Source organism: Mycobacterium sp. NGS39 (assembly GCF_059812765.1).
Genome location: NZ_JCALDH010000001.1, coordinates 1 through 55,982, shown reverse-complemented (window position 1 = coordinate 55,982; position 55,982 = coordinate 1). Strand labels below are relative to the sequence as shown.

Annotated in this window: 55 protein-coding genes and 3 pseudogenes (1 of these 58 running past the window's edge); 32 read left to right on the top strand and 26 right to left on the bottom strand. The window is 66.2% G+C overall.

Translation table 11 applies throughout. The features are described 5' to 3' along the window. From AC5Y39_RS00290 to AC5Y39_RS00280, 3 genes are all read left to right on the top strand, one after another. A protein-coding gene (locus AC5Y39_RS00290) for a glucose 1-dehydrogenase (RefSeq protein WP_500015720.1) crosses the window boundary here: on the top strand, positions 1–108 show its end. Its footprint begins 951 nt before the window's first position; only the last 108 of its 1,059 coding nucleotides appear in the window; the start codon falls outside the window, past its left edge; the stop codon is at positions 106–108. Then, positions 108–1,898: a glycoside hydrolase family 15 protein gene (locus tag AC5Y39_RS00285; RefSeq protein WP_500015718.1), complete on the top strand. Its 1,791-nt coding sequence runs from the start codon at positions 108–110 to the stop codon at positions 1,896–1,898. Before AC5Y39_RS00290 ends, AC5Y39_RS00285 begins: the two co-directional genes overlap by 1 nt. Before the next feature lie 176 nt (positions 1,899–2,074). Continuing rightward, positions 2,075–2,821, top strand: a complete 747-nt coding sequence (locus AC5Y39_RS00280; protein ID WP_500015716.1) for a nitroreductase family protein — start codon at positions 2,075–2,077, stop codon at positions 2,819–2,821. Between the two features lie 5 nt (positions 2,822–2,826). On the opposite strand, the gene AC5Y39_RS00275 is transcribed toward AC5Y39_RS00280, so the two are convergent. Further along, a complete protein-coding gene (locus AC5Y39_RS00275) occupies positions 2,827–3,675 on the bottom strand; it encodes a SigB/SigF/SigG family RNA polymerase sigma factor (protein ID WP_500015714.1) in 849 nt (282 codons plus the stop codon). A gap of 91 nt (positions 3,676–3,766) precedes the next feature. On the opposite strand from AC5Y39_RS00275, the gene AC5Y39_RS00270 reads away from it, so the two are divergent. Then, complete coding sequence (locus AC5Y39_RS00270; RefSeq protein WP_500015712.1) at positions 3,767–4,342, top strand: TetR/AcrR family transcriptional regulator; 576 nt, start codon at positions 3,767–3,769, stop codon at positions 4,340–4,342. On the opposite strand, the gene AC5Y39_RS00265 is transcribed toward AC5Y39_RS00270, so the two are convergent. Further along, complete coding sequence (locus AC5Y39_RS00265; RefSeq protein ID WP_500015710.1) at positions 4,339–5,451, bottom strand: enolase C-terminal domain-like protein; 1,113 nt, start codon at positions 5,449–5,451, stop codon at positions 4,339–4,341. The genes AC5Y39_RS00270 and AC5Y39_RS00265 overlap by 4 nt on opposite strands. Beyond that, the gene (locus AC5Y39_RS00260) at positions 5,448–7,250 is read right to left on the bottom strand and encodes a thiamine pyrophosphate-requiring protein (protein ID WP_500015708.1); all 1,803 of its coding nucleotides are present in this window, start codon (positions 7,248–7,250) and stop codon (positions 5,448–5,450) included. Before AC5Y39_RS00260 ends, AC5Y39_RS00265 begins: the two co-directional genes overlap by 4 nt. A 106-nt stretch (positions 7,251–7,356) precedes the next feature. On the opposite strand from AC5Y39_RS00260, the gene AC5Y39_RS00255 reads away from it, so the two are divergent. Continuing rightward, positions 7,357–8,148, top strand: a complete 792-nt coding sequence (locus tag AC5Y39_RS00255) for a HugZ family pyridoxamine 5'-phosphate oxidase (RefSeq protein ID WP_500015706.1) — start codon at positions 7,357–7,359, stop codon at positions 8,146–8,148. 2 nt (positions 8,149–8,150) lie between these two features. Here AC5Y39_RS00255 and AC5Y39_RS00250 read toward each other — a convergent pair whose 3' ends face one another. Together AC5Y39_RS00250 and AC5Y39_RS00245 are read right to left on the bottom strand one after the other, a co-directional pair. Continuing rightward, entirely contained in the window at positions 8,151–8,477 is a 327-nt protein-coding gene (locus AC5Y39_RS00250) for a carboxymuconolactone decarboxylase family protein (protein ID WP_499904602.1), read from the bottom strand. Further along, complete coding sequence (locus AC5Y39_RS00245; protein WP_500015704.1) at positions 8,474–8,914, bottom strand: SRPBCC family protein; 441 nt, start codon at positions 8,912–8,914, stop codon at positions 8,474–8,476. Before AC5Y39_RS00245 ends, AC5Y39_RS00250 begins: the two co-directional genes overlap by 4 nt. 118 nt (positions 8,915–9,032) lie before the next feature. Between AC5Y39_RS00245 and AC5Y39_RS00240 the strand changes: the two genes are divergently transcribed. From AC5Y39_RS00240 to AC5Y39_RS00225, 4 genes are read left to right on the top strand one after another with little or no spacing between them, the layout of a single operon-like run. After that, positions 9,033–9,302: a hypothetical protein gene (locus AC5Y39_RS00240; protein ID WP_499913375.1), complete on the top strand. Its 270-nt coding sequence runs from the start codon at positions 9,033–9,035 to the stop codon at positions 9,300–9,302. Between the two features lie 57 nt (positions 9,303–9,359). Beyond that, on the top strand, positions 9,360–10,919 hold the full coding sequence (locus AC5Y39_RS00235; RefSeq protein ID WP_500015702.1) for a S53 family peptidase: 1,560 nt from the start codon (positions 9,360–9,362) through the stop codon (positions 10,917–10,919). Next, positions 10,919–12,112 carry a zinc ribbon domain-containing protein gene (locus tag AC5Y39_RS00230; protein ID WP_500015700.1) on the top strand — a complete coding sequence of 398 codons (1,194 nt, stop codon included), beginning with the start codon at positions 10,919–10,921 and terminating at the stop codon, positions 12,110–12,112. The genes AC5Y39_RS00235 and AC5Y39_RS00230 overlap by 1 nt, the downstream gene beginning before the upstream one ends. After that, positions 12,109–12,849, top strand: a complete 741-nt coding sequence (locus AC5Y39_RS00225; protein WP_500015698.1) for a hypothetical protein — start codon at positions 12,109–12,111, stop codon at positions 12,847–12,849. Before AC5Y39_RS00230 ends, AC5Y39_RS00225 begins: the two co-directional genes overlap by 4 nt. On the opposite strand, the gene AC5Y39_RS00220 is transcribed toward AC5Y39_RS00225, so the two are convergent. Further along, positions 12,821–13,318, bottom strand: coding sequence for a DUF309 domain-containing protein (locus tag AC5Y39_RS00220; RefSeq protein ID WP_500015696.1), 498 nt, complete (start codon positions 13,316–13,318; stop codon positions 12,821–12,823). The two genes, AC5Y39_RS00225 and AC5Y39_RS00220, sit on opposite strands and share 29 nt — an antisense overlap. 86 nt (positions 13,319–13,404) lie before the next feature. Between AC5Y39_RS00220 and AC5Y39_RS00215 the strand changes: the two genes are divergently transcribed. The 3 genes from AC5Y39_RS00215 to AC5Y39_RS00205 all read left to right on the top strand — a co-directional run bounded on the left by AC5Y39_RS00215 (position 13,405) and on the right by AC5Y39_RS00205 (position 18,717). Beyond that, on the top strand, positions 13,405–15,537 hold the full coding sequence (locus AC5Y39_RS00215) for an elongation factor G-like protein EF-G2 (RefSeq protein WP_500015694.1): 2,133 nt from the start codon (positions 13,405–13,407) through the stop codon (positions 15,535–15,537). 29 nt (positions 15,538–15,566) lie between these two features. After that, positions 15,567–16,673, top strand: a complete 1,107-nt coding sequence (locus AC5Y39_RS00210) for an epoxide hydrolase family protein (protein ID WP_500015692.1) — start codon at positions 15,567–15,569, stop codon at positions 16,671–16,673. Positions 16,674–16,776: 103 nt separating this feature from the next. After that, positions 16,777–18,717 (top strand): potassium transporter Kup, encoded by a 1,941-nt coding sequence (locus AC5Y39_RS00205; protein WP_500015690.1) that lies wholly within the window; start codon positions 16,777–16,779, stop codon positions 18,715–18,717. Between the two features lie 78 nt (positions 18,718–18,795). Here the strand turns inward: AC5Y39_RS00205 and AC5Y39_RS00200 are convergent, their stop codons facing one another. Continuing rightward, a complete protein-coding gene (locus AC5Y39_RS00200) occupies positions 18,796–19,506 on the bottom strand; it encodes a hypothetical protein (RefSeq protein WP_500015688.1) in 711 nt (236 codons plus the stop codon). 25 nt (positions 19,507–19,531) lie between these two features. Between AC5Y39_RS00200 and AC5Y39_RS00195 the strand changes: the two genes are divergently transcribed. The 5 genes from AC5Y39_RS00195 (at position 19,532) to AC5Y39_RS00175 (ending at position 24,492) form a co-directional block, all read left to right on the top strand. Continuing rightward, the gene (locus AC5Y39_RS00195) at positions 19,532–20,332 is read left to right on the top strand and encodes a PaaI family thioesterase (RefSeq protein WP_500015686.1); all 801 of its coding nucleotides are present in this window, start codon (positions 19,532–19,534) and stop codon (positions 20,330–20,332) included. Continuing rightward, positions 20,329–21,201 (top strand): TIGR03619 family F420-dependent LLM class oxidoreductase, encoded by an 873-nt coding sequence (locus AC5Y39_RS00190; protein ID WP_500015684.1) that lies wholly within the window; start codon positions 20,329–20,331, stop codon positions 21,199–21,201. Before AC5Y39_RS00195 ends, AC5Y39_RS00190 begins: the two co-directional genes overlap by 4 nt. Before the next feature lie 77 nt (positions 21,202–21,278). Beyond that, positions 21,279–22,055 (top strand): enoyl-CoA hydratase/isomerase family protein, encoded by a 777-nt coding sequence (locus AC5Y39_RS00185; protein WP_500015682.1) that lies wholly within the window; start codon positions 21,279–21,281, stop codon positions 22,053–22,055. Continuing rightward, the gene (locus tag AC5Y39_RS00180; RefSeq protein ID WP_500015680.1) at positions 22,052–23,197 is read left to right on the top strand and encodes a CaiB/BaiF CoA transferase family protein; all 1,146 of its coding nucleotides are present in this window, start codon (positions 22,052–22,054) and stop codon (positions 23,195–23,197) included. The genes AC5Y39_RS00185 and AC5Y39_RS00180 overlap by 4 nt, the downstream gene beginning before the upstream one ends. Beyond that, on the top strand, positions 23,197–24,492 hold the full coding sequence (locus AC5Y39_RS00175) for an acyl-CoA dehydrogenase family protein (RefSeq protein WP_500015678.1): 1,296 nt from the start codon (positions 23,197–23,199) through the stop codon (positions 24,490–24,492). The genes AC5Y39_RS00180 and AC5Y39_RS00175 overlap by 1 nt, the downstream gene beginning before the upstream one ends. 12 nt (positions 24,493–24,504) lie before the next feature. Here the strand turns inward: AC5Y39_RS00175 and AC5Y39_RS00170 are convergent, their stop codons facing one another. Continuing rightward, positions 24,505–25,293: an SDR family NAD(P)-dependent oxidoreductase gene (locus AC5Y39_RS00170; RefSeq protein ID WP_500015676.1), complete on the bottom strand. Its 789-nt coding sequence runs from the start codon at positions 25,291–25,293 to the stop codon at positions 24,505–24,507. A gap of 28 nt (positions 25,294–25,321) precedes the next feature. Here AC5Y39_RS00170 and AC5Y39_RS00165 point away from each other — a divergent pair, with 28 nt between their 5' ends. Together AC5Y39_RS00165 and AC5Y39_RS00160 are read left to right on the top strand one after the other, a co-directional pair. Next, positions 25,322–26,182 (top strand): LLM class F420-dependent oxidoreductase, encoded by an 861-nt coding sequence (locus AC5Y39_RS00165; RefSeq protein WP_500015674.1) that lies wholly within the window; start codon positions 25,322–25,324, stop codon positions 26,180–26,182. Between the two features lie 6 nt (positions 26,183–26,188). Further along, positions 26,189–27,124: an LLM class flavin-dependent oxidoreductase gene (locus AC5Y39_RS00160; protein WP_500015671.1), complete on the top strand. Its 936-nt coding sequence runs from the start codon at positions 26,189–26,191 to the stop codon at positions 27,122–27,124. Between the two features lies 1 nt (position 27,125). Here AC5Y39_RS00160 and AC5Y39_RS00155 read toward each other — a convergent pair whose 3' ends face one another. From AC5Y39_RS00155 to AC5Y39_RS00140, 4 genes and pseudogenes are all read right to left on the bottom strand, one after another. After that, entirely contained in the window at positions 27,126–28,628 is a 1,503-nt protein-coding gene (locus AC5Y39_RS00155; RefSeq protein ID WP_500015669.1) for an amino acid permease, read from the bottom strand. A gap of 12 nt (positions 28,629–28,640) precedes the next feature. Beyond that, positions 28,641–28,862, bottom strand: coding sequence for a hypothetical protein (locus AC5Y39_RS00150; RefSeq protein WP_499904548.1), 222 nt, complete (start codon positions 28,860–28,862; stop codon positions 28,641–28,643). Between the two features lie 67 nt (positions 28,863–28,929). Further along, positions 28,930–30,131: pseudogene (locus tag AC5Y39_RS00145) on the bottom strand (cytochrome P450). A 5-nt stretch (positions 30,132–30,136) separates the two neighbouring features. Continuing rightward, positions 30,137–30,973 (bottom strand): mycofactocin-coupled SDR family oxidoreductase, encoded by an 837-nt coding sequence (locus AC5Y39_RS00140; RefSeq protein WP_500015668.1) that lies wholly within the window; start codon positions 30,971–30,973, stop codon positions 30,137–30,139. Positions 30,974–31,141: 168 nt separating this feature from the next. Between AC5Y39_RS00140 and AC5Y39_RS00135 the strand changes: the two genes are divergently transcribed. Beyond that, positions 31,142–31,660 carry a TetR/AcrR family transcriptional regulator gene (locus AC5Y39_RS00135; RefSeq protein ID WP_500016101.1) on the top strand — a complete coding sequence of 173 codons (519 nt, stop codon included), beginning with the start codon at positions 31,142–31,144 and terminating at the stop codon, positions 31,658–31,660. On the opposite strand, the gene AC5Y39_RS00130 is transcribed toward AC5Y39_RS00135, so the two are convergent. The 3 genes from AC5Y39_RS00130 to acuI are packed head-to-tail and all read right to left on the bottom strand — an operon-like array spanning position 31,657 to position 35,471. Next, on the bottom strand, positions 31,657–33,309 hold the full coding sequence (locus tag AC5Y39_RS00130; RefSeq protein WP_500015667.1) for a class I adenylate-forming enzyme family protein: 1,653 nt from the start codon (positions 33,307–33,309) through the stop codon (positions 31,657–31,659). The two genes, AC5Y39_RS00135 and AC5Y39_RS00130, sit on opposite strands and share 4 nt — an antisense overlap. Continuing rightward, on the bottom strand, positions 33,309–34,478 hold the full coding sequence (locus AC5Y39_RS00125; protein WP_500015665.1) for a MaoC family dehydratase: 1,170 nt from the start codon (positions 34,476–34,478) through the stop codon (positions 33,309–33,311). Before AC5Y39_RS00125 ends, AC5Y39_RS00130 begins: the two co-directional genes overlap by 1 nt. A 9-nt stretch (positions 34,479–34,487) precedes the next feature. Continuing rightward, entirely contained in the window at positions 34,488–35,471 is a 984-nt protein-coding gene (gene acuI / locus AC5Y39_RS00120) for an acrylyl-CoA reductase (NADPH) (RefSeq protein ID WP_500015663.1), read from the bottom strand. Positions 35,472–35,567: 96 nt separating this feature from the next. Between acuI and AC5Y39_RS00115 the strand changes: the two genes are divergently transcribed. The 5 genes from AC5Y39_RS00115 (at position 35,568) to AC5Y39_RS00095 (ending at position 40,693) form a co-directional block, all read left to right on the top strand. Continuing rightward, positions 35,568–36,710, top strand: a complete 1,143-nt coding sequence (locus AC5Y39_RS00115; RefSeq protein ID WP_500015662.1) for an LLM class flavin-dependent oxidoreductase — start codon at positions 35,568–35,570, stop codon at positions 36,708–36,710. Between the two features lie 23 nt (positions 36,711–36,733). Beyond that, the gene (locus tag AC5Y39_RS00110) at positions 36,734–37,876 is read left to right on the top strand and encodes a sulfotransferase family protein (RefSeq protein ID WP_500016100.1); all 1,143 of its coding nucleotides are present in this window, start codon (positions 36,734–36,736) and stop codon (positions 37,874–37,876) included. Further along, positions 37,869–38,648, top strand: coding sequence for a sugar phosphate isomerase/epimerase family protein (locus AC5Y39_RS00105; protein WP_500015660.1), 780 nt, complete (start codon positions 37,869–37,871; stop codon positions 38,646–38,648). Before AC5Y39_RS00110 ends, AC5Y39_RS00105 begins: the two co-directional genes overlap by 8 nt. Further along, positions 38,648–39,856 (top strand): DUF1214 domain-containing protein, encoded by a 1,209-nt coding sequence (locus tag AC5Y39_RS00100; RefSeq protein WP_500016099.1) that lies wholly within the window; start codon positions 38,648–38,650, stop codon positions 39,854–39,856. The genes AC5Y39_RS00105 and AC5Y39_RS00100 overlap by 1 nt, the downstream gene beginning before the upstream one ends. A 78-nt stretch (positions 39,857–39,934) precedes the next feature. Beyond that, positions 39,935–40,693, top strand: a complete 759-nt coding sequence (locus AC5Y39_RS00095; protein ID WP_500015659.1) for an SDR family NAD(P)-dependent oxidoreductase — start codon at positions 39,935–39,937, stop codon at positions 40,691–40,693. A 3-nt stretch (positions 40,694–40,696) separates the two neighbouring features. On the opposite strand, the gene AC5Y39_RS00090 is transcribed toward AC5Y39_RS00095, so the two are convergent. The 4 genes from AC5Y39_RS00090 to AC5Y39_RS00075 form a co-directional block, all read right to left on the bottom strand. After that, positions 40,697–41,164, bottom strand: coding sequence for an SRPBCC family protein (locus AC5Y39_RS00090; protein ID WP_500015657.1), 468 nt, complete (start codon positions 41,162–41,164; stop codon positions 40,697–40,699). Positions 41,165–41,232: 68 nt separating this feature from the next. Continuing rightward, positions 41,233–42,045: an SDR family NAD(P)-dependent oxidoreductase gene (locus AC5Y39_RS00085; RefSeq protein WP_500015655.1), complete on the bottom strand. Its 813-nt coding sequence runs from the start codon at positions 42,043–42,045 to the stop codon at positions 41,233–41,235. 7 nt (positions 42,046–42,052) lie between these two features. After that, the gene (locus AC5Y39_RS00080) at positions 42,053–42,454 is read right to left on the bottom strand and encodes a nuclear transport factor 2 family protein (RefSeq protein ID WP_500015653.1); all 402 of its coding nucleotides are present in this window, start codon (positions 42,452–42,454) and stop codon (positions 42,053–42,055) included. Beyond that, positions 42,451–42,795, bottom strand: coding sequence for a hypothetical protein (locus AC5Y39_RS00075; RefSeq protein ID WP_500015651.1), 345 nt, complete (start codon positions 42,793–42,795; stop codon positions 42,451–42,453). Before AC5Y39_RS00075 ends, AC5Y39_RS00080 begins: the two co-directional genes overlap by 4 nt. A gap of 94 nt (positions 42,796–42,889) precedes the next feature. Here AC5Y39_RS00075 and AC5Y39_RS00070 point away from each other — a divergent pair, with 94 nt between their 5' ends. From AC5Y39_RS00070 to lipE, 4 genes are read left to right on the top strand one after another with little or no spacing between them, the layout of a single operon-like run. Next, on the top strand, positions 42,890–43,387 hold the full coding sequence (locus tag AC5Y39_RS00070; RefSeq protein WP_500015650.1) for a nuclear transport factor 2 family protein: 498 nt from the start codon (positions 42,890–42,892) through the stop codon (positions 43,385–43,387). Positions 43,388–43,392: 5 nt separating this feature from the next. Continuing rightward, entirely contained in the window at positions 43,393–44,496 is a 1,104-nt protein-coding gene (locus AC5Y39_RS00065; protein ID WP_500015649.1) for an NAD-dependent epimerase/dehydratase family protein, read from the top strand. Positions 44,497–44,532: 36 nt separating this feature from the next. Next, on the top strand, positions 44,533–45,024 hold the full coding sequence (locus tag AC5Y39_RS00060; protein ID WP_500015648.1) for a peroxynitrite isomerase: 492 nt from the start codon (positions 44,533–44,535) through the stop codon (positions 45,022–45,024). After that, positions 45,014–46,255, top strand: a complete 1,242-nt coding sequence (gene lipE / locus AC5Y39_RS00055; protein ID WP_500015647.1) for a lipase LipE — start codon at positions 45,014–45,016, stop codon at positions 46,253–46,255. The genes AC5Y39_RS00060 and lipE overlap by 11 nt, the downstream gene beginning before the upstream one ends. 7 nt (positions 46,256–46,262) lie before the next feature. Here the strand turns inward: lipE and AC5Y39_RS00050 are convergent, their stop codons facing one another. Next, entirely contained in the window at positions 46,263–47,285 is a 1,023-nt protein-coding gene (locus tag AC5Y39_RS00050; protein WP_500015645.1) for a zinc-dependent alcohol dehydrogenase family protein, read from the bottom strand. A gap of 150 nt (positions 47,286–47,435) precedes the next feature. On the opposite strand from AC5Y39_RS00050, the gene AC5Y39_RS00045 reads away from it, so the two are divergent. After that, positions 47,436–47,858, top strand: coding sequence for a hypothetical protein (locus tag AC5Y39_RS00045; protein ID WP_500015643.1), 423 nt, complete (start codon positions 47,436–47,438; stop codon positions 47,856–47,858). Between the two features lie 46 nt (positions 47,859–47,904). Here the strand turns inward: AC5Y39_RS00045 and AC5Y39_RS00040 are convergent, their stop codons facing one another. Further along, on the bottom strand, positions 47,905–48,108 hold the full coding sequence (locus AC5Y39_RS00040; protein WP_500016098.1) for a zinc-ribbon domain-containing protein: 204 nt from the start codon (positions 48,106–48,108) through the stop codon (positions 47,905–47,907). 127 nt (positions 48,109–48,235) lie between these two features. Here AC5Y39_RS00040 and AC5Y39_RS00035 point away from each other — a divergent pair, with 127 nt between their 5' ends. Both AC5Y39_RS00035 and AC5Y39_RS00030 read left to right on the top strand, forming a co-directional pair. After that, positions 48,236–49,267: a fused (3R)-hydroxyacyl-ACP dehydratase subunits HadA/HadB gene (locus AC5Y39_RS00035; protein WP_500015640.1), complete on the top strand. Its 1,032-nt coding sequence runs from the start codon at positions 48,236–48,238 to the stop codon at positions 49,265–49,267. A gap of 159 nt (positions 49,268–49,426) precedes the next feature. Further along, positions 49,427–49,963, top strand: a complete 537-nt coding sequence (locus tag AC5Y39_RS00030) for a hypothetical protein (protein ID WP_500015638.1) — start codon at positions 49,427–49,429, stop codon at positions 49,961–49,963. Here AC5Y39_RS00030 and AC5Y39_RS00025 read toward each other — a convergent pair. From AC5Y39_RS00025 to AC5Y39_RS00005, 5 genes and pseudogenes are all read right to left on the bottom strand, one after another. Next, on the bottom strand, positions 49,906–52,791 hold the full coding sequence (locus tag AC5Y39_RS00025; RefSeq protein ID WP_500015636.1) for an MMPL/RND family transporter: 2,886 nt from the start codon (positions 52,789–52,791) through the stop codon (positions 49,906–49,908). The genes AC5Y39_RS00030 and AC5Y39_RS00025 overlap by 58 nt on opposite strands. Beyond that, the gene (locus AC5Y39_RS00020) at positions 52,788–53,234 is read right to left on the bottom strand and encodes an MmpS family transport accessory protein (protein WP_500015634.1); all 447 of its coding nucleotides are present in this window, start codon (positions 53,232–53,234) and stop codon (positions 52,788–52,790) included. The genes AC5Y39_RS00025 and AC5Y39_RS00020 overlap by 4 nt, the downstream gene beginning before the upstream one ends. Before the next feature lie 119 nt (positions 53,235–53,353). Further along, a pseudogene (locus AC5Y39_RS00015) lies at positions 53,354–54,327 on the bottom strand (RNA polymerase sigma factor). Continuing rightward, positions 54,327–54,732, bottom strand: a pseudogene (locus AC5Y39_RS00010) (YciI family protein). The pseudogenes AC5Y39_RS00015 and AC5Y39_RS00010 overlap by 1 nt, the downstream one beginning before the upstream one ends. A 91-nt stretch (positions 54,733–54,823) precedes the next feature. Beyond that, complete coding sequence (locus AC5Y39_RS00005; RefSeq protein WP_500015632.1) at positions 54,824–55,732, bottom strand: LysR family transcriptional regulator; 909 nt, start codon at positions 55,730–55,732, stop codon at positions 54,824–54,826. Between the last annotated feature and the right edge of the window lie 250 nt (positions 55,733–55,982).

Genomic DNA, 55,982 nt, shown 5'->3' with positions numbered 1-55,982 from the left:
CTGGCGCGGCTGATCACCCGCAGGGTGCCGCTGGAGCGCGCCACCGAGGCGTTCGAGAAGCGAGACGGCGACGTCAAAGTGGTGATCGACCTCGACGGGCGTAACTGATGGCACCAAGCCGCATCGAGGACTACGCGCTGATCGGTGACCTGCACACGGCCGCGATGGTCGGCCGCGATGGCAGCATCGACTGGCTGTGTCTGCCGCGGTTCGACTCCGGGGCATGCTTCGCGGCGCTGCTGCACGACGAGTCGGCCGGACACTGGCGGCTCGCGCCGGCCGGGTGCGCAGCGGCGACCCGGCGCGGCTACCGCGACGACACGTTGATCTTGGACACCGAATGGGACACCGACAGCGGGTCGGTGCGGGTCACCGACTTCATGCCGCCGCGTGGCGACGCCCCCGACGTGGTTCGGATCGTCGAAGGGCTGACGGGCACGGTGCGCATGACCATGCGGCTGGTGATCCGCTTCGACTACGGCCACATCGTGCCGTGGGTGCGCCACGACGACGCCGGACTGACCGCCGTCGCCGGACCGGATGCGGTGTGTCTGCGCACGCCGGTGCCGGTGCACGGCCGCGACATGGCCACCGTCGCCGAGTTCGACGTGAGCGCCGGGCAGCGGATCCCGTTCGTGCTCACCTATGTGCCGTCCTACCAACCCTGGAAAGCGCGGGCCGAGGGCGAGCAGTCGCTGACCGACACCGAGGACTATTGGCACGACTGGATCAGCCACTGCACCTACCGCGGCCCGTGGGAATCGGCGGTGCGGCGCGCGCTGATCACGCTGAAGGCGCTGACCTACCATCCCACCGGCGGCATCACCGCCGCGGCCACCACGTCGCTGCCCGAAGACATTGGCGGCGTTCGCAATTGGGACTACCGATATTGCTGGTTGCGCGACGCGTCGTTCACGTTGCAGGCGCTGCTGGGCACCGGTTACGTCGACGAGGCCAAGGCCTGGCGCGACTGGCTGGTGCGAGCTGTGGCCGGCGACCCGTCCAAGCTGCAGATCATGTACGGCCTCGACGGCGCGCGCCGGCTGCCTGAGCTCACGCTCGACTGGCTGTCCGGCTACGAAGGCTCCCGGCCGGTGCGGGTGGGCAATGCCGCGGCAGCGCAGTTCCAGCTGGACGTGTGGGGTGAGGTGCTGGACGGCCTTCACTTCGCCCGCGACACTGGACTGTCGGCCGAGGAGACGGCATGGGACGTCCAATGTGCGCTTTTGGACTTCCTCGAAAGTAATTGGCAGGAGCCAGATTCCAGTCTCTGGGAGGTCCGCGGTCCGCGGCGGCATTTCGTGCACTCCAAGGTGATGGTATGGGCGGGCGTCGACCGCGCTGTGCACACCGTTGAGTGCCAGGGGCTCGACGGGCCGGTGGACAAGTGGCGCGCGCTACGCGACGAAATCCACGCGGACGTCTGCGCCAAAGGCTACGACTCCGACCGCGAGACGTTCACCCAGTTCTACGGCTCGCGCGGGCTGGATGCCGCGTTGTTGCTGCTGCCGCGCGTGGGCTTCCTGCCGTGGACCGATCCGAGAATGCTCGGCACCGTCAAGGCGGTGCAGCGCGAATTGTCCAGTGACGGCTTCCTTTTGCGCTACCGGCCCGATGCCGACGGCGGGGTCGACGGCCTACCGGGCCATGAGGGCGCGTTTCTGGCGTGCACGTTCTGGCTCGCCGACGCGCTGCACGGCATCGGCCGCCGCGACGAAGCCCATCGGTTGTTCGAGCGGCTGCTAAGACTGCGCAACGACGTCGGACTGCTCAGCGAGGAATACGACACCGGGTCGGGCCGGCAGGTCGGCAACACCCCGCAGGCCTTCTCCATGGTCGGATTGGTCAACACCGCACGCCAGCTCACCGGGACGTCGGCGGAGACCGATTCTGACTGATCCCAGCAGTCCCGGAAACGACGTCGGCGACACTGGTGATGACGAGGTGAAGCCGAACTGCGCGGGGGAGGTCGCGACGAGTGGCAGCGTTTCCCGATACAGCCACGCTCGAGAGTGCGTTGGACATGGCTGCGCGAGCGCCTTCAGTTCAGAATTCTCAGCCGTGGCATTGGCGGGTGAGCCGCGAAGGTGTGCACCTGTACGCCGACCGCAGTCGCCAACTCGGCGATGCCGACTCCGACCGGCGGGACGTCCTGCTGAGCTGCGGCGCTGTGCTGGACCACTGCGTCGTGGCGTTCGCGGCACACGGCTGGCACACCCGCCTGCGGCGCTTCCCCGACGTCTCCGACCGCGATCATCTGGCCCTCATGGAGATCATCGAGACGCCGACCCCCGAACCCACCAGGGAGTTGGCCAACGTGATCGCACGCCGCCGCGCCGACCGCCGGCGGTATGGTGCGGGCCCGCTTCCGTCCGGCACGCTGGAACTGCTCTATGTCCGAGCGGCGCGCCGCCAGGTCACGCTGGGCGTCGTCCCCCGCGTGAGATGGTTCCGCCGGGACAGCGTGGCGCTGCGATACGGCGGGACAGCCGGCAGCGTAGACCCGGCGCATGAGGACGACGGTGTGCTGCTCGTGCTTGGAACCGATGCCGACGACGATCTGGCGCGGCTGCAGGCGGGCGAGGCGCTGAGTCGGCTGCTGTTGTCCGCCACGGCATTGGGCCTTTCCAGTTGCCCGCTCACCGACCCACTCAGGCCAACCCGAGATCGTCTGGCGCTCGCGTGTGAGGTGTTCGACGGTGAGCGTTATCCGCAAGCGTTGATCCGGGTGGGTCCGGGGTTGCCCGACAGCGATCCGCTGCCGGAAATCGAGCGCCTGTCGGTCGCGGAGACGACGAGCTGGGACAGCGGCATCCGCTAGGGCAATCAGCCCACGCCCGCGGTCGCAGGCGCGGCCATCTCCGCCCACACTCTGCGGCGCAGCCGATCGAGTGTGCTTGCCAGCAGCCGCGACACGTGCACCTGTGACTTGCCCAGCCGCTGAGCAATCTGGGTCTGAGTCATGCAGTCGCAGAACCGCATTCGCAGAATCTCGCGCTCCTGCTCTGACACTTGGGTGAGCAGGCCGGCGACCGCGACGCAGTCTTCGACGATGCCGTAGTGCGGATCCTCGATACCGTGCAGCGACATCGTCGTGGCATCACCCGTGTGGCTGCCGGGCAGCGCGGCGTCCAAAGACAGCGGCCGGTACGCGTATGCAGCGTCCAGCGACTGCGACACCTCGTCGGAGTCGATGCCGAGTTCGCCGGCCAGTTCGGTGGCTGTCGGCGCGCGGCCGAGCCGCTGCGACATCGGGTCGATAGCCGCACGCACGCGCAAATGGGTGTCTTTGAGCTTGCGTGGCACCCGCATGCCCCACGTGTTGTCGCGGAAATACCTGCGGACCTCGCCGAAGATCGTCGGCACCGCGTAGGCCAGGAACCGGCCGCGGCCGGGATCGAAGCGGTCCACCGCCTTGACCAGCCCAAGCCGGGCCACCTGCAGGAGGTCGTCGCCCGGTTCGCCGCGGCCGACGAATCGGTAGGCGATGTGGTCGGCCAGCGGCAGACACGTGGTGATCACGTCGTTGCGCTGGCGTTCGAATTGGGCGCTTTCGCGGGGGATGTCGGCCAATTCCTCGAGCATCGCCTCCACGTGGGAGTAGTCCTCGTCGGTTGATTGCGGTCGCGGCGACCGTGTCGTGCGAGTGCGGTCCTGGTCGACGGAAACATCCATCGAGAAGTAGCCCCCTTCCCAGCGCTACAGACCTGTCTGTAGCGTAGACTACCCGTACCGATCCGGGACAAACCTGAGAGAGGATTCGCTGATGAGCGTCACCCAGTCAGCCGACGCGCGTGAGCGGATCATCGCGACCGCGTACGAGCTGTTCACCCGGCGCGGCATCCGCGACGTCGGAGTCGACGAAGTGGTGGAAAAGGCCAACGTCGCCAAGACCACCCTGTACCGGCATTTCCCGTCGAAGGACGAGCTGGTGCTGGCGTTCCTGAAAGAACGCGAACAGCAGTGGACAGTCGACATCGTCGACCGGCAGTCGGCGCAACGCGCCGACGATCCCGAGGGCCAACTGCTGGCGATCTTCGACGTGTTCCACGACTGGTTTCACCAGCGCACGGACTACGAGGCGTGCTCGTTCGTCAAAGTCTTGATGGAGATGGGCGCCGAGGGGCCGATCGGGCAAGCCTGCATCGCGCACCTCGACAACATCCGCATGATCGTGCGAGAGCGTGCGCAACGCGCGGGCCTGCGCGACCCCGACGAGTTCTCGTTGTCGTTCAACGTCTTGATGAAAGGCAGCATCGTCGCGGCCGCCGAAGGCGACTTGGAGGCCGCCCGGCGCGCCAGGACCATGGCGGTCTGGCTGATCGACGCCTACCGGCGCTAGGCCTGCCGGTACCGCTCTAGGTCGGCGCGGCGCACGCTGAGGCCGTGGCCGATCTCCGCCGACTTCGGCTCGACCGTTCCGCCGGTTGGATCCAGCGTCCCGTCGAACGCCAGCGACTCGATCCGCACGTGGTCGTGGAACCACTCGAGGTGACGCAGATTCGGCGTCGCAGCCGCCGCATGCACGTGCAGATGCGGCGCGCAGTGCCCGGACACCTCCAGCCCGTGCGCGGCTGCCACGGCGGCCGCACGCAGCCATTCGCTGATGCCCCCGCACCGGGACGCGTCGACTTGCAGGCAGTCGACTGCCTCGGCGGCGCACATGCGCCGGAAATACGTGAGATCGCTGCCGTATTCCCCCGCCGCGACGTCGGCGTCCACGGCGGCACGCACCGCGCGCAAGCCTGCGAGGTCGTCGGATGACACCGGCTCCTCGAACCATGTGACGCCGAGCCCGGAGGCCTCCCCCATGACGCGCACCGCCTGCTTGCCGGTGTAGCCGCCGTTGGCGTCGACGAACAGTTCAGCACCACCGATGACCCTGCGCGCCAAGGTCATTCGACGAAGATCGCGAGCCGTGTCACGACCCCACGACTCGGCGATCTTGATCTTGACGCGTGGTATCTGCCGCTGGTGCACCCAACCGCTGAGCTGCTCGGTGAGGCGGGTGTCGTCGTAGCTGGTGAAGCCGCCGCTGCCGTAGATCGCGACGTCGGCACGCACAGCGCCGAGGAGTCGGTGCAGCGGCAGGCCGAGCAGGCGGGCCTTGAGGTCCCACAGCGCAACGTCGACAGCCGAAATCGCATACCCGGCCACGCCGGGCCGGCCGGCATTGCGCACTGACTTCACCATCGCGTCGAAGGCGCCGCCGACGTCGAGCGCGTCGTGTCCGCACACAACGCCGGCGAGTTCGTCGCGCACGAAGTTGGCGCAGACCGCGGGCCCGTATGTCCATCCGACACCCACCTGGCGGGCCGCGTGGACCGTCACGAGCACCAGCGTGGTCGACGTCCACGTGAACGTGCCGTCGGCCTCGGGCGCATCCGTCGGGATCGTGTACGCCGCGGCGTCCACCGCGCGGACTGCGGTCTCGGCCGCAACCGCGCTCATTGCTTCGCGGTGTCGCGGTGGGGTAGGAACTCCTGCGCCTTGACCTTGATGCCCTCCTTGAGGATCCCGAACGCGTTCTCGTCACCCTTCAGCACAGCCGTCGCGGCGTCTTTCATCTGCTCGAAGGTCGCGTGCGGCGGCACCGGCGGGATGTCGGGATCGCAGTGCACGTCGAGCACGGTGGGCCGGTCGGCCGCCAACGCCTGGTCCCATGCCGGCGCGATCTGGTCGGGCGCGGTCACCGTCACCGATCCGAAGCCCAGGCTGGCCGCGAACGCGGCGTAATCCACGTCCGGAAGTGTCTGCGACTCAGGGAATTTCGGCGATCCACCCATTGCCCGCATCTCCCAGGTCACCTGGTTCAGGTCGTTGTTGTGCAGCACGGCGACGATGATCCGCGGGTCGGACCACTCCTTGTAGTAGTGGGCGATCGTGATGAGCTCGGCCATGCCGTTCATCTGCATCGCGCCGTCGCCCGCGAACACGATCGCCGGCCGGTCGGGGTGGGCGAACTTCGCGCCGATGCCGTACGGCACGCCGGGACCCATCGTGGCCAGCGTGCCGGACAGCGATCCGCGCACGCCGTCGCGGAACTTCAGCTGCCGGGCATACCAATTGGCCGACGACCCCGAGTCCGCGGTGACAATCGCGTTGGGCGGCAAGCGCTTCGACAGCTCCGCGAACAGCAGCATCGGGTTGATCGGGTCGGCTTTGACGCGGGCCTCCATCGCCATGGTCTCCCACCACCGGGCGACGTTGTCTTCGATCTTCTCGCGCCACGACCGGTCTTCTTTGCGCTGCAGCAGCGGCAGCAGCTGCCGCAGCGTTGCGGCGGCGTCGCCGACGAGGTTGACCTCGTTGGGGTAGCGCATCCCGATCAGCGCCGGATCGATGTCGATCTGGACGCCACGGGCCTGGTCGAAGCCGGGCAGGAACTGGGTGTAGGGGAAGCTGGACCCGACCGTCAACAGCGTGTCGCAGTCGCGCATCATTTCGTAGCTCGGCCGGGTGCCCAGCAGGCCGATCGAGCCGGTCACCCACGGCAACTCGTCGGACAGAACGTCTTTTCCGAGAAGGGCTTTCGCGACGCCGGCGCCGAGCATGTCGGCAACCTCGGTGACCTCGGCCGCGGCACCTCGCGCACCGCAGCCGATCAACATCGCCACCCGGTTGCCGGCGTTGAGCACCTCCGCGGCCCGGCGCACACCGTCGGGGTCTGGTGTGACGACCGGCCATTCGAAGCCCACGCTCGACGGCACCATCTTGAACGCGTGTGACGGCGGCGAGTAGTCGAGCTCTTGCACGTCGGCGGGGATGATGACGGCCGTCGGCGCGCGCCGGGTCAACGCGGTGCGGATCGCGCGGTCGAGCACGTTGGGCAGCTGCTCGGGCACCGTCACCGTCTGGATGTAGTCGCTGGCGACGTCTTTGAACAGGCTCATCAGGTCGACCTCTTGCTGGTATGAGCCGCCCATGGCGCTGCGGTTGGTCTGCCCGACGATCGCGAGCACCGGAACGCGGTCTAGCTTCGCGTCGTAGAGCCCGTTGAGCAGGTGGATCGCGCCCGGCCCCGACGTCGCCGCGCAGACACCGATGCGGCCGCTGAATTTCGCATAGCCCACCGCCTCGAACGCACACATCTCTTCGTGGCGAGCCTGGATGAACTTCGGGTTGTTGTCGGCGCGACCCCAGGCGCCGAGCAGGCCGTTGATGCCATCGCCCGCGTACGCGAAGACTTTCTCGACTCCCCAGTCGCGGAGTCGTTCCAGCACGAAGTCGGCCACCGTGGTCGATGACATCGGGACACCTCTTCTCGATTGACGTCAGCTCGAGGAAGGTGTTACCCGGCAGCTGCTCGGCGTAGACAGAAAGCTGAGGCCGCTGTGGCCGGGGTATCGTGCCGACGTGACGCGCGATCACGGCGATCCGGGCGACGCGCCCTCGGTGCCGCCGCCCCTGGCGCCGGTCGTCAATCCCCGCCGACCGTCGGCTGCCGAGGAAGCCCGCACCATCGCGGGGTCCACCAACACCGCCACCTTGGCCACGCTGACCACGGGCGGTGATCCGTGGGCGTCGCTGGTCACCTACGGTCTGTTGCACGGCGCGCCGGTGTTGTGCGTGTCGCGGATGGCCGAGCACGGCCGCAACCTCGACCACGATCCCCGCGCGAGCCTGTCGATCGTCGCCCCCAGCGCAGACACCGACCCACTGGCCAATGCCCGAATCACGTTGGCGGGCAGAGCTGAACGGCCGGTTGGCGACGAACTCGATGCGGCCCGCAGCGCCCATCTCGCTGCGGTGCCCGCGGCCAAGTACTACATCGACTACAGCGACTTCTCACTGTGGGTGCTGCGCGTGCAGCGGGTGCGCTGGGTGGGAGGCTACGGCCGGATGGATTCGACGACGGGTGCGGAGTACCTGGCCGCAGCGCCGGATCCGGTGAAGCCACTGGCCGCGGCGGCGATCGAACACCTCAACGCCGACCACGCCGACTCGCTGACCTCGATGGCACGGGTGCTCGGCGGATATCCCGACGCGCAGTCCGCCACCTGCACCGGCGTCGACCGCTACGGGCTCGACCTGAGAGTCACCACGCCCCGCGGAAGGGCCTATACGCGAGTCGGGTTCGCGTCAGCTATCGCTTCGGTCGAGCAATTGCGTTCGGCCACAATCGAATTGGTCCGCCGGTCGTTGTGACGTCAGCCCTCGTCGCCCAACAGGGTATCGGCGGCGATGATCGACGCCGAGATCGCGGCCGGGAAACCACCGTAGAACGCGACATGGGTGATCAGCGCTGAGATCTCGTCGTGCGTCAGACCGTTGTCGACGGCGCGGCGCAGATGCGCGGGCAGTTCGTCGGGGCGGTAGAGCGCCGTCAGCGCGGCCAGCGTCGCGATGCTGCGGTCGCGCGGGCTGAGGCGTTCGTCAGTCCAGACGTCCGAGTACAGCGGATCGTTGATCAACTCGGTGAGCTGGGGAGTGAACCGCCGCGCGGCCTCACGCGGCGACTCCGGATAGTTCGTCATCGCTGCCTTTCCAATGCCTTCGCGCACGCCGCCAGTATCGCGGCGAAGCTCGACCGCAGCAGTCGCGAGCTGACCGCCTCCATCAATTTGCCGCCGCCGTGCACCGGGTGGGTGTAGCTGCTCCTCCAGTCGACGCGTGTTCCGTCTTGCACGGGCGTCAGCGTCAGTGTTCCGCCGTCGTGGGCAATGGGCGGAAACGCACGCAGGATCAGATACGAGTAGCTGTGCGGCGGGTCGTAGCCGGTGATCCGCTCGCGAAACCACAGGCCCAGCCCAGTCACCTCGCGCAGAGCTCCTACGCCGGGCGCCGGCGAGTCGTTCGTATAGCCAGCTGTCAAAGCCAGCGGAGCGGCGGTCAGATTGGCTGGATCGGCCAGCCAGTCGAAGACCTCCTGTGGCGGCGCCGCGATCGTGCGCTGCACGTGGAGCTGGACCATGAGGAGCCTCCTCGATCTTCGGTCTGCCGCAGCGTGCGACGGTGGTCAACTGGCCGCCATGGCCGCTGATCTGCGGTAGCGTGCCAGTACAGTGCCACACCTACAGACGGGAACCGCGATGAGGTCACGTTCGGTCACGCGTTGGGCAGCCGTCGCGGGTGCCGGCGCCCTGATCGCGATGGGCGGTCTGACCGCCGGTTGCGGCGGCAAAGGTGAGGAAAAGCCCTCCACCACAACGCCTTCCACCACCACGACGACTACCACCACTACTCCGCCGCCGGTGTCGCCGACACAGCACGACATCAGCCCCAACGGACCGAACCTGTTCACGCCCACGCCGGTTCAGCCGATGCCCACCGTGTCGACGCACAAGCGCAGTCACGAGTAGGTCGTAGGAGCGGTCGCGAAGCCGGCGCAGACGTCGAGGTCCGCGTGGACCCGCTGGATGCGGGTGTTCGGGGCCGTGGTTGTGTTGCTGAGCGCCGCATCCGACCTGCGTCCGTCGTCGCCGGGTTCACGCGTGGTCGACGGCCCACTGGCATTGTTGATCAGTGCCTCAACCGATCTCGGGAACGCGACCACCGGCGAGGTGCAGATGACTGTCATGCTGCGGGATGCAAGCCGACCGCAAGCGTTGACGGCTTGGGCGCGCGACAACGCGCTGTCGGTGCGGTGGCGTCCCGGTGACACCTGGGCGATCGTCGAGGGCGCAGCTAGCGCCGTCGCCCAGACGTTCGACGTAGCGGTGCACGAGTACCGCGGGCGGCGCGGTCAGGTGTTCTACGCGTCGCCGCAGCAGCCGTCCATGCCGGCTTCGCTGGACCTCGAAGTGAGCGGCATCGGAAGGATCCTCGGCTATACACCACACCACACGGCACGCCCGCCCGTGCCGCTGACCGGTCGCCAGCCGGGCCTGACCCCAATCGAGCTGTTGACGGCTTACAACGCGAATAGCCTTGCTGCTCAAGGCTTCACCGGTAAAGGCGCCACCATCGTGTTCTTCGAATTCGACGGTTTCGACCAAGCCGACCTCGATACGTTCGCACAGCAATCAGGCCTGCCGACGTTCGCACTGGTGCTGATCGGCGGTCAACCGGGCAAGCCGACCGGCGAGACCACGATGGATCTCGAGGTCGCCCATGCGGTCGCCCCGGACGCGCAGCTGGTGGTGGTCAATGCCGTGCCGACACTTCAAGGCGACGGCAATTTCGAGAAGATTTCGGCGATGTTCGAAGACGCCGATCGACGCTTCCCGGGCGCGGTCTGGAGCCTGTCGATCGGCTGGGCGTGTGACCGGCTGTTGACTGCCGCCGATCTCGCGCCGGTCCGCGCGGCGCTCGCCAAGGCGCAGGCCCGCGGCACCACAGCATTCGCAGCCACCGGCGACAACGGCGGCCTGCAGTGCAAGGGCGGTGACGACTGGTCATCCCCACCGGGGCCGAATGATGTTGGGCTGGATGCAGTTTCGTCGTTGCCGGAGATGACCGCAGTGGGTGGCACGGCGTTGTCGCTCGACGAGAACGGGGTGTGGCTGGCCGAGCAGGCGTGGGTGAACTCGCCTCTGACAACCGGCAGCAGCGGCGGCGTGTCGGCGCTCTTCGCACGCCCCGGATGGCAACAGGGTGTCACGTCGGCGCGAGATGGCACCCACCGGCTGTCTCCCGACGTCGCCGCGGCCGCAGACCCGTTCACCGGACTGCGGATCGTGTTCGGCCAGCAGGTGCTGGTCGGCGGCGGCACCTCGCAGGCGGCACCGATCTGGGCCGGGCTCGCCGCAGTGATGAATCAGTATTTGATCGCCAACAGCGGGCATGCGTTGGGCGCGGTGAACCCGCTGCTGTACCGCGTGGCGGCCGGGGCGTCGCGCCCGGCGTTTCGCGACGTGTCGCTCGGTGCGAACGCAGTGGACGTGGCCACCCCCGGATACGACCTGATCACCGGGCTGGGGCCGCCCAACGTGGAGAACCTGGCCCGCAACATACTCGACATCCAGAAGGCTGCGTGATGAGTACCGGCGAGGTGCCGACCACCGCGTGCCCGGTGTGCGAAACCGACGTGCCCGCGGGCGCGTTCTGTGGCTACTGCGGCTCACACCTGGTGGCGCAGCGCGGTGACGGGCCGGCGTGGCTGCGGTTGCGGGCGTTCAGTGCGGCACCGAGCCAGCACGTGTTGCTGCCATCGGTGACGAGCTCGCTGTTTCCGCATCTGCACCACCGCTCTCAGGCGCCGTTCCGGATCGGATTGGCGGTGCTGGTGGCAGCGTTGGCCGCGTTCTCGGCGCTGCGGTGGCAGGCGCCGTTGATTGGGGTCAGCGTGCTCGGATTGCCGCTGCTGTTCCATCTCTATCTGCTCGAGTCGCACACCTACCGCGATCTGCCGCGGCGCGCCCTGCTGTTCAGTACGGCTCTGGCGATCGTCCTGGGCGTCGGCTGGGCGTGGCTGACCGGCGCAGTCATCGCCCGCAGCTACGACGTCGCGTTTCGCACCGGCATGGAGTTCAAGCAGCCGCTGTGGGAGGGGCTTCTCATCCCGGTCGGCGGTGCACTGGTGATGCTGCTGCCGGCCGTGGCGGCGCGGCTGTCGAGTGCCGGCCCTCGCGAGTCGTTGGACGGCTTCCTCGTAGGCGCGATTACGGCGATGAGCTTCACCGCTGCTGCCACGCTCACGCGGTTGACGCCGCAGTTCGCCACCGGGTTGATGGCCACCGACCGCCCGATCGTCGGGCTGATCGCCGAAGCCGTCATCCGCGGCGTGGCGATGTCGCTTGTCGCCGCGACGGCCGGCGGCATGCTCGGCGCGGCCCTGTGGTTCACCAAACCCGTTGCAGCACATCAACATCGGGGTCAGGCGCTGGCACATCCACTGCCTGCCACGGCGACCATACTCGTCGCCTACGCGATCGTCGGGCTGACCGATGCGTCGCCTGTCCCCGAAACATGGCAGCTGGTGGTGCATTTGGCGGTTGCGCTGGTGATGCTGCTGGCCCTGCGGATGGTGCTGCACATGGCGCTGCTGCGTGAAGCACAAGAGCCGGTGAGCTCCCAGCCGCTGTTGTGCGAGCACTGCAGGCACGTGATTCCCGACATGGCGTTCTGCCCGCATTGTGGCGTGGCCATCCGCGCGTCGTCCCGCATGTCACGCACCGAAAGGCGGCGACACCGGCCCGTGCGGATCGAGCCGAGCGCGGAGGGTCCGTGAGCGCGCCCGCGTCCCTCGCTCAGTCGGTGTTGCCTGGCTACGCGCTGCCGGCGGGCTCCTATGCGGCGGCGCCCCTGCGGCACACCTCGCATCGCCGGGTGCTGTTGCAGCTTCTGGTCGGGGTGGCCGTGGTGATCGTCGGCGTGGTGCTGGCGTTCGAATTGCTCACCCCACCGGCACCGCGGTACGTCTGCCCACCGGACTGCGGCCAGCCGCCACTTGGAAAACCGGTGGAACGGTTGCCGCGCTTCTTGTCTGGCGACGGTGCGTTCTCCGTGGCGTACCCCGGTCCGGGCACCGCCTACCGCGTCAGCACGAAACCGAACGGCGTGACCGCGGAGTTCACCGGCGGCGACGGCGGCACCATGCAGCTGTTCGGCGAGCCGGCACTGGGCCGGCAGCCGGCCGACATCGCGCACGAGCTGCTCGACGAGACCTATCCCGACGCGGTCAAGGACTACGAGATCCCGAACGCGATGGTCGGCTACCAGCTGGGCTACGGAGAAGTGGCTGACGTGTATCCACAAGACGCGGCGGGCAACTTCATGCGGCTGCGCGTGCTGGTGATGGTCGCGGTGAAGAACGATCTGGCGCTGATCGCCGCGGCCGTCGGCCCGTACCACCGCTTCACGCCGGACTTCGGCACCGGCCAGCCGTCGGGCGTGAATCTTGAGCTCGCGCTGGATATGGCCGCCTACGTCAACAGCTTCATGTGGCGGGGCGACCCGCCGCGCTGACCACTAGACGCGGTCGCAGCCGCTCCGGTGCGATGTCAGCGCCCGCGCGCACGTCGGCACTCAGATGCTCGGCGTGACGCACCAGCCCGTCGGCGTCGATCCCGTGCGGCACCGGGCGCGCGCTCGATTTCAGCCGGGCCGCCGCGCGGTCGAGCAGTGCGCTTGCGCCCCTTGGGTTTCCGCGCTGGATGTGAGTGATCCCGACCGCCAGTTGAGCCAGCCCCTGCCACAGCATGCGTTCTTCGGCGGGCCCGGTCTTCCAGGCGGCCTCCAGCACCTCGTGCGCGTTGAACGCGAACCCCCGGTCCAGGAGGTCTTGGGCGTAGCGCAGGGTTTCGGCCGGCGCGAGGTCGAGGTCGTCGGGGATGCGGGGCACGCCCTGGCTGCCGCGCGGAAGCGGCCGGCCCAACGCGTCGCGGGGACGCGCATTGCGGGCGTTGCCCGACTCGTCGCGGTCGCGTGACGGCATAGCCGGTTGGTCCTTGTGCTCGAAGGGTGCTTGGGGGAATTGTGGACTACACATCCGGTGGCAACGAAAGCGCTCGGAGGAATGCCGTGGCAGACAAGACCAGCACAGCCAAAGGGGGTGGTGCCGCGCCGGTCGTGGACAGCCCGGCGGCCATCCGCAATGTGGTCCTGGTGGGACCGTCGGGGGCCGGTAAAACCACACTCGTCGAGGCGCTGCTGGTGGCCGCGGGGGTGCTTCCGCGAGCAGGATCGGTGGTCGACGGCACTACAGTCTGCGACTTCGACGACGCCGAGATCCGCCAGCAACGTTCGGTGGGGCTGGCGGTCGCGCCGCTGATGCACGACGGCGTCAAGGTGAACTTGATCGACACCCCCGGCTACGCCGACTTCGTGGGCGAGCTGCGCGCCGGCCTGCGAGCCGCCGATTGCGCGCTGTTCGTGATAGCCGCCAACGAGGGCGTCGACGAGCCCACCAAGATGCTGTGGCAGGAATGCGACCAGGTGAACATGCCGCGGGCGGTGGTGGTGACCAAGCTCGACCACCCGCGTGCCAATTACGAGAACGCGCTGGCCGCCACCCGGGACGTGTTCGGCGACAAGGTGTTGCCGCTTTATCTTCCGGTCGACAACGGCTTGCTCGGACTGCTGACCCAGCGCTGTTTCCTGTACAAAGACGGCAAACATGAAGTGCGAGAACCAGATTCGTCGTATGCCGACCGGATCGAAGATGCCCGTGGCTCGCTGATCGAAGGCATCATCGAGGAGTCGGAGGACGAGTCGTTGATGGACCGCTACCTCGGCGGTGAGGAGATCGACCAGGCGGTGCTGATCGAGGACCTGGAGAAGGCGGTCGCGCGTGGGTCGTTCTTCCCGGTCATTCCGGTCTGCAGCAGTACCGGCGTCGGAACGCTCGAGTTGCTGGAGGTGGCGACCAGCGGCTTCCCGTCACCGCTAGAGCATCCGCTGCCGGAGGTGTTCACGCCTCAGGGTGCCGCCCGCACGCACCTCACCTGCGACCCGGCCGGCCCGTTGCTGGCCGAGGTGGTCAAGACGACCTCCGACCCGTACGTCGGGCGGGTGAGCCTGGTGCGCGTGTTCTCCGGCACCATCCGACCCGATGCGACGGTGCACGTCTCGGGTCACTTCAGTCAGTTCTACGAGCACAGCAGCCACGCCGACCACGACGAAGACGAACGCATCGGGCCGCTGTCGTTTCCGCTGGGCAAGCAGATGCGGCCCGCCCCGGCCGTCATCGCCGGCGACATCTGCGCGATCGGCCGGCTCACCCGGGCAGAGACCGGAGACACGTTGTCGGACAAGGGCGAACCGCTGGTGCTCAAACCATGGTCGATGCCCGAGCCGCTGCTGCCGGTGGCGGTGCAGGCGCACGCGAAGACCGACGAAGACAAGCTGTCGGTGGGCCTGCAGCGGTTGGCCGCCGAGGACCCGACTTTGCGTATCGAGCAGAACCAGGAAACCCACCAGATTGTGTTGTGGTGCATGGGCGAAGCGCACGCCGGTGTGGTCCTCGACGCGCTCGCCAACCGCTTCGGGGTCACAGTTGACACCGTCGAACTGCGGGTGCCGCTGCGAGAAACGTTCGGCAGCAAGGCAAAAGGCCACGGCCGCCATGTCAAGCAGTCCGGCGGACACGGCCAGTACGGCGTCTGCGACATCGAGGTGGAGCCGCTGCCGGAGGGCTCGGGATTCGAGTTCGTCGACAAGGTCGTCGGCGGCGCGGTGCCTCGCCAGTTCATCCCCAGCGTGGAGAAGGGCGTGCGCGCACAGATGGAAAAGGGCGTTGCCGCAGGTTATCCCGTTGTCGACATCCGGGTGACGCTGCTCGACGGAAAGGCCCACAGCGTCGACTCGAGCGACATGGCGTTCCAGATGGCCGGTGCGCTGGCGCTGCGGGAGGCGGCCGCCGCGGCGAAGATCAACCTTCTCGAACCGGTGGACACGGTGTCGGTGGTGGTGCCCGACGATCTGGTGGGCGCGGTGATGAGCGACCTGTCCGGCCGGCGCGGCCGCTTGCTCGGCACCGATAACGTCGGCGACAACCGGACGATGATCAAGGCCGAGGTGCCCGAAGTGGAGCTGACCCGGTATGCGATCGACCTGCGCTCGCTGTCCCACGGTGCGGGCTCGTTCACCCGCACGTTCACCCGTTACGAGCCGATGCCGGAGTCGGCGGCCGCGAAAGTCAAAGCCACCGCCTGAGATTTCTGCCCGCGCGCGAGGCTGGAGCCATGACCGAGATCAAGCCCTTCCGCATCGACGTTCCCGACGACGTCCTCGACGACTTGCGACGCCGGCTGGCCCACACCCGATGGCCGGAGCGCGAAACCGTCGACGACTGGAGCCAGGGCATCCCGCTGGCCTACACCCGCGAACTCGCCGAGTACTGGGCCGACGGGTACGACTGGCGCTCCCGCGAAGCCGCCCTGAACCGATTCGACCAGTTCACCACCGAGATCGACGGGCTGACCATCCACTTCATCCATCAGCGCTCCCCGAACGACGACGCGTTCCCGCTGATCATCACCCACGGCTGGCCCGGCTCGGTCGTGGAGTTCCAAAAGGTGATCGAGCCGCTCAAAGCCGAATTCCACGTGGTCTGCCCGTCTCTGCCGGGCTACGGGTTCTCAGGCAAGCCGACCACCACGGGATGGGGCGTCGACAAGGTGGCCGACGCGTGGGAGACGTTGATGACCCGGCTGGGCTACGACCGCTACGGCGCGCAAGGCGGCGACTGGGGCGCCGCGGTGACGACGGCGATCGGCCGCAACGGCGCGACCAACCACTGCGTGGGAATCCACCTCAACTTCGCGATCGCTTTTCCGCCAGGCGATCTCAGTGATCCGACACCGGAGGAGAAGCAAGCGCTGAAAGCCATGCGCTACTACGACAAGTGGGATTCGGGTTACTCCAAGCAACAGTCGACGCGTCCGCAAACGGTCGGCTACGGGCTGGTCGATTCCCCGGTCGGCCAGCTGGCCTGGATCGTCGAGAAGTTCTGGGCCTGGACGGACTGCGACGGGCATCCGGAGAACGCGCTGACCAAAGACGAGCTGCTCGACAACGTGATGACGTACTGGGTGACGGCGTCGGCCGCATCATCGGCCCGGATGTACTGGGAAAGCTACAACTACTTCGGCAGCTCCGGCCGCGTCGAATTACCCACGGGCATAGCGTCTTTCCCGAAGGAGGTCGTGCGCCCTCCGCGGCACTGGTGTGAGCCCAAGTACAACATCACGCACTGGACCGCGATGCCGCGCGGCGGGCACTTCGCCGCGTTCGAGCAGCCGGAGCTGTTCGTCGAAGACGTCCGAAAATTCTTCGCGACGGTGCGCTGAGCCGCCGCACTGAGTTACACCGAACGTGAGCACAGTGCGAAATTACGGCCCATCTTCCGCGCTGTGCTCACGCTCGGCGAAGCTGACGAAAGGACGGTTTGCGGTGCGCACCGAATCCACGACCGACTTCGAGCCCCGCGCGGCCAGCGGTGCACAGACGGCGCGGCTGGGGTTGACGGTGGGAGCCCTCGGCGTGGTGTTCGGCGACATCGGCACCAGCCCGATCTACACGATCCAGACGGTGTTCAACCCGCACGATCCGCACCCGGTACCGATCTCAGAGCACAACATCTACGGCATTGTGTCGTTGATCTTCTGGTCGGTGATGATCATCGTCACGCTGACGTACGTCACGCTGGTGATGCGCGCCGACAACCACGGCGAGGGCGGCATCATGGCGCTGATCACGCTGGTGCGGAAGTGGGCCACCGGCAGGCGTCCTCGCACGGCGGTGATCCTGGCCAGTCTCGGAATCTTCGGCGCCGCACTGTTCTTCGGCGACAGCATGATCACCCCCGCGATCTCGGTGCTGTCCTCCGTCGAAGGTCTCAAGGTGGTCGAGCCGGGCTTCGAGGATTGGGTGGTACCGATCACCGCGGTGATCATCGTGCTGTTGTTCTCCGTGCAGCGACGGGGCACAGGCACCGTCGGCCGGTTGTTCGGACCGGTGATGATCGTCTGGTTCGTGGCGATCGGCGCATGTGGGATACGCAGCATCGTCGACCACCCGCTGATCCTCAAGGCGTTGTCGCCGACGTATGCGCTGGCGTTCATCGCCGGTCACTTCCACATCGCGTTTTTCGCTTTGGCGGCAGTGGTGCTCGCAGTGACCGGCGCCGAAGCGCTCTACGCGGACATGGGCCACTTCGGGCGGCCGGCGATCGTCCGAGCCTGGCTGCTTCTGGTGCTGCCGGCCTGCACACTGAGCTATTTCGGTCAGGGGGCGTTGCTGCTCGGCGACGAGAAGAACCGCAGCGCGCCGTTTTTTCTTCTCACCCCGGAATGGGCGCGAATTCCGATGGTGCTGTTGGCCACTGCCGCGACGGTCATCGCATCACAGGCAGTCATCACCGGGGCGTATTCGGTGGCGTCGCAGGCCGCGCAACTCGGTTATCTGCCGCGTCTGCGGATTGCTCACACGTCGGAATCGACGGTCGGGCAGATCTATGTGCCGTGGATCAACGGGATGCTGTTGGTCGCGGTGCTCACGCTGGTGTTCGCGTTCCGCAGCTCCAGTGCGCTGGCCTACGCGTTCGGCATGGCGGTGACCGGAACGATCACGATCACGACGCTGCTGTTCTTCTACCTCGCCTACACGCGATGGCGAACTCCGTTGTGGCTGGTGCTCATTGGCGGGGGCACGCTGCTGGCCGTCGACCTGATGTTCTTCGCCGCGAACCTCACCAAACTCGTGCATGGCGCATGGCTGCCACTGCTGATCGGCATCACGGCGTTCACGGTGATGACCACCTGGCAGCGCGGCCGCGAGATCGTGACGCGGGCGCGTGCGCAAGCCGAAGGTCCGCTTCGCGGGTTCATCGACGAGATCACGCACCGGCAGCCGCCACTGGTCCGCATTCCGGGCACGGCCGTGTTCTTGAACCGCGGCAGTGAAACCGCCCCGCTGGCATTGCGGGCCAACGTCGAACACAACCGCGTGCTGCACGAGCACGTCGTGATCTTGTCGCTCGACACTCTGCCCGTGCCGCGTATCCCGGACGACGAGCGCGCGCAGATCGACGATCTGGGTTATGCCAAAGACGGCATCCTCCACGTCAACGCCAGGTTCGGATACATGGAAAGACCCAATGTGCCAAGGACTTTACGGCTGCTGGATCCCAGCGAGACCGAGGGCAAACTCGCCGTCGAGAACGCGTCGTATTTCCTGTCGAAGCTGGAGCTGGTGACGGGCAACGCGCCGACGATGGCCAAGTGGCGCAAGAAGTTGTTCATTGCCACGTCGTACATCACCGCCGATGCCGCCGCGTTCTTCGGCCTGCCGTTGGACCGCACCGTGGTGATGGGCTCGCGCATCGAGGTCTAGCCACCCACGCTGGGCGCCGAAACGGTATTCCACGCGGCCCGCTCTCGTGATTTCCCGCGCTGGCTACCGGCTCGGCGATCAGCCGCCCGCCCGCTTCAGCTGCGCCCGCGCATCTTTCAGCTGCTTTGCGGCGTCGCGGCTGGCGTCTTCAGCGGCGCGCAGGTCCCGTTCGGCTTCGTCGTAGCGCCGACGCGCCGCCGCGACCGCCTCATCGGCTTGGGCCTTCGCCTGTTCCGCCGCGGTCGCAGCGGCCCGCGCTCGCTTGATCTCCGTCTGATCCGGCTCTCGTTCGACGTCCGGCTTCGAAGCGGCCACTGAAGCCGCCAACGCGAAATCACCGAAGCCCGACCACTGTTCGGGCTTGGTCAGCCGACCCAGCCGCGCGGCCACGTCGGCGTCCGCAACCGCGGCTTGCAAGGTGGCCGTCACGTCCTCGCGCAGCGCCGCCGACGGGTCGTCGATCTCCGCGGCGTCAAATGCCGTCCGCGACAGCTCGTCGATGAGCTTGCGTTGTTCGGCGGAAAGTTCGCGGATGCGGTCGCCTTCCAACGCGGAGTGCGCCTGGCGTAACCGTTCGCCCAGATCCCTGAGCCGCTGTGTGGCCTTGCCGTGGCTGAGGGCAAGCCGATTGACCACCCACGCAGCCTGCGTGGGCTTGCGGGCGGCGGTGATCTGCTTGGCGGCCTGCGTGTCACCGCGATCCTTCGCGGCGGCCGCGAGTCTGCTGCGGGTGGCCGTGAACTTGTCCGGCGTCACCCAGTACAACTCGTCCAGTGCGTCGTCGGCCATGAGGCCATGATTACCCTTGACCGCGATGCTGCACCCACCGAACACCCCGCTGGGCAGGTTCGGCATGGAGACCCTCGTCGACAGCCCCGACCCGTTCGTGGGTGCGATCCCGATGGCCGGCCTCGTCAACCCGGTGACCGGCGCGCCCACCGTCGCGCCGCTGGCCGTGCTCGTCGACTTCGTCGCCGGACTGGTCAACCACTATCGCCGCGGCCCCGACGAGTGGACGGTGTCCAGCGAGCTGACGCTGGACCTCGCGCCCGACGCGCTGGCGGCGATCGCGCAGGCGCCCGACATCCCCGTCGTGGGCACGGCACGGCCAGTCGGCCCGAAGGGCAGCACGTCGCTGGGAGTCTGCGACGTCACCCACCGTGACGCGATCGTCGGTGTGGGCACCGTGCGATCGGTTCACATTCGGCTTCCCGGCCACTTCCCGCAGGCGCCGAAACAGACGACGGCGCACCCGACGCCGACTGGGCTGGCAGAGATCATGGCGCTGCGCATCGAACAGGGCGATCCGCCGGTGCTGTGCCAAGACCCCCACGCGGCACTCGACAACAGCATGGGCATCGTGCACGGCGGAATTGCTGCTGCCGGATTGGAACTCGCCGCGTCAGCTGCACTCAGCGCCGGCCGCCCCGACGGTCCGCTCGACACCGCGTCGCTTCGCGTGAACTACCTGCGCCCGTTCCGCGGCGGCGCCGAATCCCGTTACACCGCAGAGGTTTTGCATGCGGGACGGCGAAGCGGCGTCGCGACAGCACAGGCAATATGCGACGACGGCGCCGTCGCGCTCGTCGCCAACGTCACGGCCTACCGGCGATGAAGTTCTGGGCCGGCACAGCGTTCATGGCGCCCACCGACGTGATCGCGGTCGCGACCATGCTCGACGAAGCCGGGTACGACGGGATCGTCACCTCCGATCACCTGATCTATCCGCGAACGCTGACCTCGCGCTATCCGTCTCCGCAAGGCGTGCCGCCGTGGCCGCCGGAAACCGCATGGCCGGATTCGTGGGTGCTCATCGGCGCGATGGCCGCCGTCACCACGCGGCTGCGGTTCTCGAACGCGGTGTACGTCGCACCGGCGCGGCCGCTGTTGGAGGTCGCCAAGCAGGTGGCGACGGCTGCGGTGCTGTCGCAGGACCGGGTGTCTCTTGCCGTCGGAGTCGGTTGGATGCGTGAGGAATACGCGCTGATGGGCCAGGAGTTCCACACCCGCGGCCGGCGGCTCGACGAGATGATCCCCGCGCTGCGGGCGCTGTGGGGCGGCGGCTGGGTGTCGTGGAACGGCGTGCACTACCAGGTGCCCGAGATGATGATCGAGCCCCACCCCGCTCAGCCCGTGCCGATCCTGTGCGGCGGCGAGTCCGAGGCGGCGCTGCGCCGCGCGGCGCGTCTGTGCGACGGCTGGGTTGGCTACGCCTACGGCTGGGACGACGCCGCCGGATACGCGAGAAGGCTGACAGACTTACGCCGCGAGTACGGCCGCGAAGGCGAGCCGTTCGAGATCATGCTGGCGTTGCTGGAACCGCCGACGCCCGACCTCTACAAGCGCGCCGAGGACATCGGCATCACCGCAGTCATGTGCAGTCCGTGGGCCACCGACGCCGGCGTTCAATCCGGAGGCGACGTCGGCCGCTACCGGGCAGCGATCGAGCGGTTCGCCGACGCGATCATCGACAAGTCGCGATGACCCCCGACCCCGCAGGCCCGGTGGGCTGGCCCCGACCGTATCCCCGCGGCGATTCACCGGTGTTTTACAGTCCGAAGGTGCCATCGACAGTCAACGTCGACTTCGTCCGGCCCGGCGTCGCCCTGCTGCAGCTGAACCGTCCGGAGCGGCTGAATGCGATCGACCAGACCTTGCGCTCCGAACTCCTGCAAACGTTGCAAGCCCTCTCCACCGACACGTCGGTCAACGTCGTCGTGGTCACTGGCACCGGCCGCGGCTTCTGCTCGGGCATGGATGTGCGCGGATTCGGCGACAGCGCTCCAGAAGCGAACGACCCGGCGATCGAGCGGCTGCGGTTTCAGGAGTCGATGGCCGCACTGCCTCAAGCGATTCGGGACCTGCCCCAGCCGGTGATCGCGGCGGTCAACGGGCCGTGCGTCGGCGCCGGTCTTGCGCTCTGCCTGGCTGCTGACATCAGGATCTGCTCTGCCACAGCAACATTCGGCAACGCGGCCATCTTGCTGGGGCTGTCGGGAGCGGAAATGGGGATGAGCTATTTTCTGCCCCGTATCGTCGGCTCGAGTGTGGCCGCAGAGTGGATGCTGACCGGGCGCACGGTGTCCGCCGAGGAGGCTGATCGCCGCGGGCTGGTCAGCCGGGTGGTTGAAGCGGACCGCCTGCTGGACAGTGCACTCGAAATCGCTTCTGCCATCGCAGGTCTCACTCCGCTGGGTGTGCAGCTGACCAAGCGGGCACTGCAAGTCAACACCGACGCCGCCGGCCTGGCGTCGGCCCTGGAGCTCGAGAACCGCAACCAGGTTCTCAGCCACGCGACTGACGAAGCCGCCGCGCTGCGCCGGAAGTGGTCGTCGTGAGCGGGCCGCTGCGCGGCGTGCGGGTGGTGATGATGGGCGGCTTGGGGCCGGGCCCGTTCTGCGGCATGCTGCTCGGCGACCTCGGCGCCGACGTGGTGCGGGTGGATCAGCCACGTCAGGCGGACGGCGGGTTGCCCATCGACTACACCGTGCGCCGCAGCCAGCGTTCGGTGGCGCTCGACGTCAAGGACCCGCGTGGCCGCGAACTCGTGCACCGGTTGGTCGAAGACGCCGACGCGTTCGTCGACGTCTTTCGTCCCGGGGTGGCTGAGCGGCTGGGCATCGGCCCCGCCGAGCTGCACCAGGTCAACGGCCGGCTGGTGTACGCGCGGATGACCGGCTACGGCCAGGACGGTCCGTACGCCGACCGGGCCGGCCACGACATCAACTACATCGCACTGGCGGGCGCGCTGCACGGAATAGGCACCCAAGACACACCGGTTCCACCTCTGAACCTTGTCGGCGACTACGGCGGCGGCGGAATGCTTTTGGCGGTGGGCTTGTTGAGCGCGATTCTGCACGCCCGCGAATCCGGCGAGGGTCAAGTGCTCGACGTGGCGATGGTCGACGGTGCCGCTGCGCTGATGGCTCCGTATCACGGGATGGTGGCCGCCGGCACGTGGCGCGATCACCGGCACGACAACCTTCTCGACGGCGCGGCGCACTTCTACGGTGTCTACGAGACCGCCGACGGCAAGCACATGGCGGTCGGGGCGCTCGAGCGACAGTTCTACGCGGAACTGTGCCGGCGAATGGGCGTCGACGTCCCGCAGGACTACGACGATCCGTCCGCATGGAGTGCCCACCGCGAGACGTTCGCGGCCCGGTTTCGACAGAAGACACGTGCCGAGTGGGAACGCGAACTGGACTCGGCCGATTGCTGCGCAGCGCCCGTGCTTTCGATCAGCGAGGCGCCGCATCATCCGCACAACGTAGCCAGGCGATCGTACGTCGAGGTCGGCGGAGTGCTCCAACCGGCGCCCGCGCCGCGGTTCTCCAAAACCGTTCCGGCACAACCGACTCCGTCGGCTCTGCCCGGCAACCACACCTGCCAGGTGTTGAGGCAATTGGGCCTCGATGAGCACGCGATCGCCGAGCTGGTCGACGCCGGCGTCGCCAGACAGAGCAGGAAGGACGACTAGTGGCGTGGGACTTCTCCACCGACTCCGAATGGGCCGCGCAGTTGGAATGGGTAAACGACTTCGTCCGCGAGGAGTGCGAGCCGATCGATTTGATCGTCGAGGAGTCTCACGACCTGAACGACCCGGTGCGCCAAGCTCTGATTCCGCCGCTGCAGGAAATCGTCAAGGAACGCGGCTTGTGGGCCACCCATCTCGGCCCGCATCTCGGCGGACCCGGCTACGGCCAGGTGAAGCTGGCGTTGCTGAACGAGGTCCTGGGCCGCTCCGAGTGCGCGCCAATCGTTTTCGGCTCGCAAGCCCCTGACTCGGGCAATAGCGAAATCCTGGCTCACTACGGCACGCCCGAACTCAAGCAGCGTTACCTCGAGCCGCTACTGGACAACCGGATCGTGTCATGCTTCTCGATGACCGAGCCGCAGGGTGGCGCGGACCCGAAGGTGTTCACCACCACGGCCGTCCAGGACGGCGACCACTGGGTGATCAACGGAGAGAAGTGGTTCTCGTCGTTCGCGTCGATCGCGTCGTTCATCATCGTGATGGCGATGACCGACCCCGACGCGCCGCCCTACCAACGGTATTCGATGTTCGTCGTGCCGGCGGAGACACCCGGGATCAACGTGTTGCGCAATGTTGGCCTGGGTTATCAGCCTCTGGGCGGCGGCCGCGAGGGCTATGTGCGCTACGAGAACGTGCGCGTGCCGGCCGACCACATGCTGGGCCCGCGCGGCGGGGCGTTCGTCGTCGCCCAGACCCGCCTGGGCGGCGGTCGCATTCATCACGCGATGCGTACCGTCGGGCTGGTGCGGCGGATCTTCGACATGATCTGCGAGCGAGCGGTATCTCGGTACACCCAGGGCGAGGTGCTGGCCGACAAACAGTTGGTGCAGGAGATGGTCGCGGACTCGTGGATGGAGATCGAGGCGTTCCGGCTACTGACCTTGCAGACGGCGTGGAAGATCGACCAGCACAACGACTACAAGGCCGTTCGCACCGACATCTCCGCGGTCAAGGCCATGATGCAGAAGGTGCTGCACGACGTGTCGGCGCGGGCTTTGCAATTACATGGCTCGCTGGGCGTGACGCATGAGATGCCGTTCGTGCAGTACCTTGTCGAGTCGTTCGTGCTCGGCCTGGCTGACGGGCCCACCGAGGTGCACAAGGTGACGCTCGCTCGACTGCTGCTCAAAGACCGCACGCCGGCGCCGGACCTGTTTCCGTCCGAGCACCTGCTGCGGCTGCGCGAGGCGGCTGAGGCCAAGTTCGCTGACAAGCTCGCGGGCATCCCCCGCAACTGAGCCGCCGAAACGCTAACGCAGCCAACCCATTTCGCGCAGAAACGGCTGGGTGTGCGCGATGCGGCCGGTGAGCGTCTTCGGATCGCCCGTGCACAGCTCCAGCGCGGTCTGCGTGATGAGCTCGATGTCCTCGGTGTCCGTCTTGGCCAGATCCAGGGTGCCGGCGCCCGGGGTGGCGACCGGGTTCGACGGAGCTGCGGCATTCACGGCGATGCCGTCGTCGTACAGTTCGGCGGCAAGGCTTTTCGTGAGCCGGTTCAACGCCGCCTTTACGGTTCCGTAGATGCCGAAGCCGGCTGTGCGGTCGAACTCGGAAAAAGGCGGCCCCTCAGGCAAATCGCCGCCGACCGAGGTGACGTTGAGCACCCACCCGCGGCCGCGTTGCCGCATCGCCGGGATCGCCAGTTGTGTGAGGTGCAGCGGCGCGAACACGTGCATCTCGAACATCAGCCGCACCCGTCGGTCCGGGAACGTGTCCAGCGGCCGCAGAAAGGTGACGGCGGCGTTGTTGACCAGAACGTCGGGCGCGCCGATTTGCTCGACCACCTCGGTGAACAGCCGGTCCCGCTCCTCTGGCTTGGACAGGTCGGCCTGCACCGCGATCGCCGCGCCGCCGTCTGCGGTGATCTCGTCGAGCGTGTCCCGCAGCGACCCCTGATATCTGGGGTCGGGCTCCATGGTCCGCGCGGTAAGCGCGACGGTCGCCCCTTCGCTGGCCAGCCGCTGCGCGATCGCCTTGCCCAGACCCCGGCTGCTTCCAGTCACCAGCGCGGTCTTGCCGGCGCACCTTCCATTACTCATCGCAGAGACGCACGTTACCGTCAAGGGCGTGAAACTGTCCGGTGTTGGGATATGGAGTTCGCAGCTGCGGTACGGCGATAAGGCCCAAGCGGGCGAGGCCGCCGCCGAACTCGAGGAACTCGGTTATTCGGCGTTGTGGATTCCCGACGTCGGCGGACCGGTGTTCGATTCGGTGGCGCACCTGCTGGAGTCCACAGCGCGCACGGTGATTGCCACCGGAATCCTGAACCTGTGGATGCACACGCCTGACGAGACGGCGCAGTCCTTCGCGTCGCTCACCGCAGCGCACGGAGAGCGGTTCCTGCTGGGCATCGGGGTCAGCCATGCGCCGCTGATCGACTCCAAAGAGCCGGGCCGGTACCGTCGGCCGCTGGCAGCCACCCGGTCGTTTTTGGACGGGTTGGACGCCGCGTCACCGCCGGTGCCTGCCGAGCACCGGGTGCTGGCCGCGCTCGGGCCGAAGATGCTGCAGTTGGCGGCGACGCGTTCCGCGGGCGCGCACCCCTACCTGGTGACACCGGAGCACACGGCGTTCGCCCGCGAGACGATGGGTGCGGGCCCGGTGCTTTATCCCGAGCAGACGGTGATCCTGTGCGACGACCGCGACACCGCACGCTCAATCGGCGCGAACTGGCTGCGCTCCTACCTCGCCATGCCCAATTACGCGAACAACCTTCGGCGGCTCGGCTTTTCGGACGACGACCTGTCCTCGGTGAGTGACCGGCTGCTCGACGCGGTGATCGCGTGGGGCGACGAGGACGCCGTCGCACGCCGGGTCGACGAGCACCGGTCCGCCGGCGCCGACCACATCTGCATCCAGGCGCTCGACGCCGACCCCACCGCGTTCCCGCGTGAGCAGTGGCGCCGACTCGCCGCCGCGCTGACATAGCCGGCCATGTCTGAACTCGACATCGGCATCTACGTGCCGCAGATGGGCTTCTCGTACGCCGACATCCTGCACCGCGCGCTGCGCTGCGAAGAGCTGGGCATCGGTTCGCTGTGGCTGTACGACCACCTGTACGGGCCCGGCATGCCCGACGTGGCGTCGATGGAAGCCTGGACGTTGGCGACGGCGCTGCTGAGCCGCACCGAGCGGCTGCGGGTCGGACACATGGTGCTGTGCAATCAGTTTCGCCACCCCGCGGTTCTGGCCAAGATGGCCACCACGCTCGACCAGATTTCGGCGGGCCGGCTGTATCTAGGCATCGGCAGCGGTTCCATCGAGGACGAACACCACCGCACCGGTCTGCCGTGGGGCAGTTTTCGCGAGCGCTCGGAACGCCTGGGCGAGACGCTGGAGATCTTGACGCAGGCCTTCACCGACAACGTGATCGACTTCGCCGGAACGCATTACACGGTCCAGGCGATGCCGATCAAGCCGGGCCCGGTCCAACGACCCCGGCCGCCGATCATCGTCGGCGGTGTGGGTGAAAAGTACACACTGCCGTTGGTCGCACGCTATGCCGACATCTGGAATGTGCCGACGTACGCGCTCGGCGAGCTGGAACACAAGGTGTCGGTGCTGCGATCACTGTGCGAGCAGATCGGGCGCGACTTCGATTCGATCGTGCTGTCGATCGAGGCGGTGATGGCGCTGGCTCCCGACGACGCGTCGTTGCCCAAGGTGCGCGAGGTCGCCGAAAGGCGTTTCGGCGTACCAGCATTCGGGCTGCATGAAGGTGGGCTGGTCGGCACCCCGCCGGCCGTTGTCGAACGGCTTGGCGAGTTGAAGGGACTTGGCTTTCGCCAGATCGTGCTGTTCACCCACGACCGCGCCGCCGACGACACGTTGGAGTTGTTCGCGTCGACGGTTCTGCCGCAGCTCGACTAGGTCAGTCCTTACGGTAAGGGTCCGGCAGTGGACGGTTCGCGACAACGGGAAACTCCCCGGTGAAACCCATGCGTTCCCGGGCGACGGCCAGCACGCGGGCCCGAACCGCATACCAGCCTGCGATCAGCGCAGGAATGATGACTGCCAGGGTGGACACCGTCCACGTGCCGATCGGCGGGTCGAGTGCCATCAGAACGAGGACCGCGACCAAGAACGCCATCGTCAGGTAGCTGGTCCAGGGTGCAGCCCACAACCGGAAAGTGGGCCGATTCAGGATGCCTTGTTTCGACCAGCGGTACAGCTGCAGCTGGCACAGCACGATCGTGCCCCATGACGCGATGATGCCCAACGCTGCCATGTTCAAGACGATCTCGAACGCCATCTCGGGCACCACGCCGTTGAGCAGCACGCCGAACAACCCGATCAGGGCGGTGAGACAGATGCCGCCGTACGGAACACCGCGCCGGTTCATCAGCGACGTGAACTTCGGCGCGCTGCCGTTCATCGCCATCGAACGCAGGATCCGGCCGGTCGAATACAGACCCGCGTTGAGGCTCGAGAACGCTGCCGTCAGGACAACGACGTTCATGATGGTGCCGGCACCGTTGACGCCGATCTTGGAAAAGAATGTGACGAAGGGACTTTCGCCGGCCTTGTAAGCCGAGTACGGCAACAGCAGGCCCAGCAGAAAGGTCGAGCCGACGTAGAAGAGCGCGATACGGGCGATCACCGAGTTGATCGCGCGCGGCATGACCTTCGCGGGATTGGCGGTCTCACCGGCTGCCGTGCCCACCAACTCCACGGCGGCATAGGCGAACACCACCCCCGAGGTGACGATCACCAAAGGGAACAGTCCCGTCGGGAACAGGCCCCCGTGGTTCGCGATCACGCTGAACCCGGTCGGCTGGCCCTGCACGTGGTAACGGCCGGCCAGAAAGATCGTGCCCGCCACCAGAAACGTCAGCAGCGCAAGCACTTTGACCAGTGCCGCCCAGAATTCCAGCTCGCCGAAGAGCGTCACCGAAATCAGATTCATTCCCAGAACGACGGCCAGGGCGATCAACGCTATGAGCCACTGCGGAACGCTCGAAAACCCCGACCAGTAATGGAAATACGTGGCTATCGCGGTCGAGTCGACGATAGACGTCATCGCCCAGTTCAGGAAGTACATCCAGCCGGCGACGAAAGCTGCCTTCTCACCGAAGAATTCGCGTGCATAGGATACGAACGAACCCGATGACGGCCGATGCAGCACGAGCTCGCCCAGCGCACGCAGGATCAAGAATACGAACACGCCGCAGATCCCGTACACCAAAAACAATGCAGGGCCGGCGTTTGCGAGCCGACCACCGGCACCCAGGAACAGCCCGGTGCCGATCGCGCCACCGATCGCGATCATCTGCAGCTGGCGCGGTTTCAGACCCTTGTGGTAGCCGGCCTCCTCGTGGGTGAAGGCGGACCGGTCGTAATCCGACGGCGTGCGCGATGCGGGGGTGGCGGCCATCGACCTGGTTCCTCACTCGTCGGTGTTCTGCTGCTGACCGGCGACAGGCGGATTCGGGATGTCACGGAATGTGAACACGAAGCCGAATACCGCGATGCCGGCCGCAGCAGCGTAGCCGATGATCGAGTACCACCCGGCATGCAGATAAGCGGTCACCGCGACAATGAACATCGCGAGGAACACCATCGACATCCCGATCAACGGTGTCTTGGCCTGGAAATCGATCCGCGCCATCGACCATCACCTCCGCGCCCGCCACGGTGTACCGACAGTCAACACCGCGAGCGTGCCGACGGCAATGTCAGGGCAGAAGCAACCTCAGTCGTTCCCAGCCGCGAACGGTGGACGTCGGAGCCATTTCATGGTGTCGTAGTCGATGTCCCACTCGGGCCAGCGATTCAGTAGTTCGTCGAGTGCCACCCGCCCCTCCAGCCGGGCCAAGTTCGCGCCAAGGCAGTAATGCAGTCCCTTGCCGAACGTCAGGTGGCTGATGTTGTCGCGGTGGATGTCGAACCGGTCGGGGTCTTGGTAGCGGCGGGGGTCGCGATTCGCCGAACCGAACAGCAGCAGCATCGCGCTGCCCGCGGGCACGGTGGTGCCGTAGCACTCGAAATCCTTTGCCATGTATCGCGCGACATGCGGCCCGGTGGGCTCGAAGCGAAGCGTCTCGTCGACCGCACGCTGCAACAACGACCGGTCCTCGACCACTTCACGGCGCTGGTCCGGGTGTTCGGCGAGCACCTTCGCCAGCCAGCCGATCAGCCGTCCAGTGGTCTCGTTGCCGGCACCTGCGACCACTTGCGTGTAGTGCAGCACCTCTTTCCGAGTGAGCTTGCGGGTGACGCCCTGTTCGTCCTCGAACTCCACGTTCAGCAGCGCCGTCATCAGGTCGTCGGAGGGATTCTTGGACCGCCACTCCACATAGTCGGCATAGATGCGCCCGTCGGCGATCCGGTCAGGTTGGGAAACCTTCATCGGTGCACCGGGTTTGGTGCGCAAATTAGCGTCGTTGGCATCGCGCACCGCCACCTGATCGGACTCCGGAATGCCGAGCAGCATACCGATGACCCGCATCGGCATCATCGCGGCCAGTTCGGCGATGATGTCGAAGCTGTCCGAACCTACCAGCGGGTCAAGGCAATTCACGCAGTACCGGCGGATCTGGTCCTCGATCTCAGCCATCCGTCGCGGCGTGAACACCCGCGACATCAGCCCGCGCAGCATCGTGTGCACGGGCGGGTCCTCGAACATCATCACGCCCTTGGGCATGTCGAACTCCGACTTCACCAGCTCCAGGATGTCGCTGCGCTGGTTGGAGAACGTCTCCCAGTCCAGCAGGGCCTTCTCGACGTCGGCGAAGCGCGACAACGCCCAAAAGTCGTAGCGGTCGTTGTAGTAGATCGGCGCCTCGTCACGCAGCCGCGCGTAGGTGGGGTACGGGTCGGTGACGATGCCGATGTCATACGGGTCGTAGTAGACGGTGGTGGAGTTCGCGATGGTCATGATTCCTACTTCAGACAGCTGCCGGCGTCGACGGGAAGCGTGACGCCGGTGATGTAACGCGATTCGTCGGAGGCGAGAAACAACACGGCGTTGCTGATGTCCTCGGCCTCCACCCAGGGAATCGGCAACATGTGAAACGTCTGGCACACCGGGGCGAGATCGTCGGGCCCGGGATTTTGCAGATCCGGCCGGAACAGCCGGTACGTTTGCTCGTTCATCAGCAGCGGAGTGTTGACGTGGGTGGGATGCACGGAGTTGACCCGAATCGAATGTTGGCCCAGCTCAACGGCAAACGTCCGCATCAGCCCGACGACACCGTGTTTTGCGGCGGTGTAGTGTCCGGTGTGCGGATACGCCTTGAGGCCCGCCACCGAACTCGTGAGCACGATCGAGCCGCCTCGACCGCCCGCCTTGATGTGGCCGACGCCCGTCTTGACGGTCTTCCACACTCCACTCAGGTTGACGTCGATCATCTCCTGCCAGACGTCGTCGGCCATTTTGTCGAGCCGCATACCGATGGTGCCGATTCCGGCGTTGGCGACGATCACGTCGAGCCTGCCGAGTTGCGACACACCAGCGTCGACGGCGGTTCTCAGTGCCTCGAAGTCGCGCACGTCGACCTCGGCCGTGACGATCCGCCGGTCCAGGTTCTTGACCAGTTCCGCGGTGTGCGCCAGGTCTTCTGGCGTGGCGCCCGGTGCCGGCGACTTGTCGAACGGCCGGCAGATGTCGACGGCGATGATGTCCGCGCCCTCCTGCGCCAGTCGCACGGCGTGGCTGCGGCCCTGACCTCGCGCCGCGCCGGTGACCAGCGCGACCTTTCCTTCGACCCGACCCGCCATCGCAGCCCTTCTTCTTTTGGGCGATCGCCCAATATTTGTCTTGCGGTATGTGTAGCACCACGTAGAGTGGTCGGTCAAGGGCAGGGAAAGGCCGAGATGACATCTGCTAAAGCCGGCGTGCGGGATTCAGGTACCCGCAGAGCGCTGATCAGGGCGACTGCCCAACTGATGCTCGACGACGGCTACGCCGCCGCGACGTCCCGTCGGGTGGCGGCCAAAGCCGGTGTCAAGCCGGCACTGGTGCACTACTACTTCCCCAGCATGGACGACTTGTTCCTGGCTGTTTTCCGGGCGGGTGCAGAAGCCAACCTCGAACGTCTGCGTGCAGCGCTCACCGATGGTGAGCCGCTTCGCGCGCTGTGGCAGCTGAACAGCGCCCAGGGCAGCCAGCTGCTGATGGAGTTCATGGCACTTGCCAACCACCGCAAGGCAATTCGCAGTGAAATCATCGCGTACTCCGAGCGCTTTCGCGACATGGAGGAGGCCGCGATGGCGCTGGTGTTACGGGCGCACCGGGTGGACACCCAAGCGTTTCCACCGGTGGTGATGTCGATGATCGTCGCGAGCCTCTCCCGCATCCTGGGGATGGAGCAGGGCCTGGGCATCACACGCGGGCACTCGGAGGCGACCGCGTTCGTCGAGCGCTATCTGAACACCTACGAGCTCAGCGCTGCGGCAGACGGCTAGGCCAGTCGCGTGGCGGCCAGCTGCCGAAGATCTCCCGTCTTGATCTTCGCGTTGCCGGTCAGGGCGATCTCGTCGTCGGTGAAGAACAGCACGTGCCGCGGAACCTTGTAGCTGGCCAGCCGTTCCCTCAGGAAGCTGCGAATCTCGTCGGCGTCCGGCGCCGACCCGTCGTGCGGCACGACGCAGGCGACGACGACCTCGCCGAGCGAATCGTGCGGCACACCCACCGTGCGGGCCACCTTCACACTGGGATGGGCGGCCAGCGCCTCGTCGACCTCCAACGGCGAGACGTTGGCACCGCCGGTCTTGATGATGTCGGTGAGCCTGCCCTCCCAGTAGAGTCGGCCGACATCGTCGAGATACCCGGCGTCGCCGGTGCGGAAAAACCCTGCAGCATCTAAGGTTTCGTCCAGAGGCGTCCCGATGTAGCCGAGCATCAGCGTCGGACCCTTGACGCAGATTTCGCCGCGTTCCCCACGCGGCACGATGTCACCGGTGAGCGGATCGACGATCTTCAGCGTCACGCCAGGAAGCGCCTCGCCGCTGCTTTCGGCATGCACCTCGGGCGGGGTGTTCGCGGGGAAACACGTTGTGATCGTAAAGGTTTCGGTGTTGCCATAGGCGTGGCCGGGCTCGAACCACTTGGTGGACACCGTGGGATGGCGCGCGACGGGCGTCTTGAAGTCGACGAACCGCATGCTGCTGAGGTCCACGTCATTCCAGTTGGGTGCGCTCTCCAACTGTGCCCACTGATGCGGCCACGCGAACGGAAAGTTCACTCGCTCGGCCTGCATCAGCTCCAGCGCTTCGGCGGCGTTGAACGTCGGCTGGAGAACCAACGCACCGCCCGCGGCCAGCGTGGACCCGACCGACATCCCGAAGTTGCCCGACCAGAAGAATCCGTTGGCCGACCAGCAGCGCACATAGTCCTGTGGCCCGAACCCGTACATACGCCGGAACCGCCACAACTGGATGGACACACCGCGATGCGCGCTGAGGATGCCCTTGGGCCTGCTGGTGGACCCCGACGAAAAGAACAGCACGGCAGCATCACTGGGCCGTACCGCCGCGGCCGTCGCCTCCACCAGCTCAGGAGGTTCGTAGCGCCCCCGCGCCAGGAAGTCGTCCCACGCCTCCACGCCCGGCGCGTCCTCGCCGACCACCACCAACTGCCGCAGAAACGGATAGGCGTGGGCGGGCAGCGACGTCGCGCCCAGCTCCGCCAACGTCTCCGCGAAGTCCTTCTTGAGCACGTTGCGCTCGAACAGCAGCACCGAAATGCACGACGAAGCAAGCAGATAGTCGAGTTCAGCGGCTGTGGAGAACGTGCTCAAAGTGACAGCCACCCCGCCGGCCATCGCGATGCCGAACACCGCAGCAAGCCATTCCGGCCGGTTGGTCATCAGCACGCCGACCCGGGTGTCTTTGCCGACGCCCGACGCGCGCAGAGCACGGGCCACGCCGACGGCTTGGTCGTAGAGCTCGGCGTAGGTCCAGCGTGTCACACCGCCGGATCCGTGGAACACCAAAGCCTCACGGGCGCTGTACATTTCGGTGACCTCGCGGAGGAAGCCCGGCAACGTGAGCGCCCCGAGCCCCGGCTCGCTGCTCAGCGGAGGCCCCGAGACGATGGACAGCGGCTCCGTCATCACACCGGCAGCTCGACCTCGGCGGTGCAGTCCACCAGCCGCTCCCCATTCTGGTTGGTCAGCTGAAGCTGCACCTTCACCAGTGGCACGCCCCAGACGGATTCCGGCTCCTTGCCCACGATCTCGGCGTCGAAATACGTCACGTCGCCTTCGAATGCCGGGCCGCGGAAGTCTGCCTTGGTATGGCGGACCATGCCGTCGTGGCCGGCCCAGTAGGCCAGGTAGTCGGTGCACCAGGCGCCCATGGTCGCCCCGTAGCCGTAGGCGCGGGCCATTCCGACCTCGCTGGCTTTGTCGGCGTCGATGTGGCCTCGCGAAGGTCCGACGTAGAGCCCGTCACGCTTGCGGGGATCGATCTTGGCGTCTTCTTCGTCGAAGCGGAACTCTTCGCCCCAGCCCGGATCCTGGTACACCCACGGATCGTCGACGCCTTCCGGCGCCACCCAGTAGAACGTGCCCCAGATGTTGAACAAGAACGCACGATATTCGGTGGTGAAGCTCGCGATGCTGTGCGGCCCGATGACTCGGCGCGGCAACGTATCTCCGATTTTCACCTCGTCGAAATGCGGGGAGACGCCCGTCCGGTTGGATTCGAGCCATTCCCGGCGCAGCTTCTCGATCCCGACGAGCTCCTCGCGCGTCCACCGCTTGACCTCGCCGAGCTGGCTCTCGAACATGCCGCGCTTCTTGGCCTCGTCGTACAGATACCGGATCGCCGTCGAGCGCTCACGAGCCACGAGCACGCCGTGCTGATTGGTGTGAACGGTGTCGCCGCGCGAAAACATCGTCGGCCCAGCGAATTTCGTCTGCACCACCTTGTAGTCGTGAAAACGGCGCTGCTGGAAGAGCTGGTCACCTGGCCGTACCGGGCAACCGTAGAACCACCACTCCTCGCCGCCGAAGATCAAGTGGCTATTGGGGATATGGCCCACGCATGCCGGCGCGGCGCCATGGCCGTAGTCCAGCGCGACCGCGATCGACTGCGGCGCGACGATGCCGCCGAACTTCGACGCGCGCGCGAATTCCTGGTCCCAGTGCAGCGGGTTGGGATAGTCCATCGCCATCACCCACCGACGAATGTCGCTGCTGCTGCAGGGATCCCACAACTGGCCACCACCGACGGGCTTGCCTACCCGGTGGTCGACGTCGGACAGATCGAGTTCGGCCATTGCGTCTCCTCAGCGGTTGACGTCGACGACGATGCGACCGCGGACCTTGCCGTCGATGAGGTCGCCGGCCGCGGGAATCGCTTCTTGCAGCCCGATCTCCCGAGCAATCGATTCAAGCGCGTCCACGTCCAGGTCGCGGGCCAGCCGCGCCCATGCGGTGAGCCGCCGTCCGCGCGGCGCCATCACGCTGTCGATGCCGAGCAGCGAGACGCCGCGAAGGATGAACGGCGCCACGCTGGCGGGGAAGTCCATGCCCTGCGCAAGACCACATGCCGCGACCGCGCCGCCGTAGCGGGTTTGCGCGCATGCGTTCGCAAGTGTGTGGCTTCCGACCGCGTCGACCACGCCGGCCCAGCGTTCCTTTTGCAGAGGCTTGCCGGCTTCGGCCAACTCGGCACGATCCACCACCGTAGTTGCGCCGAGCTTCTGCAAATACTCTGTCTCCGAGCTCTTTCCGGTGGCCGCGGCCACTTTGAAGCCGGCCTTGCTCAGCAACGCGACCGCGACGCTGCCCACTCCGCCGGTAGCACCTGTCACGAGTACCTCTCCCTGGTCCGGCGATACCCCGTGTGCCAGCAGCGCCTCGACGCAGAGGCTTGCCGTGTAGCCGGCGGTGCCGATCGCCATCGCCTGCCGCGCCGTGAACTCCGACGGCAGCTCAATCAGCCAGTCGCCGTTGAGGCGGGCGCGCTGAGCCAGCCCGCCCCAGTGCGTTTCGCCCACGCCCCAGCCGTTGAGCACGACCCGGTCGCCCTTCGTGAAGTCCGTATGCGAGCTGTCGGTGACCACGCCGGCGAGGTCGATCCCTGGAACCATCGGGAATTTGCGAACCACCGGTGACTTGCCGGTGATCGCCAGGGCGTCCTTGTAGTTCAGCGTGGAGTACTCGACCTCGACGCTGACGTCACCGTCGGGAAGTTGCGCCTCGTCGAGCTCGGTGACCTCCACGGTCTGCCCGGAGTCGCCCTTATCGATCACAATCGCCGAGAACATCAATGGGCCTCCTGCCGCAATATGTGTCCGGGTCTCGACGCGGAGAATATCATTCTCGATGATGAGCATGATATTTCCATCGCCTTGGTCGCCCGCGTGACCGCCGACGGCGCCGCGGTGCAGCCTGCGGCATTCTTTCGCACCACGCTTCCGGTGGACTTCTCGCAGCTCGCGAGCTTGGACGCCGGGCGCTACCACTCGATATGGCTGCCGGATCACATGGTCAGCTTCTGGCCGGACTCCATCTGGACTCCCGAGTTCACCGACCTGGCCACCGCGTCACCGTCGCCGCACCGGCACCTTGACGGCATGGCTGTCGCCGCGGCAGTGGCCGTGCTGACCGAGCACACGCCGTTGGCGACGAGCGTGGTCGACACCGTGCGTCGCCACCCCGCCATGCTGGCGCAGACTGCGTTGACCATCGACCATCTGGCCGAGGGCCGGTTCATCCTCGGACTGGGCAGCGGCGAAAGCGAGAACGTGGTCCCGTACGGCTTCGACTTCGCCCGCCCGGTCAGCCGCTTCGAGGAGGCGGTGAAAGTCATCCGGCTGCTGTGGGAAAGCGACGGCCCGGTCGACTTCGACGGACGGTTCTACCGGCTGCGCCACGCGCGTCTGGACACCGAGCCTTACGGCGGGCAGTTCCCGCAAATCTGGATCGGGGCCAGTGGGCCGCGGATGCTCGAGATCGCCGGACGCTACGCCGACGGGTGGTGGCCGGCCGGTGCTTGGACGCCGGACCACTACGCCGAACTGCTTGCCGCGGTGCGGGATTCGGCTGAGCGGTCCGGACGCGATCCGATGGCGATCACACCGTGCTACATCCAGGTGTGCCTGATGGGCCGCGACGACGACGAGCTCGCGGAGATCCTGGAGGCGCCGCTGGTGAAGGCGTTTCTGCTTCAAGTCTCCGCGGACGTGTTGCGCCGCTTCGGGTTCGAGCATCCGATGGGCGAAAACTGGCGCGGCTTTCTCGACATCGACCCCGGGGTACTGACTCGGGAGCGGATTGTCGACTTCCTCGGCCGCGTCGATCCGGAGGCGATCCTGGCGGTCGTGCCGCACGGCACACCGCAACAGGTCGCGCGCGTCGTCAAGACCTACGTCGACGCGGGATTGCGAGTGCCCAAGATCCTGGACTACGGGGCGATGGCCGGTCTGGACTATGCCGCCGCGTCGGCACAGAACGTCCGGGCGGCCGAGGACGAACTGTTGCAGCTGTGCGGAGTTCCGGCGTGAGCGCGCCCTTGAACGCCTCGGAAATGCTGGCGCGGGCCGAGGCGCAGACGGGTCTTGACGACTACGGCGACCCGACGCTGCCGGAGCGGTTTGCTTTGGCCGTCGAGCACCTCAACAGCCTCGGCCTGGATGACGACGGGAAGCGGCGCGCCGCGGAGGTGTGCCACTGGCTGCTGACCTCGCGGCTGGAGTTCTTCGACGACCGCAACCGCTATCCCGTTGCCGATGAGGTGATCGAACGCCCGATGTTCGTCACCGGCGAGCCGCGATCGGGCACCACGTTGATGCACGCGCTGATGTCCGTCGATCCGACGGCGCGGGCGCTTCGGTTCTGGGAGGTGATGTATCCGTCGCCACCGCCCGGCCTCGCCGGTCCCGACGATCCGCGCCGCGCGAAGGCCGACGCCGACTGGCGAGAGATCAACGCCAAGATGCCGAAATGGCTGCGGAGCCATCCGTACAACGACATGCTCGGCGACGGCCTGCCCGAGGACGAGCGGACCTGGGCGTTCGACTTCCGGGTGATGACACCGACGGCGTGGTGGCGGGTGCCGATGCAGACGGTGGTCGGCGGGCTGCCCACCGATCCGGCCGCGCAATACCGCATCCACAAGGCGATGCTGCAGCAGTTCCAGTACCGCCGACCGCGCAAACACTGGGTGCTCAAGGGCTTTCACGGGTTCCGGCTCAAAGAGTTCTTCGAGGCGTATCCAGACGCGTCGCTGATGTGGCTGCACCGAGACCCCGTTCAGGTCGCCGCCTCTCGCGCCATGATGATGGCTGACATCCTCGAGGGCATCGTCGGGCCGATCGATCTGCACGCGGCGGCAAAGATGCATTTGGAACTGACGCGCGAGAGCATCGCCAACACCATGACTAACCCTCTGGTCGACGATCCGCGGATCCTGCATGTGCGCTACACCGACTTCATCGCCGACCCGGTCGGCACCGTCCGACGGTTCTACGAGTTCGCCGGCTGGCCGCTCGGCGACGACGCGATCGCGGCGATGCGCGCGTATTTGGCCGACAATCCCGGTGACCGGCACGGCAAGTTCTCTTATTCCGCTCAGCTGCTGGTCGACATCGGCGAGGATCTCGATGCCTTGCATGCTGAATTCCGGCCATTCCGTGAACGTTTCGGTGTCGAGATCGAGAACCGTGGCTGACGCGGTGGCGCACCACCGCCTGTCGGTGCACAGCGTCTCGTTCGCCGGCGCACCGCTGGGCGAGTTGGTGGCGCATTGGCGCGCATTGGGATTGCGGCGGCTGAGCCTGATCGACACGCAACTGTTCGAACCCGAGCTCGCCGGTGTGGTCGACGACGGCGGCTACGCCGTGGAAACGGTCTGCCACGTGTTCTCGTCCACTGACCGGCTATTGCGGGTCGTCGACGCGGCGGCCGCGCTGCGTGCGCGGGTGATCTACATGCTGACCGGCGGGCGTGGCGCGTCGACGTGGGAGCAGGCCGCCGAGCGGTTCTGCAGCGCGGTGCAGCCGTGCGTGCGAGCGGCAGATCAAGCGGGCGTGGCATTGGCGATCGAGCCGGCGTCCAGCCTGTACGCGGACATCCACATCGCCCACACACTGCGCGACACCATCACCCTCGCCGAGATGGCCGGCATGGGCGTCTGCATTGATCTGTTCCATTGCTGGGCAGAAGCCGGGTTCGGCGAGCTGGTCGAGCGCGCGCTGCCGCGAACCCAGCTGATCCAGCTGAGCGACTATGTGCTGGGCGACCGTGCGCTGCCGGCCAGGGCGGTGCCCGGCGACGGCGCCATCCCGATCGAGGCGTTCGTCAACCAAGCGCTCGCAGGTGGTTATCCGCACGGTTTCGATGTCGAGCTCATCGGTCCACGGATCGAGCAGGAGGGCCGGTTCGCCGCTGTGCAGCGGGCATGCGCAGTTCTCACGTCGATGCTGGAGAGGGCAAGGACGTAATGGCTTTCGGCGACGGGCCCGACGACACCGCGCTGAGCGCAGCGTGGGAGCAGTTCTGCGACCAGTTGAAGTCTGCGGGCCAGCGGGCGTTCAAGGACCACAACCCGGCGTCGGGCCTGCACCGCGCCGACGCGTTCCGGTTCCTCACCCAAAACCTCGGGCAAGCCTTCGACTTGGCGCTGGAAACCAAGGACACGCGGTATCCGGTGATTCACGCGTTCTGCACACCCCTGCGCAAACTCGGTGGGGACTGTGCCGATTTCACCTATCAGCAGGCGTGGATCGACGGGCGGTCGACGTACCGCATCACCGGGAATCGCGGTACTGCAAGGTTTTTCAACATCACGGTTCAGGGCTCGCGTCCAGATGGCCCCGCTGTGCTGCACGAGCCGTTCGGCGACATCCCGGAGGCTAATCTTTTCGGCCATCAGTTGACGACGGACTCGGACGGTGATTTCGAGCTGTACGTCGGCGGATCCCCGCGGGAACCGAATTGGCTGGCTACCACTGGCGAGTCGCGAAAACTGTTCATCCGGCAGGGATTTGACCGCTGGAACGAACGGCCCGCCCGACTGTCCATCGAACGCGTCGACATGGCCGCGCCCCGGCCGGTGCCCACGCCAGAGACGATGATCGCCGCGATGCACTGGGCCGGGGAGTTCGTCACAGGCCTGATGAGCGAGTGGCCGGAATTCCCGTTCACCCACGGCGGAGTCGACGCCGAACACCCCAACCAATTTCCGCAGCCCGCCTCGACGAGCGCCGACGCCAAACGCGGCCGGGCCGCGGTGAACATGCACTGGGTGTTAGCGCGGGACGAGGCGCTGATCGTCGAGTTCGACATGCACGAGGGATTGTGGTCGTTCACCAACATGGGTGTGTTCTTCACCAGCATGGACTTCCTGTACCGGCCGGTGAGCTACACACCCAGCCGCACGGTCGTCGACGAAGACGGCAAGGTCCGGCTGATCGTGGCCCATGACGATCCGGGTTACCACAACTGGATCGACACCCAGGGCTTCGAACGCGGCAACATCACCTATCGGCACATGCTCGAGGGCCAGCCGGCAGCGCTGAGGACCCGGCTCGTCAAGAGGGCGGAGCTGGCGCAGGCCCTGCCGACGGACACGGCGACGGTGACCGTCGAGGAGCGGACGGCGCAGATGTGGGCGCGGTTCCACGGCGTTCGGCAGCGGTACGGGTGGTGAATCCGCCCGCCTTCTGCCCAAATCAGCCCGTCAGCTAGGTTCCTTTACAGTTCGGCCGGTTTGTGGAAAGGAAGCCAGGTGGAGATCGAGGGCAAGAAGGCAGTGATCGTCGGCGGCGCATCAGGCTTCGGGCGGGCAACCGCCGAGGCACTGGCCAAGCGCGGCGCGAGCGTGGCGGTGCTGGACCGGCCGCAATCGAAGGGCCAAGAGGCGGCCGACCAGATCGGTGGAAGCTTCTTCCCCGTCGACGTCACCGACTTCGCCGGCACCGAGCAGGTGTTACAGCAGGCGGTCGACGCGCTGGGCGGCCTGCACATCGCCGTGACCACCGCGGGCGGCGGCATCGGTGAGCGCACCGTCAAGAAGGACGGCCCGCACAGCCTGGACTCGTTCCGCTCCACCATCGACCTGAACCTGATCGGCACGTTCAACGTCAGCCGGCTCGCCGCATGGCACATGAGCAAGAACGAGCCCGAAGACGACGAACGCGGCGTCATCATCAACACGTCGTCGATCGCGGCCTTCGAGGGCCAGATCGGCCAGGTCGCCTACACCGCCGCCAAGGCAGCGATCGCCGGCATGTGCCTGACCATGGCCCGCGACCTGGGCAGCCTGGGCATCCGCGTACTCGCGATTGCGCCAAGCCTTTTCGCGACCGGGCTGACGCAAGGCATTCCCGACGAGTTCGCCACCCAGCTGACCAAGGACGCCGCGTTCCCCCGCCGTCTCGGTAGGCCCGATGAATTCGCGAAGCTGGCAGTGGCGATCGTAGAGAACCAGATGCTCAACGGGCAGTGCATCCGGCTGGACGCCGGGCAGCGTTTCGCGCCCAAGTAACGCTCAAGCCTGCGTCGGCAGCTCACGCTCGGCGACCTTGACCAGCCGCCGGGCGAAGAACTTGACCGCACTGCCCAGGATCACGCGCATGAGCGCCCCAGTGCCGGGCACCCCTTCAGTGAAGGAGCCGCTCCACCGAATGTCGGTGCCGCCCGTCGTATTGGGGGTGAACAGCACTTCTGCCCGGTACCCGGTCGCCGGGGTCCTGGGAGCGATCAGCTCGTAGACGTGGCGGCGGTCCTGCTCGTACTCAATTGTCTTCTCTTGCACCATGACCGGCCACATGCCGACTCTTCGGACAGCGCCCACCCCGGCCGGCGGCGGATCGCCTTGCTGCGCCCAGCCGGCTTGCATGATCAGCGGTTTGGCCCATTGCGACCAGGTGCTGGCGTCCGTCTCCAGCCGGAACAACTCCGCAGCCGGCGCGCGGCTGGTCACATTCACCTCGAACGAAAATGTCCGACCCGGCATAACACCTCCTGCGACGGAATCAGCGTGACTTCGCGGACCCTACCCCAGGCGGTCGGACCCGGTTGGCCTCATTCGCCCATCGACGCGGCACTGGCTGCGATGATCAGGTTGACCGCCTCATTGCGGGTCAACGACTGCAGCACTTGCGCGGCGGCGCGCATGGTGTCGCCGACGAAAAGCGTGGGGCCGCAGGTGAGGTTGTCGAACGCTTCGGTGACGACGGTCTGCACGCTGTCGGCGTCGCCGGGCGATTCGTCGGGCGAGCTGAGCAAGCCGCGTTCGTACTCGAGCCGCCGCAGCGCCGGGGTGTCGGTCTTGCCGAGGACCAGGCCGAGCCCGTCGACGCCCTTGTCGTGCAGTTCCGCCCACAGCGCTTCGGCGAACACCATGTCGAATGCCTTGGTGGCGGCATAGACCGCCATGTTAGGGCCGCCGGCCAGCGCAGCGCCCGAGCTGAAGATCGCGATGCCGCCGCTACCGCGCTTCACCATCGGCGCCGCGAAGTGATGGCACAGTTGCATCAGAACCACGCAATTGCGTTGCACCATGGCTTCGGCCGTCGCTACCGGATTGGCCAGGAACGGCTGGAAGTTCGGATCAGCGCCCGCGCAGTAAGCGAAAAAACCGATGTCGAGATCCTGGGTCGCATCGATGACACGCCGTGCTGCGTCAGAAGTAGCGAGATCGATTGCCAGTACCCGTGTTTGAGCGCCGGTACGCTCGGTGATGCCGGCAGCCACTTCCTCAAGCACGGCGTGACGGCGGGCCAGCAGCACGACGTTGACACCGCGGTCGGCGAGTGCCTCCGCGAACGCAGCACCCACACCATCGGAGGCACCCGCGACCAAAGCCCACGGTCCATACGTACTGGCGAATGTCACGGCTCTCCTAGCTCAGTGGGGCCATCCGGACTGACGTGAATTGGCGCCGGGCAATGCGCCAGCCGCCATCGGTGCGCACTATCTCGTCGTCGTAATAGCCGATCGCATTCACACCAGAGTTGTCGTCACCGACCAGAATCATGTCCACGTAGGTGCGCGCCTGTGCGTGGTCCCCGTCGACGGTGATCGCCTGATTGCTCATCCGGTGCAGCGTCTGGACCCCGGCATGCGCGGCCTCCATGAACTCGGTGACCGCCTCCACGCCGTCCCAGGTACCGATTTCGCCGTAGTCGAGCCGGCAGTCCTCGGTGAACACCGTGCGAAACAACGGCCAGTCGTGGCGGTCGATCCCGGTGGCGTAACGCACAAGCAGATCCGAAATGTCTTGTCGATCTTCGTAGTTCGTCATGCTGGAGCTCCGTTCGGGTGCGCGACGATGCGGGGCGGACCGTCGGACTTGCGGGCCAACTCCCGGCGGTCGGCTTTGTAGTCGGAGACGATGATCGGCTCGATTCCTCTGGCGGCGAGCGCTGCTACCGCTGACAGACCGATCGCTCCGGCGCCCACGACGATCGGAACCTCGCCCGGCTCCATCCGCGCCGACCGGACGTAGAACTCCCCTACCGCGAAGGCGTCGGTGAGCGCGGCGGCGTCCGCAGGAACACCGGCGTCGACGGGCTTGGCCAAACTCTCAACGGCCACCAGCACCTCGGCGAAGCTGCGGCCCTGCTTCAACACCACTGCCCGCACCACGACTCCTCAGCGCCGATCCGTTGCCGCCGACTTTACGACTTCGGCCTACACTGTCACGCTCATTGGTGATGATGTCAGGAGGTCACGGGCGATGGACGTGGACGCTGCTCTGCCGGAGATCGAGGCGATCAAGCAGTTGAAGGCCCGGTACTGCCGGTACCTGGACGCCAAGGACTGGGGCGCGTGGCGGGAGATATTCACCGACGACTTCGTCAGCGATACCTCGCAAGCCGGGGGCAAGGTGATCGTCGGCGCCGACGAATTCGTCGCGTTTCTCCGCAGGACACTGGGCAAACCCTCACAGCCGACGGTGCATCAGGTGCATGCGCCCGAGATCGAGCTGACATCCGCCACCACCGCGCGCGGCGTATGGGCGTTGCAGGACGTGGTGCGTCTCGCACCAGGCGTGAACCTGGCGGGCTATGGCCACTACCACGAGACCTACGAGAAGGTCGACGGGCGGTGGCGCATCAAGACATCCACGTTGACCCGGTTACGCGAAGACGTCTTCAATCCGTTTGTCTCCGTGCGGGTTTCAGACCGTATGCGTAAGGTCGCCGCCATGCTCGCGCCACGGGTAGCGCGGTGAGCGGCGTGCCCGTCGACACGGTGCTGGTGACCGGTGCATTCGGACAGATAGGCAGGCGCTGCACGGAGATTCTGCTCCGCCGCGGCCGCACCGTCGTCGCAATGGATCTGCGCAACGACAAGACCCTCGCCGAGGCGGAGAAGCTGTCGCGTCAGTCCCATCCCGGCACTCTGGTGCCCGCTTACGTCGACCTGCTCGACGCCGACGCCCTGCACGAGGTGGTCAACCGACACCAGCCCGGGGCGATCGTCCATTTGGCGGCGGTGTTTTCACCGGCGTCGTACCGCAACCCGCGATTCGCCAGGAAGGTGAACGTCCAAGGCACCGCAAATCTCGTGGAGGCGGCGAAGGCGCTGCCCACGCCGCCGTTGTTCCTCAAGGCATCCAGCGCTGCGGTCTACGGTTCCCGCAACCCGTACCGCTACCCCGAGCGAATCACGCCGGACACGCCGCCGAACCCCATCGACCAGTACGGTGAAGACAAGCTGTTGGCGGAGGCCGTGGTTCGGGAAAGCGGTCTGCCGTGGGCGGCCCTGCGGCTGGCTGGTGTGATTTCACCCGACGCCGGTTCGAGTCTCGACAGCGACTACTTCCTTCTGATCCGTGCGACGCCGGGCGACAATCGGCTACATACCGTGGATGCGCGTGATGCCGGATTGGCGTTTGCCAATGCAGTGGACCGGGCTGAGACGATCGCCGGCAAGGTCCTTCTGATCGGCGGCGACGACTCCCATTTGCACACGCAGCGTGAGGTCGAGGACGACATGATGGAAGCGTTCGGTATCGGGCGGCTCGGCCCGTCCGCCAGCCTGCCCGGCGATCCCGACGACGATCGGGGATGGAGCTTCACCGGTTTCTTCGACACCACCGAATCCCAAGCGCTCCTGCAGTTCCAACAACACGACTGGTCGCAGACCAAGGCGTGGATCACCGCTGCACAAGGCCGCCGTCGCATCGTCCTGCAGGTACTGGGACCGGTGCTGCGTCCCGCGCTTCGGCTGCTGTTTTTGGTGCAGCGCTGGGTCGAACGGCGCGGCCCCTACGCCGATCCGTGGAAGCTGATCGCCCAGAAGTACGGACCGGATGTGCTGGCACCTACCAACTTCTGACCTGGGTTCCACTGCGGCGTCCGTACGCTGGTCAGCGTGGCCGCGCTCCATCCCGACATCGCCGTACTCGCTCCCCTGCTGGGCACCTGGACTGGTCGAGGACAAGGGGAATACCCGACGATCGAGCCGTTCGGCTACATCGAGGAAGTCACGTTCGACCACGCCGGCAAGCCGTTCCTGACATACGGTCAAAAGACCAGAGCGGACGACTACGGGCGTCCGATGCATGCCGAGACCGGATACGTGCGGGTGCCCTCGGCGGGACGCGTCGAATGGGTGCTGGCGCACCCGACCGGGATCACCGAGATCGAAGAAGGCACACTGACGGTCACTGGCACCACCATCGAGATGGTGATGTCCTCAACGACCGTGGCATGCACCGAGTCGGCGAAAGAGGTGACGGCAGTGCGCCGTTCGATTCGCGTAGAAGGCAACGAGCTGAGCTACGCCCTGCAGATGGCCGCAGTCGGCCAGCCGCTGCAGCACCATCTGTCCGCCACGTTGCGCAGGACGTCACGTGACCGGTGACGGCAGAATCCGAGTCCCGGCTGATCTCGACGCCGTCACTGCGGTGGGCCCCGAAGATCACTCAGAGATCGGGTCTGCGGCGGTGGAGCGGATCTGGCAAGCCGCGCGGCACTGGTACCAAGCCGGCATGCACCCCGCCATCCAGCTGTGCCTGCGGCACAACGGCAAGGTGGTGCTGAACCGGGCGATCGGCCACGGCTGGGGCAACGCCCCCACCGATCCGCCGGATGCCGACAAGGTGCCTGTCACAACGCAAACCCCGTTCTGTGTGTACTCGGCCGCGAAAGCCATCACCACGACCGTCGTGCACATGCTCGTCGAGCGCGGACACTTCTCCCTCGACGACCGCGTGTGTGAGTACCTACCCAACTACACCAGCCACGGCAAGGACCGGACCACGATCCGGCACGTGATCACGCATAGCGCGGGAGTGCCGTTCGCCACCGGTCCGCGCCCCGACCTCAAACGCATGGACGACAGCGACTACGCCCGCGCGATGCTGGGCGAGTTGAAGCCGCTGTACCGTCCGGGGCTGGTGCACATCTATCACGGCGTGACGTGGGGTCCACTGGTGCGGGAGATCGTCTCGGCGGCCACGGGCAAGAACATTCGCGACATTCTCGCGGCAGAGATCCTTGAGCCACTCGGGTTCAGATGGACGAATTACGGTGTGGCGCAACGCGACGTGCCGCTGGTGGCGCCCAGCCACGTCACCGGCAAGCCGCTTCCGAAGCCGATCGCCGCGGCTTTCCGCATGGCGGTCGGTGGTACCACCCAGCAGATCATCCCGTTCTCCAACACGCCGCTCTTCCTCACTGGCGTGGTGCCGTCGTCGAACACGGTGTCGACGGCCGACGAACTGTCGCGCTTCGCCGAAATCCTGCGTCGTGGAGGCGAACTCGACGGTGTGCGCGTGATGCGGCCGGACACCCTACGGGCGGCGACCACCGAATGCCGCCGGCTGCGACCGGATCTCGCCACCGGTCTGGCCCCCCTGCGGTGGGGCACCGGATACATGCTCGGGTCGAAACGGTTCGGCCCGTTCGGCCGCGATGCACCTGCGGCGTTCGGCCACACCGGATTGACCAATATCGCCGTCTGGGCCGATCCCGAGCGGCAACTTGCTGCCGGGCTGGTCAGCAGCGGAAAACCCGGCAGGCACCGCGAGGCTGATCGCTACACCGCGCTGCTGGACCGCATCACTGCCGAGATCCCGCGCACCGCCGGCTGATGCGTCTTCAGACTGTCAGCAGCACCTTGACGGCGCGCCGTTCGTCCATCGCCTTGTATCCCTCGGCCGCCTCCTCGAGCGGCAACGTGAGGTCGAAGACCTTGCCCGGGTTGATCTTTCGGTCCCAAATCAGCTGAACCAGCTCCGGCAGGAACCGCCGTACCGGCGCGGGGCCGCCGTGCAGATGGACCGTAGAAATGAAGAGCTCGTCGCTGGGAAGCTCCACGCCGTGGGTGACGCCGACGAAGCCGACATGCCCGCCCGGCCGCGTCGAGCGGATGGCCTGCATCATGGACTCCTGAGTGCCGACCGCCTCGATGACGCTGTGAGCACCGAGGCCCTTGGTGAGTTCTTTGATCTTCGCCACGCCGTCGTCGCCACGCTCTTCGACGATCTCGGTGGCACCGTAGAACCGCGCCAGCTCTTGGCGGTCGGGATGCCGTGACATCGCGAAGATCTGTTCGGCGCCAAGCTGTTTCGCAGCGAGTACACCCATCAGACCAACCGCGCCGTCACCGACCACGGCGACGGTCTTGCCCGGCCCCGCCTCTGCGGCGACGGCGGCGAACCAGCCGGTGCCCAGCACATCGGACGCCGCCAGCAACGACGGCACCAGCGCCGGGTCCGGCTGGCCGGGCAGAACGACCAGTGTGCCGTCGGCCAGCGGAATACGGGCACGTTCAGCCTGGGTGCCGATCGCAGCGCCCATCAAAACGGCTTGTACACAACGGCTTTGGTACCCTGCCTGGCAGATCTCGCACGTGTTGTCCGACGCGAAGAACGACCCGACGACGTAGTCACCGACGTTGACCTTCTTGACGTCTGCGCCGATTTCCTCCACGACGCCGACGTACTCGTGGCCCATTACTTGGTGGTCGGCTGCCTCGACTCCGCGGTACGGCCACAGGTCGGACCCGCAGATGCAGGTTGCGGTCAATCGGATAACGGCATCGGTGGGTTCGACGATCTGCGGGTCGTCTCGGTCTTCGACCCGCACGTCGCCCGGGGAATGCATCACAACACCACGCATGGCTGATCTCCTTCTCCGTCTCGAAGTTTTCGCTACTCAGCCGGCCAAGCGCGTCAACCGATGTCGGCTTTTCAATCGACGTATCGCTGACGTTGGCGCACCGGGGAATTGCCTGCAGAACGGCTGGATACGCCGCTTAAGATTACCGCAGTGGAATTCGACAGCACCGACGCCGGCAATGCGCCGGTGGTCCACCCAGCTCAGAGCGGCGCCACCGATTCCGAGCAGAACCCGCGCCGGCACAACAAGCACTGGGCTTGGTTCGTCGGCATCTTCACGGTGCTCGCGATGCTGGGGTTTGGCCTCGCCATCGTGCTGGTGTTGCCGTTGGCAATGGCCACCGACGACTGCCATGACGGCAGCGCCGACAAGGTGTGCCAGCTGTCGGCGGCAGGCCAGAACGTGCTTGTTTTGATCCCATGGATGTGCCTGAGTGCGGGCAGTGTGGCGGCCGTTGTGAGCGCGGTCGTGGCTGGGATTCTGCGACGGACACCGCTCATCGGCATCCCCATCGGTGTCGCCGCCTACTTTGCGATGGCTCCACTCGGCTACCTACTCGCGTTCCACATCTAGAGCCCAAGCACCATGTGGTGAAAACGGACATCCAACGCTCGAGCACTCAACCGGCAAGGGAAGCGCCGCAGATTCCGCACACTTCGAACTCCCTGCGATTCCACCGTGCGATCGGAATGAAGAACACGCTGAACTGTTTGAACTGCCGCATCCGGCTCCACTGCGTCGTGTTGTGGCAGCGGGGGCACGTCCGGACTTGTCCCGGACCTAGATACTCCTGCTTGCTGCCGTAGCCGAAGATGAAAAACAACACGACACCAGCGTAGGGGCGCCACTGCGCAGGGCGGCCGGTCGGCGGCTGCATCGCTACCGCGCCCGCGCGTTAGTGTCATCTGGTTGGCCACACCGACAAGTCGACAGAACAGTTGAGCAAATTTATGACCACAGCAGCAGAGGTCTCGCCGCTTGAGTCGCGGGTCGGCCACTACTACCAGATGGACGGCACGTACCTGGTGGGGCGCGAAAAGGTGCGCGAATACGCGCGTGCCGTGCAGGACTATCACCCCGCGCATTGGGACGTCGACGCCGCAACGAAGCTTGGCTATTCGGACCTGGTCGCGCCGCTGACATTCACCTCCGTGCCGGGCATGACCTGCAATCGCCGCATGTTCGAAGAGGTCGTCGTCGGCTACGACACGTATATGCAGACCGAGGAGGTCTTCGAGCAACACCGCCCGATCGTCGCCGGCGACGAACTGAAGATCGACGTCGAATTGACCGCGGTGCGCCGGATCGCCGGCAGAGATCTGATCACCGTCACCAATACATTCACCGACACTGCCGGCGAGCGGGTGCACACACTGCACACCACCGTCGTCGGCGTGACCGCCGAGGACGTCGATCCGACCATCAAGGCGGCCGTAGCGAGCGCGATGATGCACGACGTCAACATCCTCGAAGTCGGCCAGTCCGATGCCGCCTACGAGAAGACGGTCCGCCCTGAGGGCGATATCCGCATCTCCGAAGCAGGCACCATACGCACCCCGGGGACTCCGTCTCTTGACGATGTGCACGTCGGCGACGAGCTACCCGTGCACCACACGCGGCTGTCGCGCGGCGACCTTGTGAACTATGCCGGCGTGGCCGGCGATGCCAATCCGATCCACTGGGACGAGAGCATCGCCAAGCTCGCCGGGCTGCCCGACGTGATCGCCCACGGCATGCTCACCATGGGCCTGGGCGCTGGATATGTCTCCGCTTGGTCAGGCGATCCTGGAGCCGTGCCCCGCTACGCAGTGCGGCTTTCCGCACCGGCGATCGTTTCCGCCACCGAAGGTGCAGACATCGAGTTCAGCGGCCGGATCAAGTCGCTGGATCCCGCGACCCGCAGCGGTGTCGTCATTGTCGGAGCCAAGTCCGGTGGCCGGAAAATCTTCGGCCTGGCCACGGTGAACATCCGCTTCCGCTGACAGCCGGCCCGTCCGCTACGCCGCGTGTGCCGCGTGTGCGGTTTCGCACCCGACACGCCGTGGCAGCTGTCCGATTCCGCACACTCGCCACGTCTTCGGGCGTGGGCACTGAGCAGGTAACGTTCTCTTGATGATGCACTGGAGTCGAGGAGCGACGAGATGACGCTCGGTCTGTGGGGTGATCTGACGATCCTCGCCGCCGTGATGGAAATCGTTTTTGCCACTTGCGTTTTCGTGTACATCAGCCGACTCGAGAGGCGGACGTCTCATCCGCTGGGTGAGAAAGTCGGCGCCCACAAATCGGTGCTGGCCAAACTTCGCAAGCGGCAACGGTTGTCGCAAGAGGAACTGGACTATGCCACCGAACTGGTGACCGACGCTCGATCATCCCTCGCCTACGCGATACCCGCAGCTTTGTTCACCATGGGCTTCTTCTATGTGGTCGGCTGTATGTTCGTGCTCGATCTGGACGGCGGCCACCCGTCATTCCGGACGTTCATCGGCGGCATCCCGATGCTCACCTCCATGAACATGGCCGCTCAGCTGCACCGGGTCGCACGGTTGAAGGCAAACCTGCGCGACGTGTCAGTCGAGCCGGTCGCTGAAAACGACTGGGACGGAACAGATTTCAGCACGACTCACGAACGCGGCGGCGATTCCGCGATTGCATCGTCGTCCTCCCACAGCAGCAATTGACGAACCGCTGGGCGTGAACCGTAGGGCTGGAGCATCTGGCTGGCGGGCCGCGGACGCACCCTTAGCGGCCACCAGAACCAGCGGCCGAGCAGCGCGGCGACAGCCGGCGTCATGAATGACCGCACGATCAGCGTGTCGAACAGCAGACCCAGCGCGATCGTCGTCCCGATCTGACCGAGAATCCGCAAGTCGGCGAAGATGAAGGACGCCATCGTGGCTGCGAACACCAGCCCGGCCGCCGTCACCACGGATCCCGAGCCGGCCATGGCGCGGATGATGCCGGTGTTCAAGCCGGCGTGGATCTCCTCCTTGAAGCGGGAAATCAGTAGCAGGTTGTAGTCCGACCCGACCGCCAGCAGCAGGATGACGGCGAGTGCCAACACGATCCAGAACAGCTGGATACCCAAGAGGTCCTGCCATATCAGCACGGACAGCCCGAACGAGGCTCCCAACGACAGCGCCACGGTACCCACGATGACGAATGCGGCCACGACGCTTCGGGTGATGAACATCATGACGAGCAGGATCAGGCTCAGCGCGGCGATGCCGGCGATCATCAGGTCGTATTTGGCGCCGTCCTGGATGTCCTTGTAGGTGGCGGCAGTGCCGGCGATGTAGATCTTCGACCCGGCCAGAGGCGTGCCCTTGACGGCCTCCCGCGCGGCATGCCTGATGCCGTCGATGTGCGAAATGCCTTCCGGCGTGGCGGGATCGCCCTCGTGGGTGATGATCATTCGGGCGGCTTTACCGTCCGGCGACAGGAAGAGCTTGAGCCCGCGCAGGAACTCCGGGTTGGTGAAGGCCTCCGGCGGTAAGTAGAACGAGTCGTCGGTTTTCGACGCGTCGTATGCCTGTCCAAGGGCAGTCGAGTTCTGCAGCGCCGCGGCGGTCTGGTCGTTGATGCCTGAGGTGGTGGCGTAATTGGTCAGAGTGAGATCACGGTTGGTCTGCTGATTGGCGATCTGCGGCGGGATCAGCGCCAGCAGTTTGGGTTGGAGCTCATCGAGTTTGGTGATGCTGCCTGAGACGTTGGCCAATTGGTCGGTCAACTGATCGATGCCGTCCAGCGCGTCGAAGAGCGAGCGCAGCGCCCAGCAGGCCGGGATGTCGAAACAGTGTGGTTCCCAGTAAAAGTAGTTGCGCAGCGGCCGGAAGAAGTCGTCGAAGTTCGCAATTTTGTCGCGCAACTCCTGGGCTGTGGCGACCGTCTGCTGGAACGCCTTGGCCTGCTCGTCGGTGATGGCACTGGACTGTTGCTGCAACGCATACTGTTGGCGCAGAACGTTTATCGAGTCGTTGATCACGTCGACCTGCCTGAGCAAGTCCGCGCCGCGGGCCTGCTGGAAGGGCAGGTTGTTGATCTGAGAAGCGTTGCCGGCGCTGATCTGAAACGGTATGGACGTGTGGTTCAGCGGTGTGCCGAGCGGCCGGGTGATCGACTGCACCTGTGCGATGCCGTCGGTGTGGAAGACCGCCTTCGCGACGCGTTCCAGCAGGATCATGTCGGTGGGGTTGCGCAGATCATGCTCGGCTTCGACCATCAGCACTTCGGGATTCAGCCGCGCCTCCGAGAAGTGGCGTTCGGCGGCCGTGTAACCGACATTCGCGGGGGCATTGGCCGGCATGTAGTGGCGGTTGTCGTAGTTCGTCTTGTAATTCGGCAGCGCGAGAAGGCCGATGAGCGCGATGGCGACCGTCGCCACGAGGACAGGTCCGGGCCAGCGGACGATGGCGGTGCCGATGCGTCGCCAACCTTGCGTGCGCATAGGCCGCGCCGGTTCGAACAGGCCGAAATGGCGGCCGACGACCAGAAGGGCAGGCGCCAGCGACAGCGCCGCCACGACCGCGACGAGGACGCCGATCCCGGCGGGCACTCCGAGACTCTGAAAGTACGGAAGCCGGGTGAAGGTGAGGCAGAGCACCGCGCCTGCGATCGTCAGGCCTGAACCGAGGATGATGTGAGCGGTGCCGCGATACATCGTGGTGAACGCCGAGATACGGTCCTGGCCGGCGTAACGCGCCTCGTGGAAGCGGCCGAGAATGAAGATCGCATAGTCGGTTCCGGCGGCGATCACCAGCAGCGTCAGCAGGTTCGTCGAATATGTCGAGAGGTCGATGATGCCTGCATTCGCGAGCACGGCGACGACGCCGCGTGACGCGGTCAACTCGATCATCACGGTGAAGATCACCAGCAACACCGTGGTGAGGCGACGGTAAAGGAAGAACAGCATCACGGCGATGACGCCGATGGTGATCAGCGTTGTCTTCAGCGTGCCGTGCCGGCCCACCTCGAATTGATCGGTGATCAGGGGCGCGGGTCCGGTGACGTAGGCCTTGATTCCTGGCGGCGGTGGGGTGTGGTCGACGATGTCGCGTACCGAATCGACCGACTCGTTGGCCAACGATTCGCCCTGATTGCCGGCGAGGTACACCTGAACCAAAGCCGCCTTACCGTCGGCGCTCTGCGACCCCGCCGCGGTCAGCGGATCTCCCCAGAAGTTCTGTATGTGCTCGACGTGCTTGGTGTCTCGGGACAATTTGTCGATCAAGCCGTCGTAATAGTGGTGCGCCTCGGCGCCGAGCGGCTGATCGCCCTCCAACACGATCATCGCCGAGCTGTCGGAGTCGAACTCGTCGAACTTCTTGCCGATCTCCTTACTGGCTTGCAGCGACGGCGCGTCGTGTGGGCTCAACGACACGTTGTGCGATTCGGCGACGGTCTCGAGTTGCGGCACAAAGACATTGGTCACCACCGCCAGACCTAGCCAGAACAGCGCGATGAGCACCGAGAACCGCCGGATGAGGTCTGGAATCCGTTGCGTGCTCATCCGGACTTGTCCAGGCAGTAAGTGAATGCGTTCAAGGTGTTCACCGATCGCTCGTCTTTGACCACGTCGTCGATCTTGATTCGGCAGCCGATCGAACTGCTGTTGCCCTGGGCCTGCACGTTGACAGCCACGGCCGGCTCTGTGGTGGTTGTGTCGTACGTCCAGGGCAGCGCTGCATCGTCGACGCGCTGCGGTTGGGCGTTCACGTCGAGGTAGGTAATGGTGGCGACCGTGCCGGGCGGCCCGAAGACCTCCATGACCACGTGTTTGGGATTGAACGGAATGATCTCGTTCTCAGACCCGCTGGATGTCGACGTGACGTCATGAGAGGCGAAGATGGCGTGCAGGCGATACACCGCGAATCCGGCCACCGCCACCACGACCACCGCAACGACGATCATCCAGCGGCGGCGCAGTCGCTGTCTGACCGAAACCCGTTGCATCCGTGACCCTTTCATGAGCGGCGACAGGCGCGGACGGTAGGGATTCCTGTAGGAGTGCTAATCAACTAGGTTGAGATTACGATACGGTCTCCGACTCCACAACACAGGGATGTGTCGATTCATGGCTTGCGACCGTCGTCTAGGAGCTGCTTTCGCAGCGTGGCCGCCCGGAGAGTGAGGTGATTGCGTTCGGCGACGGACTGAGCCTTCGCGGCGGCCTCCACGTATAGTTCTGCGGCCGTGCCCATTTCACCAGCGCGTTCGTAGCAGTAGGCCATCGCAGCGCGGCTTGCGCCTGGTACTCCCCGAGCCGGTCACGGGCCAGTGCGGCTTGCAGGATGGCGACGCCCTCGGCGATCAGATCGCGCCGCCAGAGGCTGCGGTCCTGTTCGGACAGCGGCACCAGGCTGCCGTCGGCACGTGTGCGGGCTGGGCGTCGCGCGTGGTGCAGCAGGAACAGGGCGAGCAGTCCTTGGACCTCCGGATCGTCGGTCATCTTGACCAGCTGCCGCGCCAGCCGAATTGCCTCGGCGGCCAGGTCGACGTCGCCGCTGTAGCCCTCGTTGAAAATCAGGTAAAGCACCTTCATAAGGGTGCGCAGGTCACCGAAACTGTTCAGTCCGGCTTCGCTCACAGTCTTCTTGGCACGGCTGATCCGTTGGGCCATCGTGGCTTCCGGGACCATGTAGGCCCGGGCGATCTGACGCGTGGTCAAGCCACCGACGGCCCGCAGCGTCAAGGCGACGGCCGAGGACGGGCTGAGCGCCGGGTGGGCACACAGGAAGTAGAGGTGCAGCGTGTCGTCGACCGGGGTGCCCGCACCGGATCGCGGCTCGCTGGCGACAAGGGACTCGCGGCGGCGCCGAGCAGCATCGGATCGGGTGATATCGAGGAAGCGCCGCCACGCTGTCGTGATCAGCCACGCTTTCGGGTCGTCCGGCGGCTGGTCCGGCCACGTCTCGATGCTCCGGATGAGGGCGTCTTGGACGGCATCCTCGGCGGTCGCGAAGTCTGGCCCGCGGTGGACCAGCGCAGCCAACACGCCGGGGATCAGCTCCCGCAGCTGCGTCTGGTCCACCGCGTGGGCGGCCATCATTCGGTGTCGGGTGTGGTGTGCGTCAAGAACGGCCGAACTTCGAGCCACTCATGGATCGGCGTGCCGCCCGCGCCAGGCGCGGCCGACAATTCACCCGCCAGTTCGATTGCGCGGTCGTAGCTGTCGACGTCCACGACCATCCAGCCGGCAATCAGGTCTTTGGTCTCGGCGAACGGGCCGTCGGTCACGGGCGGCTTGTCCTCGCCGCCGTAGCGCACCCAAACACCTTCCGGTGCGAGGGCCTGAGAATCGACATACTCGCCGCTGTCCTGCAGCCGGGCCGCGAAATCGTTCATGTACTTGATGCGCCTCGATCTCGGCGGGCGTCCATTGGTCCATCGGCACGTTGTTGACCGCTGCCGGCGCGCCTCGGTAGTGCTTGAGCATCAGGTACTTCGCCATGATTTCTCCCTTCGCCAGGTGGCGACCCTAATTGGTCACTCATCTGTGGGACGGAGCCGTCACGGCGATTTCGACATGCGTGTGCAGGGTGTCAGGCTTGCGGATGAGTAGTTGCGGCCCGGATTGCGTTCTCGACTTCCATGATGGCTGGGTCGGTGCGGTGGGGCAGGCGCGCGAGGCTGACGCGACGCAGCTGTCGGGGGCCGCCTCGCACGGTCACCAGCCTCACCGTCGGCGGCATGGCCATCCGCAACACGATCGGCACCGTGGTGACACCGAGGCCAGCGGCCACCATGTTGAGTTTGGTGTACCAGTCGTGCGCGACGTGTCGTACAGCTTGGCGCGCTGGCAGGTCGGGCCACACTCCGAGCAGTTTCGCGTCGGGCACGGGGCGGCTGGCGATCCAGCGCAGTCCATCGAGGTCGCCGATATCCACGCTGTCTTGGCCGGCCAACGGATGTGTGGCCGGAAGCGCCAAGCGCAGTTCGTCTTCGAGCAGCGTCTCTAGGTGCAGCGGCGGCTGCCCCTTGTCGAACGCCCGGAATGGCGGTGAGGATGCCACGACGGCGATATCGAGGGTGCCGGCACGGATCGCGCGGATGAGGGCAGGGCTCGTGGCTTCGCGGGTTGAGATGTCCAGGCGTGGATGCTCTCTTCGCAACATGGTCAATGCAGTAACGATGAGTGCCGGGCCCGCGGACGGGAAGGCGCCGAGGCGCACCCGACCGGTGGCGGGCCGTCGCATACGTATCGCTTCGGAGGCAGCATCGAGTTCGGCAACGGCGGCGGCGGCATGTGGCAGCAGAGCCCTCCCGCTAGCGGTGAGCGTTACTCCGGCATGAGTGCGGTCGAACAGTCGGTTGCCAGCGGCTGCTTCCAGAGCGGCGATCTGGCGGGAAATCGCCGACTGGCTGTAGCCCAGCACGGCCGCCGCCGCGCTGAATGAGCCGCGTTCGGCCACTTCCAGAAAGACTTTAAGTGCCGCCGACGAAGCGTCCATGCGGACTACTCATACCGGATATGCGCATTCGGCGCTTTCCGCATCGAGGCCGATCGCCCTACGGTCACGTTCGTGACAATGCAGGGACCTTGTGACGAGATTGAGTTCCAGACGGAGGGCCAAGAGCACGAAACCTTGGCCGAGGGCGAGCAGTTCGTTGTGCTGGCCGCGCGCGAAGCCAGGCGCGGATGCCGGGATCAGTTGATGGCCGAGATCGATGCGCTGATGGAGCAGGCACGGCACGCGCCGG

Excerpts from the sequence above, each read along its gene's own strand:
- AC5Y39_RS00135 (WP_500016101.1), top strand. The coding sequence starts at position 31,142 with ATGCTCGACGACGGCTACGCCGCCGCGACGTCCCGTCGGGTGGCGGCC.
- AC5Y39_RS00125 (WP_500015665.1), bottom strand. The coding sequence starts at position 34,478 with ATGGCCGAACTCGATCTGTCCGACGTCGACCACCGGGTAGGCAAGCCC.
- AC5Y39_RS00230 (WP_500015700.1), top strand. The coding sequence starts at position 10,919 with ATGAGTACCGGCGAGGTGCCGACCACCGCGTGCCCGGTGTGCGAAACC.
- AC5Y39_RS00195 (WP_500015686.1), top strand. The coding sequence starts at position 19,532 with ATGCTGCACCCACCGAACACCCCGCTGGGCAGGTTCGGCATGGAGACC.
- AC5Y39_RS00150 (WP_499904548.1), bottom strand. The coding sequence starts at position 28,862 with ATGGCGCGGATCGATTTCCAGGCCAAGACACCGTTGATCGGGATGTCG.
- AC5Y39_RS00275 (WP_500015714.1), bottom strand. The coding sequence starts at position 3,675 with ATGGATGTTTCCGTCGACCAGGACCGCACTCGCACGACACGGTCGCCG.
- AC5Y39_RS00160 (WP_500015671.1), top strand. The coding sequence starts at position 26,189 with ATGTCTGAACTCGACATCGGCATCTACGTGCCGCAGATGGGCTTCTCG.
- AC5Y39_RS00220 (WP_500015696.1), bottom strand. The coding sequence starts at position 13,318 with ATGCCGTCACGCGACCGCGACGAGTCGGGCAACGCCCGCAATGCGCGT.
- AC5Y39_RS00210 (WP_500015692.1), top strand. The coding sequence starts at position 15,567 with ATGACCGAGATCAAGCCCTTCCGCATCGACGTTCCCGACGACGTCCTC.
- AC5Y39_RS00035 (WP_500015640.1), top strand. The coding sequence starts at position 48,236 with ATGACCACAGCAGCAGAGGTCTCGCCGCTTGAGTCGCGGGTCGGCCAC.
- AC5Y39_RS00245 (WP_500015704.1), bottom strand. The coding sequence starts at position 8,914 with ATGGTCCAGCTCCACGTGCAGCGCACGATCGCGGCGCCGCCACAGGAG.
- AC5Y39_RS00100 (WP_500016099.1), top strand. The coding sequence starts at position 38,648 with ATGGCTTTCGGCGACGGGCCCGACGACACCGCGCTGAGCGCAGCGTGG.
- AC5Y39_RS00250 (WP_499904602.1), bottom strand. The coding sequence starts at position 8,477 with ATGACGAACTATCCGGAGTCGCCGCGTGAGGCCGCGCGGCGGTTCACT.
- AC5Y39_RS00190 (WP_500015684.1), top strand. The coding sequence starts at position 20,329 with ATGAAGTTCTGGGCCGGCACAGCGTTCATGGCGCCCACCGACGTGATC.
- AC5Y39_RS00140 (WP_500015668.1), bottom strand. The coding sequence starts at position 30,973 with ATGGCGGGTCGGGTCGAAGGAAAGGTCGCGCTGGTCACCGGCGCGGCG.
- AC5Y39_RS00070 (WP_500015650.1), top strand. The coding sequence starts at position 42,890 with ATGGACGTGGACGCTGCTCTGCCGGAGATCGAGGCGATCAAGCAGTTG.
- AC5Y39_RS00260 (WP_500015708.1), bottom strand. The coding sequence starts at position 7,250 with ATGTCATCGACCACGGTGGCCGACTTCGTGCTGGAACGACTCCGCGAC.
- AC5Y39_RS00005 (WP_500015632.1), bottom strand. The coding sequence starts at position 55,732 with ATGGACGCTTCGTCGGCGGCACTTAAAGTCTTTCTGGAAGTGGCCGAA.
- AC5Y39_RS00265 (WP_500015710.1), bottom strand. The coding sequence starts at position 5,451 with ATGAGCGCGGTTGCGGCCGAGACCGCAGTCCGCGCGGTGGACGCCGCG.
- AC5Y39_RS00090 (WP_500015657.1), bottom strand. The coding sequence starts at position 41,164 with ATGCCGGGTCGGACATTTTCGTTCGAGGTGAATGTGACCAGCCGCGCG.
- AC5Y39_RS00080 (WP_500015653.1), bottom strand. The coding sequence starts at position 42,454 with ATGACGAACTACGAAGATCGACAAGACATTTCGGATCTGCTTGTGCGT.
- AC5Y39_RS00155 (WP_500015669.1), bottom strand. The coding sequence starts at position 28,628 with ATGGCCGCCACCCCCGCATCGCGCACGCCGTCGGATTACGACCGGTCC.
- AC5Y39_RS00240 (WP_499913375.1), top strand. The coding sequence starts at position 9,033 with ATGAGGTCACGTTCGGTCACGCGTTGGGCAGCCGTCGCGGGTGCCGGC.
- AC5Y39_RS00050 (WP_500015645.1), bottom strand. The coding sequence starts at position 47,285 with ATGCGTGGTGTTGTGATGCATTCCCCGGGCGACGTGCGGGTCGAAGAC.
- AC5Y39_RS00030 (WP_500015638.1), top strand. The coding sequence starts at position 49,427 with ATGACGCTCGGTCTGTGGGGTGATCTGACGATCCTCGCCGCCGTGATG.
- AC5Y39_RS00235 (WP_500015702.1), top strand. The coding sequence starts at position 9,360 with ATGCGGGTGTTCGGGGCCGTGGTTGTGTTGCTGAGCGCCGCATCCGAC.
- AC5Y39_RS00025 (WP_500015636.1), bottom strand. The coding sequence starts at position 52,791 with ATGAGCACGCAACGGATTCCAGACCTCATCCGGCGGTTCTCGGTGCTC.
- AC5Y39_RS00020 (WP_500015634.1), bottom strand. The coding sequence starts at position 53,234 with ATGCAACGGGTTTCGGTCAGACAGCGACTGCGCCGCCGCTGGATGATC.
- AC5Y39_RS00285 (WP_500015718.1), top strand. The coding sequence starts at position 108 with ATGGCACCAAGCCGCATCGAGGACTACGCGCTGATCGGTGACCTGCAC.
- AC5Y39_RS00110 (WP_500016100.1), top strand. The coding sequence starts at position 36,734 with ATGCTGGCGCGGGCCGAGGCGCAGACGGGTCTTGACGACTACGGCGAC.
- AC5Y39_RS00130 (WP_500015667.1), bottom strand. The coding sequence starts at position 33,309 with ATGACGGAGCCGCTGTCCATCGTCTCGGGGCCTCCGCTGAGCAGCGAG.
- AC5Y39_RS00170 (WP_500015676.1), bottom strand. The coding sequence starts at position 25,293 with ATGAGTAATGGAAGGTGCGCCGGCAAGACCGCGCTGGTGACTGGAAGC.
- AC5Y39_RS00270 (WP_500015712.1), top strand. The coding sequence starts at position 3,767 with ATGAGCGTCACCCAGTCAGCCGACGCGCGTGAGCGGATCATCGCGACC.
- AC5Y39_RS00200 (WP_500015688.1), bottom strand. The coding sequence starts at position 19,506 with ATGGCCGACGACGCACTGGACGAGTTGTACTGGGTGACGCCGGACAAG.
- acuI (WP_500015663.1), bottom strand. The coding sequence starts at position 35,471 with ATGTTCTCGGCGATTGTGATCGATAAGGGCGACTCCGGGCAGACCGTG.